Consider the following 57,134-nt stretch of genomic DNA (forward strand, 5'->3'; position numbering starts at 1 on the left):
AATGTGTCGTTCGGCGACAAGGTGATCGGCACCAACCACACCCTGCCGACCAAGCTGGCGGCCCGCTACACGGGCGGCCTCTGGGTGGGCAAGTTCATCAAGACCTGCACCTACCAGAAGGTGCTGACCGACGAGGCGTCGGCGCTGGTCGGCGAGTACTGCTCGCGGCTGTGCGCCCTGGAAGGCTTCGCCGGCCACGGCGAGCAGGCCAACATCCGCGTGCGCCGCTACGGCCATCGCGATGTGCCCTACGCCGGCGCGGCCTCGCCCGTGCTGGCGGCGGAATAGGGGCGGGTAGGGCGATGGAGCTGCCCCCTCTTGTGTTGCCAAGCACGCCGTCGTTCCGGCTGGACGGCCGCCGGGCCCTGGTCACCGGGGCGGGGCGAGGCATCGGCCTGGCCGCCGCCGCGGCCCTGGCCGACGCCGGCGCGGCCGTCACCCTGGTCGCCCGCTCGGCTGGCGAAATCGAGGCGGCGGCCGAAGCGATCCGAGAGCGGGGCGGAGCGGCCGAGGCGCTGGCGTTGGACGTCGGCGACGTCGAGGCCGTTCACGCGGCCCTGGCCGACCGCCCGGCCTTCGACATCCTGGTCAACAACGCCGGCGCCAACCGCCCCAAGCCCTTCACTGACGTCAGCGTCGAGGACTACGACGCCGTGCTCGACCTCAACCTCAAGGCCGCCTTCTTCGTCGCCCAGGCCGTCGCCGGGCGGATGATGGAGGCGGGGAGCAAGGGCTCGATCATCCACATGACCTCGCAGATGGGCCATGTCGGGGGTCCCAACCGCACCCTCTACTGCGCCAGCAAGTGGGCGCTGGAGGGCCTCTCCAAGGCCATGGCGCTGGACCTGGCCCCGCACGGCATCCGGGTCAACACCATCGCCCCGACCTTCATCGAGACCCCGCTGACCCGGCCGTTCTTCGAGGATCCGGCGTTCCTGACCAGCGTGCTCGCCAAGATCAAACTCGGGCGCCTCGGCCAGGTCGAGGACCTGATGGGCGCGATCGTCTTCCTCGCCTCCGACGCCTCGGCCCTGATGACCGGCAGCGCCCTCGTCGTCGACGGCGGCTGGACCGCTGATTGAGTTCAAGGATCTCCGCATGAAGCTCGCCACCCTGAAGTCCGACACTTTCGACGGCCGCCTGGTCATCGTCTCCCGCGACCTGAAGACGGCCGTCTTCGCGCAGGCCTCGCCGACCCTGCAGGCGGCGCTGGATCGCTGGGACGCGCTGGCGCCGGCGCTCCAGGCCCAGTCCGACGCCCTCGACGCCGGGACCGCGCAGGACGCCTTCGCCTTCGATCCCACGCAGGCTCTGTCGCCGCTGCCGCGCGCCTATCAGTGGCTGGACGGATCGTCGTTCCTGGCCCACGGACGGCTGCTGGATAAGGCGTTCGGCATCCCGCCGATCCCCCAGGCCGACGTCGTGCCGATCATGTATCAGGGCGGCTCCGACGCCTTCCTGGCCCCTACGCAGGACGCGCCGTTCGTTGACGAGGCCGACGGCATCGACTTCGAGGCCGAATACGCCGTCGTCACCGGCGACGTGCCGATCGGCGCGACCGACGAGGAGGCGCAAGGGGCGGTTCGCCTGGTGCTGCTGGCCAACGACTGGAGCCTGCGGACGCTCCAGCGCTTCGAGATGATGCGCGGTTTCGGCCCCATCCACGCCAAGCCCGCCACCGCCTTCGCGCCGGTCGCGGTGACGCCCGACGAGCTAGGCCCCGCCTGGGCCAACGGCCGGGTGGAACTGCCGGTGCAGGTGGCCTGGAACGGCCAGGCCTTCGGCCGGCCCAGCGGCGCGGCCATGGACTTCACCTACGCCAAGCTCATCGTCCACGCCGCCCGCACCCGGGCGCTGAAGGCCGGGACCATCGTCGGCTTTGGCACCGTTTCGGAGGGCGCGCCCGACAAGGTCGGCTCGGCCTGCATCGCCGAGCGACGCGGCTGGGAGGTGATCCAGCACGGCGAGCCGAAGACCGGCTTCATGCGCTTTGGCGACACCGTCCGCATCGAGGTGCTGGACGAGGCCGGCGCTTCGGTGTTCGGAGCGATCGAGCAGAAGGCGGTCCAGGCGAGAGCCTGAGAGCCGTCCCCAATAACGATAAGCGCGACAAGAAGCGTAAAAAGGGTCGAGGAAATGGTCGGCAAGGTTCTGGTGATCGGCGGCGGCATCGCCGGCATGTCGGCGGCGATCCTGCTGCGGCGGAGCGGGGCGGCGGTCGATCTGGTCGAGATGGATCGGGCCTGGCGCGTCTACGGCGCCGGCATCACGATCACCGGGCCGACCTTGCGGGCCCTGCGCGCCGTGGGCGTGCTCGACGCGGTGCTGGCCCAGGGCGCGGCGTGGAGCGGCGGCACGGTCTTCTCCAAGACCGGAGAGTTCATCGCCGACCTCTCGACCACCCCGGTCGAGGAAGGCATCCCCGCCACCGGCGGCGTCATGCGGCCGGTGCTGCACGCGGTGCTGTCGGAGACGACCCGGCAGGTCGGAGTCGATGTCCGGCTCGGCGTCACGGTCGAGGCCCTGCACCAGGCGGGCGAGGCCGTCGAGGTCGCCACCAGCGATGGTGAGAAACGGACCTACGACCTCGTCATCGGGGCCGACGGCATCTTCTCGACCACCCGCAAGGCGATCTTCCCCGACGCACCCGAGCCGCGCTTCACCGGCCAGGCCTGCTGGCGTCTGCTGGCCGAGCGCCCGCCGGGCTTCGATCGCTCGCACTTCTACATGGGCGGCGACCGCAAGATCGGCTTCAACCCGGTCTCGCCGACCCACATGTACATGTTCCTGCTGGAGCACACGCCCGACGATCCGTGGATCGACCTGGCCGACCAGCCGGCGCGTCTGCACGCCCTGATGGAGGGTTTCGGCGGCATCGTGCCGGGCATCCGGGAAGGGGTGCTGGCCAACCCGACCATCAACTACCGGCCGCTGAAGATCCTGCTGCAGCCGCCGCCCTGGAATGTCGGCAGGGTGGTGCTGATCGGCGACGCCGTCCACGCCACCACCCCACACCTGGCGTCGGGCGCCGGCATGGCCGTCGAGGACGCCGTGGTGCTGGCGGAGGAACTGGCGCGCGGCGGCGAGGTCGAGGCCGCGCTCGAACGCTTCACCGGCCGCCGGTTCGACCGCTGCCGGATGGTGGTGGAGAACTCCGTCCGCCTGGGCGAGCTGGAGATGACCGGCGGTTCGCCGCAGGAGCATAACACCCTGATGGCCGCCTCCATCACGGCCCTGCGCCAGGCCATCTGATCCTTTTCCCGCGTCGTCTCCGAACTGGCCCGCCCGGCGATCCCGCCGGGCGGGCGCTTCTTTTGGAGCGTCCCGCGAGGCCCGGCCGCCGCGATACCTCCAATCCGAACAATGGATTTCTCGCCGCCGCGCCCGGGTGGTCTGTTCGCAGGGAGAACAAGAAGCCAGCGGGGAGGACGGCAAGGCGCAGGGCGCCGCCTCCGGACCCGTTCACGGAGTAGGGCATGGCGATTCTGGGTGTCGAGAGCGCGATTTTCGGCGTGGACGATCTTGAGCTCTGTACGCGGTTCTGGACCGATTTCGGCCTGACGCCGCTGTCGCGAACCGACGACGAGAGCGTGTTCGAGGTGGCCAGCGGGTCGAAGATCGTGGTCCGCCGCCGCGGCGACCCGCGCTCGCCCGCCACCTACGCCGGCAAGGTCGGCATGCAGGAGACCATCTGGGGCGTGGACACCCAGGAGTCCTTCGACGCCCTGGTCGCCGACCTGTCGCGCGACCGCGAGATCAGCTTCGACGCCGACGGCGCGGCCCACTTCTTCTGCGATGACGGCATGCCGATCGGCCTGAAGGTCTGGAACAAACGCCAGGTCGTCTCCCAGCCCGACCCCGTCAATGCGCCGGGGAGCATCCAGCGCCTGAACCTGCACCGCAAATGGCGCCGGCGCTGCCTGCCTAAGACCATCAACCACGTGGTCTTCTTCGTGCACGACTACGTGGCCAGCCTGGAGTTCTTCATCGAGCGCCTGGGCTTCCGCTACACCGACCATTCGCGCGGCGCCGGGGCCTTCGCCCGCGCCGACGGGACCCACGAGCACCACAGCATCTTCTTCGTCTCGACGGCCCTGCCGGTGGCGCCCGACGATCCGGGCTTCATGCACATCGCCTTCGGCCTGGAAGACATCGACGAGCTGATGCTCGGCGTGAACCAGATGCAGCAGAAGGGCTGGACCAACACCAGCCAGAACAGCTCCGGCGGCCTGTCGCGCCACCGCATCTCGTCGGCCATCTACTACTACTTCGACAACCCGAACGGCGGTGAAGCCGAGTACCACGTCGACACCGACTATCTCGACGACAACTGGGTGCCGCGGGTCTGGGACTGGAAGTTCGGCTCGCTGCTGTGGGCGACCAAGACGCCCAGCTTCTGGGAGGGCGAGGTCGCCTGGGACATGCAGTTCGACGCCGACCGTCGCTCGCTTGAACCTTTCCGACGCCCCGGGGGCGTCCGCGACAAAAACGGAAATCTTCCGGACAAGCTCGACACGCTAACTGAGGAAGACGAGCACGCGATCTAGAGCGCGACAGCCTGGGCCGACAACGGTTCCGGCGACTGTCGCGCTCCAGAGAACAAAGACGGGCTCGCGACAAAAGACATTAGAGAGGGACAGTCAGTGACCACGTCTTCCGCCCCAGCCGCCCGGCGGGCCGGGCCCGTCCAGGGCCTCAGCCTGCTTCTGCCCGTGACGCTTTCGGTGATGGGGGCGCTGCTGGTGGCCCCGATCATCCCTCAGCTGATGCAGGCCTTCGCCCATGTGCCGGGCATCGAGTTCCTGGCGCCGATGGTGGTCACCATGCCCTCGCTGTGCATCGCCCTGTTCTCGCCGCTGGCGGGGATGCTGGGCGACTCGGTGGGTCGCCGGCGGCTGCTGATCTGGTCGATGGCGATCTACGCGGCCTTCGGCGTCGCCCCGTTCTTCCTGCGCGACCTCTGGGCGATCCTGGCCACCCGCGTGGTGGTGGGGATCATGGAAGCCGTGGTCATGACCCTGTCGACCACCCTGATCGCCGACCTGTTCCGGGGCGAGACCCGCGACCGCTGGCTGGCCGCCCAGGCGGGCACGGCCTCGGTATCCGCCGTGCTGTTCCTGATGATCGGCGGGGCGGCCGGCCGGTTCGGCTGGCACGGGCCGTTCCTGGTCTATCTGTTCCCGCTGGTGCTGATGGTCGGCGTGATCGCCTTCACCTGGGAGCCCTCGCGGCAGGAGGCCGCCGGCGAAGGGGAGGGCGAGGAGGCTCAGCGCCCGTCGCTCAGCTGGGCGGGCTTCCCGTGGAAGTTCATGCTCGGCGTCTGCGCCGTCACCCTGTTCGCCGCCACCATGTTCTACACGGTGCAAATCCAGCTCAGCACGGCGCTGTTCGCCCTGGGGGTGAAGGATCCGGCCCGCATCGGCCTGCTGACCGCCATCGCCAGCCTGGCCGTGCCGCTGGGCACCCTGTCATTCTGGATCCTGTCGCCGCGCCTGCCGCTGCGGGGCCTGATGCTGCTGGAGTTCGCCCTGCTCGGCGTCGGCTTCATCCTGATGTCCCACGCGTCCAACGAGACCACCTTCGTGGCCGCTTCGGCCCTCAACCAGATCGGCGGCGGCATGATCCTGCCGACCATGCTGACCTGGGCCACGCGCGGCCTGCCGTTCGCTGTGCGAGCGCGCGGCATGGGCGTGTGGCAATCGACCTTCGCCCTGGGGCAGTTTGTCTGCGGCCTCTTGGTGCCGCTGATCGGCAAGTCGGTGGGCGGCATCCTGCCGACCTTCCAGGTGATCGGGGCGGCCAGCCTCGTCGCCGCCGTCCTGACCCTGGTCGCCATGTTGGCGGCCAAGGGCGGCAAGCCGCAATCCATCGCCCAGGTGAGCCTCTGATGAGCCAGTTCAAGTACGGCTTCCACCATGGGGGCGTCAGCGTCCCCGACCTCGACGCCGCCGTCGAATGGTACGACCGCGTCCTCGGCTTCAAGGTCGAGCGCCGGTTCCCGATCCCGACCATCCCCGCCCAGGTGGCGATGATCGCCAACGGCGACCTGCGTATCGAGCTGTTCGAGGTGCCGAACGCCGCGCCTCTGCCCGAGGACCGCCGCATCCCCGACCGCGACGTCCACACCCACGGCAACAAGCACGTGGCCTTCGTCGCCAACGACGTCGTCGCCCTCTCGGAGGAGCTGAAAGGGCGCGGAGCCGACATCGTCTGGGTCAAGACCATGCCGCACGGTTCGGCCTGCTTCATCCGGGATCTCGCCGGCAACCTGATCGAGTTCGTGGAGGGGCCGATCCCCGCCGGGGAAGCCGGGAGCCTCTGAGCGCATGAGCACGCTTCTCTCCAACCGCCTGGCCGGCAAGGTCGCGGTCGTCACCGGCACGGGCGCCGGCATCGGCAAGGGCGTGGGCCTGATGTTCGCCCGCCACGGCGCGCGCGTTGTCGGCTGCGACATCGACGCGGCGGCCGCCGAGGCCACCGCCGAGCAGGCTAGGGCGGAAGGCCTGGCCTTCGACAGCCTCCACCCCTGCGACCTCACCACCGAGGTGGGCACCCGGGCGCTGATCGACAAGGCCGTCGCCCTGCACGGCGGGATCGACATCTTGGTCAACGCCGCCGCCATGGGCGTCTTCGCCTTCATCGACGACATGACCTACGCCGACTGGCGCAGGACCCTGACCGGCGAGCTCGACATCGTCTTCCTGGCCTGCAAGGCGGCCTGGCCGCACCTGGTGGCGCGGGGCGGCGGCTCGATCGTCAACTTCGCCTCGGCCAACGCCCGCCAGGCCCTGCAGGGCTCGGGCGCCCTGGCCCACTGCGCGGGCAAGGGCGGGGTGTTGGCCATGACCCGGCAGCTGGCGATGGAGGGCGGGCCGCACAGGATCCGCGCCAACACCATCTCGCCGGGTCTGATCGTCACGGCGGCCACCGCGCCGGTCGTCGCCGACCCTGAATTCGAGGCGCAGGTCCTGCGCAAGAAGATGATCAAGCGCCTGGGCCAGCCCGAGGACGTGGCCTGGCTGGCGACCTTCCTGGCGTCGGACGAGTCCAGCTGGATCACCGGCGCTGACCACGCCATCGACGGCGGCGCGACGGCCTGGTGAGGGCCTGACGAGACCCGGCGCGACGCTCATCCGTCGCGCCGATGGCGCCTATCCGAAGCAACGTTTTGTCGCCGAACGATGGTCGTCATAGCCTTTGCAGACAAAGGGATAGGCCGCCTCGCACCGCGCGTCAGACGCGGGCGGCGGCCGCAAGGAAACAAGGGGAATGCAGATGCGAGTCAGCTTGCTGACGTCGGTCGCCATGCTCGCCGCGCTGAGCGCGGGCGCGGCCATGGCCCAGGACCAGAAGTCCGCCGATACTGTCGAGCTGGGCGAGGTGGTCGTCACCGCCCAGCACAAGAACGAGACCATCCAGAAGGCGGCGGTGAACGTCACCGCGCTCGGGGCCGAGCAGCTGGAGCGCGCCTCGGTCGTCCAGGCCCAGGACCTCAACCGCGTGGCCCCCGGCATCCAGATCAGCCAGGGCGGTCCCTCGACCCAGATCTACATCCGCGGGGCCGGCACCTACGGCACCAACATGTACGCCGACCCGGCCGTGGCCTTCAACGTGGACGGCGTCTACATCGGCCGCCTGCCGGCCACCGAGGGCGTGTTCTACGACCTCGAGCGGGTCGAGGTGCTGAAAGGCCCGCAAGGCACCCTCTACGGCCGCAACGCCACCGGCGGCGCCGTCAACATCATCACCGCCAAGCCGAAGTTCGACTTCGGGGCAGGGGGCTCGCTGGAGGTCGGCGACTACAATCTGCGCCGGGCCGACGCCTATCTGAACGTGCCGGTCAGCGACACCTTCGCCCTGCGCATCGCCGGTCAGAGCGTGCGCCGCGACGGCTACCTGTCGGACGGCTACGACGACGCCAATGTCGACGCGGTCCGCGTGAAGGCCCTCTGGGCGCCGACCGACGACGTCTCGCTGCTGCTGGGCGCCAGCTACGCCCAGATCGGCGGCAAGGGGCCGGGCGCGGTGCCCGTGCCGCTGGTCGATCCCGACAATCCGTGGACGGGTCCCAGCACGGCGGCGGCCAACGCCTACCTGCTGTCCAACACCGGTCCGCCCTCGGCCCTGATCGCCTCGATCGGCTCGGACGGCTACGTGAACAACAAGTTCTACGCCTTCGGCGGCGAGCTGAACTGGCGACTGGGCTTCGCCGACCTGACGGTGATCGCCAACCAGACCCGCCAGGACGCCGACTACGTCACCTATCGCCCCGGCTTCTACTTCTCGCCCAACGACCACCAGATCCAGCGCTCGCTGGAAGCGCGCCTGTCGGGCGAGGCAGGCAAGCTGAAGTGGGTCACCGGCCTCTACGCCTACAAGGAAGACCAGCGCACCGACTTCACGGTCAACCAGGGCGCCTTCAACAAGAACCGCGTCGTGCTCGACAGCCTGACCGACGCCTCCTACGCCGCCTTCGGCCAGGGCACCTACAGCGTCACCGACGCCTTCCGCCTGACCGCCGGCCTGCGCTACACTCAGGAGACCAAGACCCAGCATGGCACGCTCGCCGTGGGCGGGGTGTCCAGCTCCAGCGTCGCCAACTCCACCTACTGCTCGGCGACCAACCAGGGCACGTTCTCGACGACCTACGTCTACGAGGGCGACACGACGGCGACCGACACCTGCATCTTCCCGGTGGCGGGCGACAAGACCTGGCGCTCGACCGACTGGAAGCTGGGCTTCGAGTACGACGTGGCCAGGGACTCGCTGCTCTACGGCTCGGTCAGCACGGCCACCAAGGCCGGCGGCTTCTGGGCCGCCCTGGCGCCCAACACCTACGAGCCCGAGAAGCTGACGGCCTACGCGGTGGGCTCCAAGAACCGGTTCCTCGACCGTCGCCTGCAGGTCAACGCCGAGGTCTTCTACTGGGACTACAAGGACCACCAGGAAAGCCACCTGGGGCCGATCGTCAATCCGCCCGCCGGCTTCACCAACATCACCGAGAACTCCGGCAAGGCCGAGATCTACGGCGTGGATCTGGACACCCAGTTCAAGCTGACCGCCCGCGACCTGCTGACCGCCAACGTCCAGTACCTGCACGCGACCTACAAGGAGTTCAGCTACACCCGCTCGGCCTCGCTGCCGGCGGCGATCACCAGCTGCGCCACGACGACCCAGACCTCGGGCGACTACACGCTGGACTGCTCGGGCAAGCGCATGCCGCGCACGCCCGAATGGCTGGTAAACCTGGGCTACGAGCACCGCTTCGATCTGCCCAACGGCGGCTCGATCACGCCCTCGGCCCACACCACCTGGTCGGCGGCCTACTGGCTGGCCATCGACTACGTGCCCAACGAGCGCCAGCCGTCCTACTGGATGCACGACCTCGACGTCACCTACGCCGCGCCCGGCGGCAAGTGGTCGCTGGCCGCCTACGTCCACAACGTCGGCAACGAGGCCGTCTTCACCGACGCATACCTGCAGCCCTTCACGACGGGGATCTCCTACAGCGTCCTGCGCGCCCCGCGCACCTGGGGCGTGCGGCTGTCGGCCAAGTACTGATCGCTCTCGATCGAACTTGCCGGGACGCGTCGCGGGGGGCGGCGCGTCCCGTTTCTTTTTCGGCCGCCGCTATCGGCGCCGCCGATGGCGGCCATGGGCAGAAGCGCTTTTTCCGTTTCCGCGCGCCCCCTTAAGACCGCTGGAACCCACCAGGAGACCCTCAGGATGTTCGAGTACTTCCCCGGCAACTACGTCTGGAACCTGTCGGTCTGCATCGCCCTGGAATCCGGCGGCCAGGTGGGCGAGGTTGACGCCATGTGCCGCCCGATCCGCGAGGCGGCCACCCGCGGCGAGGACGCCGGCACGGTCGAGTTCATGGAAAGCTGGGCGGCCATGGCCGACACCCTGTGGGACCTGGCCCAGGAAGACCTCGCGGCTGGCCGTCGCCTGTCGGCGGGGCCCAAGCTGCTGCGCGCGGCCCTCTACTACTTCACCGCCGAGCGTATGCAGAGCCGGGGTTCGGTGCGCCGCGTCGCCACCTACGCCCGCGCGCTGGAAGCCTTTTCGCTGGGCTGCGAGCACGGCCGCCAGAACTGCCGTCGGGTCGAGATCCCCTATGAGGGCGGCGTCATCGCCGGCCTGTTCGTCCAGGCGCAAGGCGTCGACGGCCCCGCGCCGTGCCTGGTGCAGGTCAACGGCCTCGACAGCGTCAAGGAACTGCTGTTCCTCAACCGCGAGCCCGACGCCCTGGCCGCGCGCGGCGTCTCCTCGTTGATCATCGACCAGCCGGGCACGGGCGAGGCCCTGCGCCTGCACGACCTCAAGGCCGTGTTCGACACCGAGCGCTGGGCCTCCAAGGTGGTCGACTGGCTGGAGACCGTTCCCGAGGTCGACCCCAAGCGTATCGGCATGCACGGCGTGTCGCTCGGCGGCTACTACGCCCCGCGCGCGGTGGCCTTCGAGCCGAGGTTCGCCCTGGGCGTCGTCTGGGGCGCCAATCACAATTGGGGCGAGATGCAGAAGCGCCGCCTGGCCCGCGAGGGCGACATGCCCGTGCCGCACTACTGGGAGCACGTGCGCTGGGTCTGGGGCGGCGAGACCGTCGACGACTTCATGGCCATCGCCGAGCAGGTCACGCTGAACGGGGTGATGGAGAAGATCGCCGTGCCGTTCCTCGTCACCCACGGCGAGAACGACCGCCAGATCCCGCTGGAATACGCCCACCAGAGCTACGACCAGCTGACGGCCAGCCCCAAGCGCGACCTGAAGATCTTCGGGGCCCGCGAGCAGGGCGTCGAACACTCCAGCCTCGACAACGTCGCCAACGCCCGCGACTGGATCGCCGACTGGGTGGCCGAGACGTTCGGAGCGATGAAGTAGCGTTCTTGCCCTCTCCCCTTGCGGGAGAGGGTGGCCTGCGAAGCAGGTCGGGTGAGGGGTCTCTCAGACCTCAAAGCCGCGACAGCTGTTCGGCCGGGCGAGGCGTCTCATGTTTGAGAGACCCCTCATCCGACGGCCTTCGGCCGCCACCTTCTCCCGCAAGGGGAGAAGGAACTTACTCCTCGGCGGCATCAAACTTCACCCGCGCCTGGCGGATCGCCGCATTGTGTGCGCGCACCCAGTCCATCAGCCGCTCGACCTCGGCCAGCAGCCCTTCGCCCAGCGGCGTGATCGCGTAGTCCACGCGCGGCGGCACGGTCGGGGTGATGGTGCGGCCGATCAGGCCGTCGCGCTCCAGGCTTCGCAGGCGCAGGGTCAGCATCCGCTGCGAGATCGCGCCCTCCCACGACAGCACGCCGACCAGCCGCCGCAGCGTCGCGTGGCGGAAGGTCCCGCCGCGCAGGATCAGCAGCAGCAAGAGGCTCCAGCGGTCGCCGACCCGGGCGAACACCTCGCGCATGGGGTCGCTGCGGTCGCCGCCGTTGCGGGCCTGGTCGGCCGCCAGCTCGGCCAGCGGTCGGATCGCCGCGACCAGGGCCTCGCCCTTGAAATCGACCTTCAGGATGCGGCCGATCTCGGCCTGGACGGCGTCCAGGGCGCGCGGCGGCTGTTGAGCGTCCATGCGGCGAATCCTCCCGAGGATGGGAACAATAATGTGCCGTCTTACGGCGAAAAACGCCTCGCCCTATCCCTCCTTCGACGCCCGCGCAGACGGGCTCGATCAGAGGAGGACGCAGCCTTGGGCTCCCTTGCGGACAAGACCGCCATCATCACCGGCGCGGGCGGCGGCATCGGCCTGGCCACCGCGCTGCTGCTCGCCGAGCGTGGCGCGCGCGTCGCCGTCGCCGATCTTCGCCTGGAGGCCGCCGAGACCACCGCCCAGGCCGTGCGCGACGCCGGCGGCGAGGCGATCGCCTTCCTGGCCGATCTCGGCGTCGAGGCCGATGGGATAGCCCTGGTGGAGGCTACCCTGGCCGCCTTCGGCCGCATCGACATCCTGCACAACAATGCCGCCGACCTGGCCCCCGAAATGAGCCCCGGCTTCGACGGCGACGTCGAGACCACCTCGACGCAGGTCTGGACGCGGGCCCTGCTGGTCAACGTCCGCGGCACGGCCCTGATGTGCAAGGCCGTGATCCCGCACATGGTCGCGGCCGGCGGCGGTTCGATCGTCAACACCGCCTCGAACCTTGGCCTGCAAGGCAACATCGTCCAGGTCGCCTACGGGGCCTCCAAGGCCGCGGTGCTGCAGCTGACCCGCTCGATCGCCGCCTCGCACGGCCGCAAGGGGGTCCGCTGCAACGCCGTCTCGCCGGGCCTGACCCTGACGCCGGCCGTCGCCGCCCATATCCCCGATAGTCATCGCCAGGCCGTCGAGGCCGAGACCCTGACCCCGTATCTCGGCGAAGCGCGCGACATCGCCGCCGCGGTCGCCTTCCTGGCCTCCGACGAGGCCCGCTACGTCACCGGCCACAACCTCGTCGTCGACGGCGGCACGGCCATCCACGTGCCCGGCTTCGAACGCCTCCAGAGCCTCTGGGCCTAAGGAACCATCACATGAGCAAGACTTACGACGTCGTCGTCATGGGCGCGGGCCACAACGGCCTGACGACCGCCGCATACCTGGCCAAGGCCGGCAAGAAGGTGCTGATCCTCGAGCGCCAGCCGTTCCCCGGCGGCGGGGTGGTGACGCGGGAGATCAACTCGCCCGGCTACCGCCACGACCTGCACTCGTCCTGCCACATCATGATCCAGGGCAACCCGCTGCTGACCAACGACGAGCTGGGCCTCTTCAGCAAGTTCGGCCTGAAGTACAACTACTCGGACGTGCCCTACGCCAGCATCTTCCACGACCAGGAGACGCTGATCACCTACAAGGACCTCGACCGGTCCTGCCAGCAGATCGCCCGCTATTCCGAGAAGGACGCCGAGACCTATCGCGCCTTCGCCCTGCGCAGCATGCAGATGCTGCCCATGTTCGTGTCGGGGCTGTACGCCCCGCCGTTCCCGATGGGCGCCTTCATCGCCATGCTCGACCAGAGCGAGGAAGGCCGCGAGATGCTCGACGCCATGAGCCGCAGCTCGCTCGACATCATCGACAACGCCTTCGAGAACGACCGGGTCAAGATTCACCTGCTGAAGCTGGTTACCGAGAACCTGCAGCTGCCCGACGAGCTGGGCACGGGCATGGGCATCTATCTGATGCCCGGCATCATCCACACCTATGGCGTCTCCCAGCCGGTCGGCGGCAGCGGCGGCCTGACCGACGCGCTGGTCCGCTGCCTGGAGCACTACGGCGCCGAGATCCGCTGCGACGCCGAGGTCTCGCGCGTCATCGTCTCGGGCGGCAAGGCGACAGGCCTGGAGCTTTCGGACGGCGAGCAGGTCTTCGCCAAGGACGGCGTCATCGGCGCCATCCACCCGCACCGCCTGCGGCAGTTCGTCGAAGGGGTGGCCGAGCCGGTGCTCAAGCGCGCCGAGCGGGTCAACACCTCGACCTTCAGCCTGTTCGTCAGCCACTACGACCTGAAGAAGCAGTCGACCCTCTACGCCGGCCCCGAGGTGCAGACGGCGACCATGCTGGAGTACTTCACCTTCGATCGCCTGGACGACCTGCTCGATGACTTCGACGCCCTGCGCCGCCGTCGCCTGCCGGCCCGGCCGCTGACCGGCGGCGGCGACGAGACCCACGCCGACCCCAGCCGCGCGCCGCCCGGCGGCGGCATCTGGCACGCCATTACCATGTCGCCCTACGACCTGGCCGACGGCGGCCCTTCGCGCTGGGACGAGATCAAGGACGAGGTGGCGGCCAAGAACCTCAGCTTCTACCAGAAGTTCACGCCCAGCCTGACGGCCGACAACATCATCGCCGCCACCCACTGGTCGCCGCTCGACATGGAGCGCAGCTCGCCCAACAGCTTCGTCAACGGCGACATGCACGGCGCCGCGCCCTTCATGTACCAGACCGTCGCCCACCGCCCGACGCCGGACCTCGGCAACTACACCGTCCCGGGCGTTGAGCGGCTCTATCTGGTCGGGCCGTTCCAGCATCCGGGCGGCGGCGTCTACGGCGCGGGCCGGGCCACGGCGATCAAGATGTTCGACGACCTCGCCATCGACTTCGACAAGACCGTGAGCCGGTGAGCGCCATGAAGATTTACGACGCGACCAACAAGGAGCTGATGGCCGTCTCCTCGATCGCCCGCGACGGCGACGACCTGGTCATCAAGGGCAAGATCTTCGGCGCCATGCCGATGACCGCCAAGCTGCGGCCGGAAGAGGCGAGGGCGGCCCTGAAGCTGCTCGACGCCAAGACGGTGCTCTTCCTGCTGACCCTGCTGTTCCGCAAGTCCAGCAAGGCCTGAGACGGGGTGACGGGGAGGGCTTCGGCTCTCCCCGAAACCGCTGTTACCCGATTGAAACATACCCCGCCTTCGCCGATGGCTGGTACCCCTCCAATCGTTTTGACCTTAAGGGCTTCCAGCCCCCAGCCTCCCTGCCAACGCCGCGCTCGAAGACGGCGTCATGCATAGAGGGAGGGATTTCGATGAAAGTCGCTTTGCGGGCCGGTGCGGCCCTTGGCGTTCTGCTCGCGGCCGCCGGCGCGGCCCATGCCCAGGGGGCGGCCAAGGCCCCAGGGGCCGATGACGGGACCCAGCTGACCGAGGTCGTGGTCACCGCCGAAAAGCGTGAGACGACCCTGCAGAAGACGCCGCTGGCCGTCAGCGCCATCAGCGGCGAGGCCCTCCAGAAGCAGGGCGTGACCGGGATCAAGGACGCCATCGCCCTGATCCCCAGCGTCCAGATCCAGCAGGCCAACACCGGCGCCAGCTTCTACATCCGCGGCATCGGCGCGCGCGGCGCGCTCGACCTGCCGACCTCGCCGGTGACGGTCAGCTACGACGGCGTCGTCCAGCAGCGCAACGAACTGACCGGCGTGGCCATGGCCGACATCGAGCGGGTGGAGGTGCTGCGCGGTCCGCAAGGCACGCTCTACGGCCGCAACGCCAACGCCGGCGCGGTCAACGTGCTCTACCGCAATCCGGTGCTGGGCGAGTTCTCGGGCGGCGCCAGTCTCCAGGTCGGCAACTACGACGCCCTGCGCACCGAAGGCGTGATCAACCTGCCGCTCGGCGACAAGGTCGCCCTGCGCGTGGTCGGGGGCAGCAATTCGCACGACGGCTACCTGTCCAACGGCCTCAATGACGCCGACGAGAAGTTCGCTCGCGCCAAGCTGCTGATCGCGGCGAGCGACGACCTGCGCTTCATCCTGTCGGCCGAGCGCCAGCAGGCCGGCGGCCAGGGCTCGGGCAACGTGCTGCTGCCGACCAGCAGCCGCAGCGACCCGTGGACCGCCCCATCCTACGGCAGCCTCTACACCATCCCGGCCGGCGCCGCCGTCTACTGCAATCCCAACTGCGACGCCGACTACAGCATGAAGAACACCACCCTGCGCGGCCAGGCAGACTGGGACCTGTCGTGGGCGCGGCTGACGGCGATCCTCGGCCACCAGGACTTCGAGCGCACCTACCTGCAGCCGTTCTCCGGCACCTGGGAGAAGGACACCCTGCCGGCCAAGCAGGACAGCGCCGAGATACGCCTGGCCTCGCCGGCGACCTCGCCGATCTCGTGGGTGCTGGGCGCCTTCTACCTGAAGTACGACGGCTCGGGGCAGTTCCGGATCAACTACACCTTCGACGAGGTCCGCTCGTTCGACCGCAACGTCAGCAAGACCTCGGCCGCCTTCGGCCAGGTGATCGTGCCGCTGAACGATCGCCTGCGCCTGACCGGCGGCCTGCGCTACACCAAGGACGAGGTGGACGCCCTCAACAGCAGCGGCACCCAGGCGTCCTACGCCGCCGGCGGCCTGACCTCGGCGGGCGCGGTGACCAACAGCTACAGCAAGCTGACCTGGAAGGCCGGCGCCGAGTTCGACCTGGCGGCCCGATCGCTGGTCTACGGATCGGTCTCGACCGGCATCAAGGGCGGCGGCGTCAACGCCAGCGGGATCACCTACGACCCCGAGGAGATCACCGCCTACGAGCTGGGCAGCAAGAACCGCTTCCTCGACAACCGCCTGCAGGTGAACGCGGCCGCCTACTACTACGACTACACCGGCTACCAGCTGTCCTATTACTACTATGTCGGCCTGGTCCCGACCTTCCTGACGGCTAACGTGCCGGGCAAGACCAAGGTCTACGGCGTCGAGCTGGAAGGCAGCTACCTGCTGACCGGCGCTGACCGCTTCGACGGCAGCGTCTCGTGGCAGGAAAGCAGCTTCGGCAATGCTTCGGTTGCGACCTCGTGCTCGGGCACGACCTGCACCATGACCGACCTGACCGGCCGGCCCCTGCCGCGCACTCCGCGCTGGACGATGACGGGCGCCTATGAGCACCGCTTCGACCTGACCAGCGGGGCGGCGGTTACCGCCCACCTCGATGCGCAGTGGAAGTCGAGCTACTTCGTCGACCTGCTGCGGTTCAACAACTCACTGGCCAAGTCCTACACCCTGGCCAACGCCCGGATCACCTATGACGAGCCCGACGGCAAGTGGTCGATCGGGGCCTATGTCAACAACATCGGCGACAAGGCCGTGCTGGAGCAGGCCAACACCGCCGGCCCGGTCAACGTCTACGGCGTGATCGGCAATCCGCGGACCTACGGCCTGGTGCTGACCGCGAAGTTCTGACGGGAAGGGCGGCCCCGCTTCGGGGCCGCCCGACCTCTCCGATCAATAGCCCGCCGTGAACCGCGCCCGCACGTGGCGCGGCGTTTCCAGTTCATCGACGAGGGCCACGGCGTAGTCCTCGAACGAGATGGCGCTCTTGCCGTCGGCGTCGAAGATCAGGTCGTCGGCGCCCAGCCGGAACTTGCCGGTGCGTTCGCCCGGCGTGAACATCCGCGACGGGCTGAAGAAGGTCCAGTCCAGGTCGCTGGCCCGCAATTGTTCCAGGAAGGCCCAGCCGGCCCGCGCCTCCGGCTTGACGTGCTCGGGAAAGCCCGGCCCATCGACCTCGCGCACGCCGGGCGACACCCACAGGCTGCCCGCGCCGCCGACCACGACATAGCGCTTCACCCCCGCCCGTCGCACGGCCTCGATCAGGCCGGCAGTGTCGACCGACGTGAACTTGACCGCACTGACCACGGCGTCGGCGCCGCGCAGGGCCTGTACGGTCGCATCGATGTCGGCGGCGTCCAGCGCCTGGATCGTCACGCCGGGCAGCGGCGGCGTCTTCTCCGGATGGCGCGACAGCGCCGCGACCGTGTGCCCCCGGTCGGAAAGCTCCTTCAGGATCCTCGATCCCGCCGCGCCCGTGGCGCCCAGCAAGGCGACCTTCATGGTTTCGTCTCCCTCGTCTTGTTGAGGCGTCAACCTAGCCTTTGCTCCTTGCTGGCCGAGCATCGCTTTCCTGGCCGCCAGCTATCGGATCAGGCGATTTGACCCTTCGCTGCGCGCGGCCTTTCAAAGGGGACGAGGAGAACCGGCCGCAGCGCCGGAGGGGAGGGACGATGCCGAGGATCACCTTCATCGACGCGCGGGGCGTCCGTCGCGAGATCGAAGCCCGTGTAGGCGCTTCGCTGATGGAGACGGCCTTGCGCGCCAACGTGCCCGACATCCTGGCCGAGTGCGGCGGCACGCTGTCCTGCGGCACCTGCCATATCTATCTCGACGAGGCCGGCTTCGCCCTGGTCGGCGCGCCGGAGGGCGGCGAGGCCGACCTACTCGACTTCTCGGACCATCGCCGGGAAACCTCGCGCCTGGCCTGCCAGATCATCGTCACCGACGTCCTCGACGGCCTGGTCGCCACCACCCCTGAGAGCCAGTACGGATGAGCGCGCGACCGCCGCCGCGCCGGGTCGTCACCGGCCACGACGCCCAGGGACGCTCGGTGATCCTCCAGGACGCCGGGCCCGCCCTGACCCGCCGTATCGGCGCGGACGGGCCGGTGTTTCACGAGATCTGGCGCACCGAGGATCCGGCCTGGGGCGCGGCCTTCCGCGAGCCGACGCCGGAGGACCGCCTGACCCTGGCGCCGCCGACCCGCGGCACCCGCATCCGGATCATGGACATCCCGCCCGAAAACGAGCCGATGACCCTCGAGGCGGCCCAGGCGCAGTTCGCGCAGATCGGCGGCGCCCACGCCCTGACCGCGCTCGACCCGGCCTCGCCGCATCCGCTGATGCACCGCACCCGCTCCATCGACTACGCCCTGATCCTGGAGGGCGAGCTGGTGCTGATCCTCGATCGCGAGGAGACGGTGCTGAAGGCGGGCGACGTCGTCGTCCAGCGCGGCACCAACCACGCCTGGTCCAATCGGGGCAGCGGCAATTGCCGCGTCGCCTTCGTGCTGGTCGACCAGGCCGACAGCGAGGAGGCGCGATGACCATCACCGCTTCCACCCAGGTTCTTCAGGACCTCTTCGGCCTGTTCGGTAAGACGGCCCTGATCACCGGCTCGACCCGGGGCATCGGCCTCGCCATGGCCCGGCTCTTCGCCCAGGCTGGCGCACTGGTCGTGATCTCCAGCGAAAGCGTCGACGACTGCACGGCGGCCAAGGCTGAACTGGCGGGCGAAGGACTAGCCGTTGAGGCCGTGGTCTGCGACGTCGCCGATCCCGAACAGCTGGCGGCGCTCGTCGCCGAAGCCGAGGTCCGCTGCGGACCGATCGACGTGCTGGTCTGCAACGCCGGCGTCTCGCTGCACACGGGCTCGCTGACGCAGGCGCCCGACGCCGTCTACGAGGCGATGTTCGACATCAACCTGCGCCACGCCGTGCGGCTCTGCTCGCTGGTCGCCCCGGCCATGGCCGCGCGAAGCGATGGTTCGATCGTGCTGACCTCGTCGATCGCCGGCCTGCGCGGCAATCGCGCGCTCGGCGTCTACGGCCTGACCAAGGCGGCCTTGATGCAGCTGGCCCGCAACCTCGCCGTGGAGTTCGGCCCGGCCGGGGTGCGCTGCAACGCCCTCGCGCCCGGCCTGACCGCCACCAGCTGGGCCTCGGCGATCCTTTCCAGCCCGGAGGCGGCGGCCAAGCGCCTGGGCGCCACGCCGCTGCGCCGGGCGGCCGAGCCAGCCGAGATCGCCGCGGCGGCGCTGTTCCTGGCCAGCCCCGCCGCCAGCTTCGTGACCGGCCAGGTGCTGGTCGCCGACGGCGGCACGGTGATCTCCGACGGCGGATAGGGCGTGTCCGGGCAAGAACGAGAAACGAGGGGAGGCCGTGTGAAGAAGCCGTTGGTCGCGCGCCTGCGCACCTATCATCGCTGGATCGCCGCCGGCGCCATGCTGGTCCTGACCTGGATCGCGGTCACGGGCCTGGCTTTGATGCTCGACCTGCTGACCGAGCCGCATTTCCCAACCCCGCCGCCGCAGGCCGAACTGCCACTGGAAGCCATGGTCGCGGTGGCGGCTGAGGGAGCGCGTCAGGCCGTCGCCACGACCGCGTCGCCCACCGAGATTGTCGTCAAGGTCGGCCAGGCCCAGGGGGCGCCGCGCCTGCTGACGGCGCAGGCGTCGAAGGGCGCGACGACCACCCGCGTCGTCGCCGAACCGCCCCGCCGGCCGCTCGGCGCCTACCTGCAGTTCCGCATCAAGCTGCACGTGCTGCTCGAACGCCTGCACCGGGGCAATATCCTGGGCCTGCCGGGCCAGTTCCTCAGCGTGCTGGGGGGCTTAAGCTTCCTGTTCCTGACCATCAGCGGCGTCTGGATATACGTCGACCTGCTGCTCAAGCGCCGGCGCCTGGGGCGTCCCGGCCTGTTCTGGAAGGCGTGACCGCCATGCTCGTCAAGACGATCCACCGCTGGGTCGGCACGGGGGCGATGGTCTTCGTGGCCTATCTCGTCGCCACCGGCTCGATCATCGCCGTCAACGAGTTCGCCAATCCGGCCGTGTTTGGCGCGGGAGGCGGGCAGGGCGGCGCGGTCCGCACAGCCGCGCAGAGGGCGCCCGATCGCCCGATCCCGTCGCCCGAGAACCTCGACCACATGACCGCCACGGCCCTGCGCGCCGCCGCCGACCTGCTGCCCGACGCCCAGCTGACCGGGGCCGAGGTGCGGCTCTACGAACGCCACGGCAAGGCCTTGGCCGACGTCACCCTGGGGTCAGGCCAGCACGCCGAGCGGATAACGATCGACGCCCTCAGCGGCGCCCGGGTGAAAGGCGCGGCCGAGGCCCAGGCCGCCGTGCGGCTCAACACCCTGCTGCAACGCTTCCATTCCGGCGCGATCGGCGGCCTGGCGGGCAAGCTGCTGATCCTCGTCACGGGCCTTTCCCTGCTGACCCTCTGCGTCAGCGGCGTCTGGCTCTATCTCGACATGGCCCGACGCCGCTGGGCCATGGGCCGCAGGGACATGTTCTGGGGCTAGACCGCGCTCGCCTCCCCGAACCTGGCGGCGGACCAGGGCGCGTCGGCGACGTCGAGCGCGATCAGCTCGAGGATGGGCGCCGGCGCGCCATGCCTTTCCGCCAGGCCGATGTCCGGCCGCGAACGGCGAACAGCAGGCCTGGCGTTCGCGTCCGGCGCGGCGACGTCGTCGGGAAGGGCGGACACGGCTATTCCGCCGCGATCCGGCCGGGCGCGCTCGTCCAGCGGTTCTCGGGAACCGGCAGGCCCAGATGGCCGCGCAGGGTGTCGTGCTCGTACTCGGTGCGGAACAGACCCTTGGCCTGCAGCAGCGGCACCACCTGCTCACGGAAGCGGGCGAAGTCGCGCGGACCGGTGACGTGGAAGATGAAGCCGTCCACGGCGCGTCCGACGAACCAGCGCTCGATCTCGTCGGCGACGGTCTGGGGCGAGCCGACGAAGTTGGCTTTCCAGCGGCCGAAGCGTTCGGCCGTCTGGCGCACCGTCAGGTTCTCGGCCTGGGCGGTGCGGACGATGCGTTCGGCATGGCCCTTGTAGCTGTTGAGGCTGAGCTGGCTGACGTCCGGGAACGGACCATCCAGCGGATATTGCTTGAAGTCGTGGTAGCCGAAGGCGCGGCCGAGCTCGACGAGCAGCTTGTCAATCTCGCGGCTGCCGGCCCGGGCTTCGGCGATGGCCTGGGCCTCCTCGTCGGTGTCGGCGATGATCGGAGCGATGCCCGGCAGCACGCTGATGTGGTCGGGATCTCGGCCCTGCGCCGCCGCGCGGGCCTTGAGGTCGGCGTAGTATTCCACCGCGTCCTCGAAGGTGTCGACGCCGGCGAACACGCCCTCGGCGATGCGGGCGCCCAGATCGCGGCCCGCGCCGCTGACCCCGGCCTGGAAGATCGCCGGCTGGCCCTGCTTGGAGCGGCTCAGCGCCAGCGGTCCGGCCACCGAGAAGTGCTTGCCCTTGTGGTTCAGCGCATGCTGCTTGGTCTTGTCGAGGAAGACTCCGGCCTCCTTGTCGCGCGGGAAGGCGTCGTCTTCGTAGCTGTCCCAAAGGCCCTGCACGACGTCGACGAACTCGCCGGCCCGCTCGTAGCGCACCGCGTGGTCGAAGTGCTCGTCGCGGCCGTAGTTGCGCGAAGCGCCTTCCAGGCCCGTGGTCACCACGTTCCAGCCGGCCCGGCCCTTGCTGATATGGTCCAGCGAGCCGAACTGGCGGGCCACGTTATAGGGCTCCCAGTACGAGGTGGTCAGGGTGCCGACGAGACCGATCTTCGAGGTCGAGACCGCCACCGCCGAGAGCAGGGTCAGCGGCTCAAGCCGGTTGAGGAAGTGGGGCGCTGTGTCGGGAGTGATGAACGGGCTGTCGACGATGAACACCAGGTCGAACTTGGCCGCCTCGGCCAGCCTGGCGTTGTCGATGTACCAGTTGATGTCGATGCTGGCGTCGCCGGCCAGGTCGGGATCACGCCAGCGGGTGTGGTCGGTGCCGACGCCGGCCAGGATCGCGCCGAGTTTCAGTTGGCGCTTCGCGTCATTGGTCATGATCGCCTCCATGTTTCCGTCCGAGCCTTAGCGACGCGCATGAAGTTCGAAAAATCAGCTCTTCTCATGAGCCGTATTCGAGCCGTTCAATCTCTGTGATCCGCCTGGGGTTTCCAGACTTTCCGTCGCCTTATCTTCAGGTGGGATCAGAATTACTGGGTCTGGAAGCGCGAGGCGTTCGGCGGCGGAGGCCGCCGAACGCCCGGACTGCCTAGTGCGCGCCGGCGACCATCAGGATCTGCGCCATGGTGGTGGCGATGCTCTCGACGTCGCGGTCCTTGTTGACCTCCATCCCTTCCTCCAGCGAGTGGCCGCGGAAGGTGACGAAGCCCGCGCCCAGCGTCACCGCCGGTTTGCCCAGGCTCATCGGGATGTTGGCGTCGGTCGAGCCGGCCACATAGCCCATCGGCTTGCCCAGGGCGTCGCCGACGGCGGCCAGCTGCTGCACGAACGGCGAGGAGACTGGGGTTTCGCCGACCGGACGATCGCCGACCATCTTGTTGTCCAGGCTGATCACGCCGCGCTTGGTCGAGCGGGCGGCGTTCTCGGCCTCGACGGCCTTGGGCAGGATGGCGAGGTAGGCGTCTTCCACGGCCTTCAGCTCGGCCTTGCCCGACGAGCGCATGTCCACCGTCATCGACACCGCGAACGGGATCGAGTTGACCGAGGTGCCGCCCTCCAGCAGGCCGATGTTGTAGACCGTGCGCGGATCCTCGGGGACCTTCAGCTGACCGAACTGGCGGGCCGCGTCGGCCAGGGCGTAGGCCGGGTTCACCGTGCCGAAGTCGCCCATGCTGTGGCCGCCCGGGCCCTTGAAGGTGGTCTTGTAGCGCTTGGACCCGACGCCGCCGTTGACGATCACGGTGGGGCCGCTGGGCTCCAGCGAGATGAAGGCGTCGATCCTGTCCTTGTAGCGGCCCTTGAGGAACAGCTCCTTCATGCCGCGTAGGTCGCCCGGGCCTTCCTCGCCGACGTCGCCGACGAACAGGATGTCGCTCTTGGTCTGAATGCCGGCGGCGTTGATGGCGCGCAGTATGGCCAGGATCGAGCCCAGGCCCACGGTGTCGTCGCCGATGCCGGGGGCGTACAGCTTGTCGCCGTCGCGGCGCACCTTGGTGTCGGTGCCGGCCGGGAACACGGTGTCGAGGTGGGCGGCGACCACCAGGAGACCGCCGCCGCCCGTGCCCTTGCGCAGGCCCATGACGTTGCCGGCCGCGTCGGTCTCCAGCTCGGTCAGGCCCTCCTTGGCCAGCATGGCCAGATAGGCCTTGCCCTTCTCGGTCTCGCCGAAGGGCGGGGCCGGGATCTCGGTCAGGGTGACGATGTCGGCCACGGTCTGGTCGTAGCCGGCGGCCAGGGTCGCCTTGGCGGTCTTGAAGCCCTTGCTGGCCAGCAGGGCCTTGGCCTGCTTGGTGAAGGGCGAGGTCGGGGCCGGCGGGCGGACGTTGCCGAAGTCGACCTGCGCCGGCGGCTTGGCGGGCGCCTGGGCGAGGGCTGCGCTTGCCGCGCCGGCGCAAAGGACGGCCAGGAAGGCCGCCGGGATCATGCGATGTTTCATGGGATAATCTCGATACTGATGATGGGGGATCAGAAGGTGCGGCGGACCATCACGCCCAGGGTGCGGGGCGTCAGGCTGACGACCTGGTCCAGCGCCCCGGCGGCCGAGGTGATCGAGACCGGGCCGACCGAGTTGGTCAGGTTCTGGGCGAAGGCGTAGGCGCCCCAGCCCTCGCCCTCGACGCCCACCCGAGCGCCCACGACCGTGTAGGCCGGGACCTTCTCGTAATAGACGTAGGTCGGACGGAACTGCGAGGCCGTGCCGCCGGTGTAGCTGGCGTCGAGGTGCACGAGGCCGTTCATGCCGTCGGCCACCGGCCAGGTGTAGTCGGCGTTCAGCGAGCCGCTGAACTTCGGCACGAAGGGCAGGCGGTCGCCGCGCAGGCCGGTCGAGCCCGACACCGTCACCGACGAGTTGGTCATGTCCTCGGTCAGCTTGGCGTCCGACACGCCGATGGCGCTGCTCAGGGTCAGGCCGGTCATCGGCCGCAGGGTGGTCTCCAGTTCCAGGCCGCGGATGCGGGCCGCGCCGGCGTTGGTGATGATGAAGAAGTTCGCGCCGACGTTGGCTTGCGCCTGCACCTGGATGTTGTTCCAGTCGATCTGGTAGGCCGACATGTTCACGGTCAGACGGCGGTCGAACCAGTCGCTCTTCACGCCCGCCTCGTAGTTCCACAGGCTGTCGGGCTGGAACGCCACCAGGCCGCTGGTCAGGCCCGGGATGTTGTTGGCGCCGCCGGGACGGAAGCCCTTCGACGCCTGGGCGTAGACCATCAGCGACTTGTCGAATTCGTAGCTGATGTTGACGCGCTCGACCCAACCCTTGGCGCTGGCGTCCACCTGGCTGAAGGCCGTGACCGGCGAGTTGGAGATGACGTTGCCGATGGTCACCGCGCCCGAGACGGTCTTGTCGTAGTCGAAGCGGCGGGCGCCGCCGGTCACCGTCAGAGCGTCCGTGACGTGATAGGACAGCTCGCCGAAGAAGGCGGTCTGCTTGACGTCGTTGTCGATGTAGCGCGCGCCCAGGGCGTCGAACGGCGTGACGGCCATGCCGGTCGTGGCGTCGGCGCGGGTCTGGATGCTGTCGACGTGGTCCTTGCGGGTCTCGTAGTAGACGCCGCCGGTCCAATCGAGCTTGTCTTCGAACAGGCTGCCGGCCATCCGCACTTCATTCGTCCAGGTTTCCAGGCTCATCGGCTGCCAGGAGACGGCCGGACCGCGCGAGTCCGCCCAGGCGGTGTACTGGCTCAGCTGGGCGCTGGAGCAGGTGGTTCCCGACAGGCCGAAATAGCGGCCGCAGGCGGCGCTGCTGGTGCGGTTGTTGGCGATGTTGTTGGTCCAGTCGCTGTTCCGCAGCATCTTCCACTTGTAGTAGGACGAGGTCGCCGTCAGCGTCGCGAAGTGCAGGTCCCACTCGGCGGTGACGTTGTAGAGCGCCAGCTTGGAGTTGCTCTGGGCGATGGTCTTGCGGTCGGACTTGTAGCGGCCGGCGGCGGCCGACCAGCTCGACTGGCCGTCCACTTCCTCGTTCTGCAGCGCCGCCGTGGCGCGCAGCGTCAGGTCTTCGGTCGGGGTGAAGGTGAACATCAGGCGGCCGCCGCTGGAGGTCGAGCCGTTGATGTCCTGCTTGTTCAGCGGAACGCTGTCGACATAGCCGCCGCGCTCTTCGCGATAGAGCACCAGGCGCGCGCCCAGCTTGTCCTGGATCAGCGGCACATTGACCATGCCCTTGCCGTAGAAGCCGCCTTCGCCGCCCTTGGTGGTCGTCGCCTGGGCCTCGACCGCCCCGGCGTAGTCGTTGGTGTCGGCCTTGTTGAAGATCACCCGCAGCGTGCCGCCCATCGAGCCCGAGCCATACAGCGTGCCCTGCGGGCCGCGCAGCACCTCGACGCGCTCGACGTCGAACAGGTTGATGTCCGGCGTGGTCGAGCCGGCGTCCTGGGTGGTGCCGGTCGGACCGGTCAGCGGGGTTTCGTCGTAGTAGAGGCCGGTGGTGGCTTCACCGGCGCTGCGCACGCCGCGCAGGGTGATGCGGCGGTTCGACGGCGTGCCGCCGTCCAGCGCCAGGTTCGGCACCTGGCGGAAATAGTCGTTGATGCCGGTCGCGCCGATCCGGCTCAGCTGGGTCTCGCCGACGGCCGAGATGCTGAGCGGCGTCTCCTGCAGGCTGGTCGAGCGCTTCAGGGCGGTGACGATGATCTCGTCGACGGCCACGTCCGGCTGGACCTTTTCGGCCTCCTGGGCGTGGGCCCCGGCGGCGACCAGGCTGGCGAGCGCGCTGGTGGCCAGGGCCGCGCGGCGAAGCGTGCAAAGAGCGGTGCGGTTCAAGTTTATCCCCTTCGTTGAGGACCGGCCGTGAGCTCGGTTCCGGGCCGCAAGACGGGCGAGGTGCGTTTGCCCTTGCGACTTTTTTCGCCATTCGGCGCGAAGGCGCGGGTCTGGTCAGGCTGTACGCAATTTGGGCGCCTGCTGATGAAATGGGCGGCGCGGACGGGAAACTGCGAGGCCTGGGGTGGTTCGCTCATCGCCAGGCGGCCAAGTTCGCTTAGCCGGTCCTCCCGGCGGCGGGAGTACGGGGTGTCCGGACAATCGAGTTTAAGTCAGGCGACCTTCGGCCAGGCGGCGCTCGGCCAGATCCGGCCGGACGACATCGACCAGGTCGTGCGGCGGCACGAAGGCGTGCTGCGGCGGTTCATCGCCCTGCGCGTCGGCGGCGGGGCCGACGTTGACGACCTGGTGCACGAGGTCTTCCTGCGCTTCGCCCGCCGTCCGCCCGACGAGGGCGTCGAGCGACTGGACTCCTACCTCTTCCAGACGGCCGCCAACCTGATCCGCGACCGCGCCCGCCGCCAGCAGGTGCGCCGCCTGGCGGTCCCGGAGATCGAGGAGGCCGCGGCCTCCCAGGCGCCGGCGACGCCCGAGCAGACCCTGATCGACCGCGAGACCCTGACGGAGGTCCGCCGCGCCCTGGCCGACCTGCCCGAGCGCACCCGGCACGTCTTCCTGCTTTACCGGATCGACGGACTGCGGCATCAGGCCATCGCCGACGCCCTGGGGGTGTCGATAAGCACCGTGGAGAAGGACGTGCGACGGGCCATGGCCCATCTGACCCGACGGGTTCGCCGTCCATGACGCCCGCGTCCCATACGCCCGACGAGGGTCTGGCCGACGTCTATGACGCCGCCGCCGGCTGGCATGAGCGCCGGCGCGCGCGGGGCTGGAGCTCGGCCGACGAGGCGCGCCTGACCGCCTGGCTGGAAGCCGACCCCGAGCATGTCGAAGCCTACGCCGCGATGGCGGAGGTCGAGGAGTTCCTGGACGACGCCGTTGCCGCCGGCGGGCTCGAGCGCGAACTGGCCGAGGCCCGCGCCGCTTTCGCGGCCGGCAAGGCCCGCCGCTCGCGCCGCGCCTTCGCCTTGATGGCGGCCAGCGTCGCGGGCGTGGCCGTGCTGGCGGGCGCCGGCGGCCTGGCCTGGCAGCGCGCCGGCGTTTCCGAACAGAGCTACGCCGCCGCGCCGGGCCAGCGCAGCGCGGTGGTCCTGGCCGACGGTTCGCACGTGACGCTCGACGGCGGCGCGCGGCTCACCGCCCGCATTGACCGGCGTAGCCGCGCCATTAGCCTGACCGGCGGCCGCGCCTTCTTCGACGTCGCCCATGACGCCAGCCGACCGTTCGAGGTCAGCGGCGGCGGCCATGTGGTGCGCGCCCTGGGCACGGCTTTCGAGGTCGATCTGGCCCCGGCCGCCGGCGCCTATCGCGTCGCTCTGCTGCGCGGCCGCGTCCGGGTTTCCGGCGGCGAGGCCCAGCCGGTCGAACTGGCGCCAGGCGAGGTGCTGGCGGCGGACGGGCAGGGGCGTGAGGCTCGCTTCTCCGCCGACGTCGCCGCGGCCACGGCCTGGCGCGAGGGCCGGCTGGTGCTGAGCGGCGAGGCGCTGACCGACGCCGCGGCCGAGATCAATCGCCGGGGCGGCCGCCGGATCATCGTGCGCGGCGCGGCCAAGGCCCTGAAGGTCAGCGGCGCTTTCGGCGGCGACGATCCCCTGGCCTTCGCCCGCGCGGTGGCGGTGATCCACGGCCTGACGATCGGCGAGGCGGCCGACGGGGCGATCGTCCTTTCTCCCGCCAAGGACGCCGGTGCGGCGGCGGACTGACTGGGCGGCGCGGGCCTTCGCGGGCGCCGTGCTGCTGACCTCGGCGTCGCCGGCCCTGGCCGCGCCGCTTCGCTTTGATGTCCAGGCCGGGGCGATGGACGCCGCGTTGCAGGCCTATGCCGAGCAGACCGGCGTCGATCTGCTGTTCGCGCCCCAGGCCGTGGCCGGGCTGCGCTCGCCCGGCGGCCGCGATGTCGCCGAGCCCGAGATCGCGCTGAAGCGCCTGCTAGGCGAGAGCGGGCTGACCGCGCGCCGCATCGGACCCGGGGCCTTCGCCATCACGCCGGCCCCGCGGCCACGTTCGTCGAAGGCCGCTGGCCGCAAGTCTCAGACTGTTCCGGCGAGCGAGCCGGCCGAAGCGCTCGACGCCGTGCTGGTCCAGGCGCGCCGCCGTGATGAGCGCCTGATCGACGTGCCCGCCTCGGTCGCCGCGGTCTCGGCGGCCGATCTCGACCGGCTAGGCGGCGACGGCGTCCTGGCGCTGCGGCGGGCGGCGCTGGGGCTGACGGCCGCCGGCCAGGTCTCGACCGAGACCCCGACCCTGGTCATTCGCGGCCAGCGCCGGGCGACGGCCGGGGAGTCGGCCCTGTCGGTGATCACCTATGTCAACGAGGCGCCGCTGCCCAACAACGGCTCCATCCTGCCGTCCTTCGACCTGGCCGAGGTGCAGGTGCTGCGCGGGCCGCAGGGCGTGCTGTTCGGGCGCAACACCACAGGCGGGGCGCTGCTGATCCACACCGCCGAGCCGGGCCGCCCCGGCCATGCCGGGGTCACGGTCGGCTCCTACCGCCTGCGCGAAATCGAGGCGGCCGGCGATCTCACCCCGACCGGCGCGCCGATCGCCGCGCGCCTGGCGGTCTATGTTCTCAAGCGCGACGGTCTCGTCGAGAACCTCGGCGCCGGCGACGATCTCGACGACCGCAACCAGGCGGCCGCGCGGCTGTCCCTGGCCTGGCGTCCCAGCGGGCCGTTCTCGGCGCTGCTGGTGCTCGACGGCTTCCGCGCCGACGAGACGGGCAACGCCAACATCCTGTCAGGGACCTATCCCAACCCGCCCGACGTGACCGGCGGCGGCACGGGTCGCACGCCCGAGGCCGCGCCCTATTTCGACTGCGGCGTGGCGGGATGCGACATCGACATCGCGCTGGCCCGGCAGCGGGCCTGGGGTCCGCGCAAGACGCAGGTCGATCTCGCGCCCCGCTCGGACCGCCGCAACGACGGCGCGACCCTGCGGCTCGACTGGCTGGGACAGGCGATGAGCCTGCGCTCGGTCACGGCCTATCGGCGCAGCGTGCTCGACAGCGCGCTGGACTCCGACGGCTCGCCGCTGCCGCTCAATCAGCTTGTCCGCCACATCGACCTTGGCCAGCTGACCCAGGAACTGCGCGCCAGCGGGACAGGGGAGGGCGGCGCATGGCAGGCTGGCCTGTTCTACCTGTCGACGACGCCGATCGGCGTGCAGAAGAGCCTGTGGGCCAGCGCCGTCACCCCGACCAACCCCGCGCGCGTCGAGTTCCAGTACCGCCGCGGCGAAAGCCTGGCCGGCTTCGTCGACGCCACCCGCCGCCTCGGGCAAGGTTTCGAGCTGGAGGCGGGAGCGCGCTACACCCGCGACGTGTCGAGCGCCTGTCTGGTCCGCGTCGCCGCCCCGGCGCCGGATATCTCGGAAGAGGCCTGTGGCGAGGCCGGACGGGCCCAGTCCTCGGCCCCAACCTGGACCCTGGGCCTGACCTGGCGCGGCCAGCCAAACCTGACGGTCTACGCGGTCACCCGTCGGGGCTACCGGGCAGGCGGGGTCAATGCGCCGGTGTTCGGCCCGCTGCTGTCGGCCTATCAGGTCTATGCGCCGGAAAGCCTGACCGACGTCGAGCTCGGCCTGAAATGGGCCGGCGGCGCGGGCGACTGGCGCCATCGCGTCGATGCGGCCCTGTTTCGCGGCTGGTCGCGCGACGTCCAGCGGGCGCTGTTTCCGGCCGAGAACTTCGACGGCGACGGGATCGCCACCAACGATCCGCCCAGCTTCATCATCAACGCCGGTTCGGCGACCATCAGCGGACTGGAGCTGGGCTGGAGCGGCCGTCGGGGCGAGCGGCTGACCCTGTCGGCCTCGGCGACCCTGACCCAGGCCCGGTTCACCGCCCTGACTGTCCCGGCCTCGCTGGCCAGCCTGACGCCGACCGATCCGGCCTCGCTGCGCTTTTCCTACTCGCCGCCCTACACGGTGCGGCTGGCGGCCGAGTGGCGGGCGATCCAGTCCGCGCGGCTGGGCCTCTGGACCCTCTGGGGCGACGTCTACCAGAGCGGCCGCGTGCGCTATGTCGAGCGGGCGCACGACAGCAACGGCCTGCAGCACGCCTTCGCGGTCGCCAATCTCGGCCTCGATCTCCGGCCGCCGGGCCGGGAGGACCTGACCGTCTCCGTCGCCGTCCAGAACCTGTTCGACGAGGTCTACGCCGCCGGCGGCGGGGCGATCACCCCGGCCGTCACGGCGACGACTCTGATCTATGGCGAGCCGCGGACGATGTCCGTCAGCTTGCGCAAGCGGTTCTAGAGCGCGCCAGGGTTAGGTGTGAGCGGCTAACCCGCCCGGGGCGCGCGCCAAGTGCTTTAAGAGGCCGGACCGCCTCCGAGCGCCCGCACCAGGTCGACGGAGGCCTGCAAGCGCCGGGTCTCCAGCACCAGGGCCGAGCGTTCGGCCTGCAACGCCGCGGTCTGGGCGGTGACGACCTCCAGATAGTTGGCCGCGCCCTGGCGGTAGCGGATCATGGCCAGCTCTTCGGTCCGCTTGGCGAAGGTCATGGCGTCGTCCTGGTCCTTGGCCTCGTCGGCCAGGCGGTTGGACAGGGCCATCTGGTCCTCGACGTTGCGGAACGCCGCCAGCACCACGCCGCGGTAGTTTTCGGCGGCCTGGGCGTGGGCGGCCCTGGCGGCCTCGACGCCGGCCTTGCGCTTGCCCGCGTCGAAGATCGAGCCCGCCAGTTGCGGGGCCAGCAGCCAGACGGCGTTGGGCGCGCTGAACAGATCCACGCCGCCGTCCGACTGCCAGCCGGCCTGACCGGCGATGGTCAGGGTCGGGAAGCGCGCGGCCTGGGCGACGCCGATCTGGGCGTTGGCGGCGGCGGCGCGGCGCTCGGCGGCGGCGATGTCGGGCCGGCGCTGCAACAGCACTGACGGCACGCCGACCGGAGTCTTGGGCACGCTAAGCGACGCCTGGACCGGCGGCAGATCGAAGCTCGAGGCGGTCTCGCCGACCAGGGCGGCGATGGCGTGCTCGTAGAGCGCCCGCTGGGCGGCCACGTCGCTGAGCTGGGCCTTGGCGGTGGACAGCTGGTTCTTCGCCCGGCTGACGTCGAGGCCGGTCGCGGCCCCGCCGTCGTGGCGGATCTGGGTGAGGTCCAGCGCCTTCTGGTAGGCCGCGACGGTGTCGGCCAGCAGGCGCGACTGGGCGTCGAGGCCGCGCAGGGCCAGATAGCTGTCGGCCAGTTCGGCCTGAAGGCTCAGGCGCACCGATTGCAGGTCGGCGGCGCTGGCCTGCGCCTGCGCGCCGCTGGCGGCGACCTGGTTGCGCACCCGGCCCCAGAGATCGATCTCGTAGGACGCGCTGGCGACGGCCTGGCGGGTCGAATACTCGTCCACCCCGCCGTTGCGGAGCGGAGCGTTGTCGGAGCGGCGCTGGCGGCTGGCCAGGGTCCCGCCGTCGATCGTGGGGAACAGGCCCGACCGCGCCTGGCCGGCCAGGGCGACGGCCTGGTCATGCGCCGCGGCTGCGGCTGCGAGGCCGGGATTGGCCTTGGCCGCCCGCGCCTCCAGGTCGTTCAGCACCGGGTCGCCGTAGACGGTCCACCAGTCGCCGCGCGGCTGGTCGTCGGCCGGCGCGGCCGGGGTCCAGGGGCCGGCCTCCTTGAAGGCGACCGGCGCGGCGACGCTCGGTGCGACATAGGCCGGAGCGCTGACGCAGGCGGCCAGGATCGAGGCCGCCGCCGAGACCAGCAGCAGGGCGCGCGCCTCAGCCCTTCGCATGGGCCGCTCCCTGGGCGGCGCCGGCCACCCGCACGAGGTCGCCGTCGGCCAGGGCCTCGGGCGGATTGTCGATGACGCGCTCGCCCGCTTGCAGGCCCGCGCCGATCTCGACCTCGGTCCCCAGGTCGCGGACGATGGCGATGGTGCGCACCTTCACGCGGCCGTCGCCGCCGACGACGGCCACGGTCGGGCCGCCGTGCTTGAAGAGGATCGCCGTGGCGGGGATCCGCGTCGTGGTCGCCGCGGCCGGCAGCTTGAACGCCGCCTGGGCGTAGGCGCCGGGCTTGAGGCGGCCGTCGGGATTATCGATCTGCAGCTCGACCAGCATGGCGCCGTTGCGACCCACCGACTGGGCGTCGTTGACCACCGAGGCGGTGAAGGTCTGGCCCGGATATTCCGGCACGCTCAGCTGCGCGCTCAGGCCGCGATGCACCAGGGCCGAATAGTTTTGCGGCACGCTGACATAGACCCGCATGCGGTGCTGGTCGGCGACGGTGAACAGCGCCGCATCCGCCGAGCCGCCCACCGAGATCAGCTGGCCGATGTCGGTGTTGCGAGCCGTGACCACCCCGTCGAAGGGCGCGGTGATCCGCTTGAACGACTGCTGGGCCAGCAGGCGGGCCAGATCGGCCTGGGCGGCGTTGACCGCCGAGTTGCGGGCGGCCAGGTCGCCGGTCTTCTCGTCGGCCTCCTGGCGGGAGACGGCGTCCTGGGCGACCAGACCCTCCCAGCGCTTGGCGGTCAGGGCCGACAGCCGCTGGTTGGCCTGGGCGGTCGCCAGGTTGGCGCGGGCCTGCAGCACCTGCTGGTCGAGGTCGGGCGTGTCGATCTCGGCCAGCACCTGTCCGGCCTTCACCCGCTGGCCGATGTCGGCGTACCAGCGCTTGAGATAGCCGCTGGTCCGGGCGTGGATCGGGGCGGTGTAGAAGGCCTGCACGTCGCCCGGCAGCACCAGGTCGGCGTGGCCGCCGCCGGCCACCGGGGCCAGGGCCACGGTCGGGATGGCCTGGTCGTGGGTCCAGGTCTTCAGCGACTGGTCGGCGTGGACGCGGGCGGCCAGACCCCCGGCCACCACGACGGCGGCCAGGACCAGTCCGGCGGCGCCGGCCAGCTTCAGCCGGCGGGTCGAGATCGCGCTTTTGGCGGGAGCAGCAGCTTGTTGATCAGGCATGGGACGATGCTCCGGTGGTCGGTCCGGCGGGAACGGTTTGGTCGGCGGTCTTGCGGCCGTGGACGAGGCGGAAGACCACGGGCACGAACAGCAGGGTGGCGGTGGTGGCGAAGATCAGGCCGCCGATGACGGCCCGGCCCAGCGGCGCGTTCTGCTCGCCGCCTTCACCCAAACCAAGAGCCATCGGCGCCATGCCGATGATCATGGCCAGGGCCGTCATCAGCACCGGGCGGAAGCGGGTGAAGCCGGCCTCGATGGCGGCGGTCAGGGCGTCGCCGGTGGCCTCCAGCCGCTCGCGGGCGAAGCTGACCACCAGGATCGAGTTGGCCGTCGCCACGCCCATGCACATGATCGCCCCGGTCAGGGCCGGCACCGACAGGGTGGTGCCGGTGGCGAACAGCATCCAGACGATGCCGGCCAGGGCCGCGGGCAGGGCGGTGATGATCACGAACGGGTCCAGCCACGACTGGAAGTTCACGACGATCAGCAGGTAGATCAGCACGATCGCGGCGACGAGGCCAAAGCCCAGGCCCGAGAAGGCGGCGTTCATCGTCACCATCTGGCCGCGCAGGGCGACCGTCGCGCCCTTCGGACGCTCCTTGGCCAGGTCCTTGAGCACCTTGTTGATGTCGGCGGTCACCGCGCCCAGGTCGCGTCCCTGCGGAGTGGCGTAGATGTCGAGCACCGGCTGGATGTCGTAGTGGCTGACCACGGCCGGGGCGCTGTCGCGCTTGATCACGCCCAGGCCCCCCAGCATCTGGGCGTGCTGCGCGCTGGCCGCCGTGCTTGTGATCGGAATGCCGTTCAGGTCCGACAGCGAGCCGGCGCGGTATTCCGGAACCTGGGCCACGATCGGATAGGACACGCCGTTCTTCGGGTTCAGCCAGAAGGTCGGAGAGACCTGCGAGCTGCCGGCCAGGGAGGCCACGACGCTGTTGGTCACGTCGCGTTCGGTCAGGCCCAGCTGGGCCATGCGCGAGCGGTCGACGTCGACCCGCAGCTGCGGCGCGCCTTCCGGCTGGTGCAGGCGTACGTCGGCCAGGCCCCGGATGGTCTTCAGACGCGCCAGGATCTTGGCGGCGTAGGCGCGGTTGGCCGCGGCGTTGGGGCCCGAGATCTGCAGGTCGATGGGCGAGGGGGCGCCGAAGTTGAGGATCTGGCTGATGATGTCGGCCGGCAGGAACGAGAAGGTCGCGCCGGGGAACTGCCGGGGCAGCTCCTCGCGCAGTTTCTTGACGTAGTCCGCCGTCGGGCCGTGCTCGGCCTTCAGGGCCACGAAGATGTCGCCGTCCTGCGGGCCGATCAATCCCGAGTTGCTGTAGACCATGTTGATGGCGCTGTTGGGGATGCCGATGTTGTCGACGATCGAGCCCACCTCGTCGGCCGGCACCACCTTGCGGATCGCCTCCTCCACCTTGCCGAACAGAAGCGAGGCGTCGTCCAGGCGCGTGCCGACGGGGGCGCGGACGTGCAGGGTGATCTGGCCGGCGTCCACCGTCGGGAAGAAGTTGCGGCCCAGGAACGGGGTCAGGGCGAACGAGGCCACGACCACCACCATGAAGCCGATGATGAACACCCGGCCCGAGCCCAGGGCCATGACCAGCAGGTTCCTGTAGCCTTCCCGCAGCTTGCCGAAGGCGGTCTCGAAGCTCCGCTGGAAGCGCACCAGCGGATTGCGCGAGGGCTTGCCCGCGCCGCCATGCTCGGCCGCGTGCTCGTAGTCCAGGCGCTCCCTGGCGTGGGGCTTGAGCAGGTACATGGCCAGGGTCGGCACCAGGGTGCGCGACAGGATGAACGAGGCGATCATCGCGAAGACCACGGCCTCGGCCATCGGCACGAACAGGAAGCCGGCCACGCCCTTGAGCATGAACATCGGCACGAAGACGATGCAGATGCAGAGCAGCGAGACGAAGGCCGGAACCACGATCTGGGCCGCGCCGTCGAGGATGGCCGTGCGCACGTCCTTGCCGTGCTCCAGGTGCCAGTTGATGTTCTCGATGGTCACCGTGGCGTCGTCGACCAGGATGCCGACGGCCAGGGCCAGGCCCCCCAGGGTCATGATGTTCAGGGTCTGGCCGATGGCCGACAGGGCGGCGATGGCGGCCAGGATGGCCAGGGGGATCGACACCGCGATGATCACGGTCGAGCGCCAGCTGCCCAGGAACAGCAGGATCATCAGGCTGGTCAGGGCCGCGGCGATCACGCCTTCCTTGACCACGCCCTCGATCGCGCCCTTCACGAACAGCGACTGGTCGTTCAGCGGCGTGATCTTGAAGTCGTCGGGCAGGTTTTCCTTCAAGGCCGGCAGGCGGTCCTTGATCCCCTGCACGATGGCCAGGGTCGAGGCCGAACCGTTCTTCAGGATCGTCGACAGCACCGCCCGCGCGCCGTCCACGTGCACCACGTTGGTCTGCGGGGCCGAGCCGTCGCGCACCTGGCCGACGTCGCGGATGTAGATCGTCGCGCCGTCCACCGTCTTGATCGGCAGGCTGTTGAGCTCCTCGATCGTCTCGGCCGCGTCGTTGAGGCGGACGTTGTACTGGAAGGTGCCGATCTTGATCGTGCCGGCCGGCAGGATCTGGTTCTGGGCGGCCAGGGCGTTGGAGACGTCCTGCGCCGACAGCCCCTTGGACTGCAGGGCGACCGAATCCAGGTCGATCATGATTTGGCGGACCTTGCCGCCGTAGGGATAGGGGATCGCCGCGCCGGGCACGCTGATCAGGTTGGGGCGCACCACCGTCTGCGACAGGTCGAACAGCTTCTGTTCGGACAGCCCCTTGCCCGACTGGGCCAGCTGCAGGATCGGCACGGTGGCGGCGCTGTAGTTGATGATCAGCGGCGGGGTCGTGCCGGCCGGCATCTGCTTGACGGCCGTCTGCGAGATCGAGGTCACCTGGGCGGTGGCCGTGCGGATGTCGACGCCGGGCTGGAAGTAGATCTTCACCACGCCGATGCCGGGCAGCGACTGGCTCTCGATGTGGTCGATGTCGTTGACCGTGGTCGACAGCACCCGCTCGTAGGGCGTGACGATGCGGCCCGACATCTCCTGCGGCGACAGGCCGGCATATTGCCAGGCCACGCCGATCACCGGCACGCGGATCTCGGGGAAGATGTCGGTGGGCGTGCCGAGGGCCGCCAGGACGCCGAAGATCAGGATCAGCATCGCCATCACGATGAACGTGAGCGGGCGTTGCAGGGCGATGCGGACGATAGCGTTCAAGCGGCCTGCTCCGGACTTGCAGCAGTGGACGATCCCGCGCGCCCTGCGTCCGGGGGGGAGGGGCCGGGCGCGCGGAATCTGCGCGTACTCAAGCTGCGCCGCCGGGTGATGCGCCCGCCCGCCTAAACCTGCCGTCTCGGGCAGATGAAAATCCTGTCATGTTGGGGCGCGGGACGAAAAATGGGCTGGACCGCGTCGGCCCCTGCAGTTGCGCTATTCGAGGTCCAGCCGATAGCCGTGACCGCGCAGGGTGGCCAGCAGCGGCCGTCCGAACGCGACCTCCAGCTTCAGGCGCAGGCGCGCCACCGCCGTGCGCACCCGTTCGGGGCGCGGATCGTCGCCTTCGCCCCACACGTGCTTGAGGATCTGCTCGGCGCTCAGCACCTGGCCGGCGTGGTCGGCCATGTAGGCCAGCAGGGCGTATTCACGGCTGGGCAGGACGAGGCTGGCCTCGCCCAGCGTCACCTTGCGGCCGGCGGCGTCGAACCGCAGGCCGGTCGCGACCGCCGAACTTGGCGTCGGCGCCAGACGGGCGAGGGCGGTCAGGCGCGCCTCCAGCTCGACGACGTGCACGGGCCGGGTCAGGCAGGCGTCGGCCCCTGCTCGTAGGGCGGCCGTGCGAGCGGCGGGCGAAGCCTGGTCGGCGATCAGCACCAGCAGGGCGCGTTCGCCCCGCCGCGACAGGGCGGCCAGCGGGGCGTCGGCCGGGGCGGCCACTTCCAGCAACACCGCGTCATAGTCCTCGCCGACGCTGGCGCTGGCCGCGTCGTCCAGGCTGTCCAGGCTCTCGACCACGTGGCCGGCCTGGATCAGGGCCCGGACCAGGTAGAGGTCGCGGGGGCGATGGCTGGCGTGCAGCAGCCGCATCTAGGCCTCGAGACCGCGCGGCCAGCAGTCGATGGCGATCCGCAGGCCCGGCTGCGCGTCCTCCAGCGACAGGGTGAAGTGGTGCATGCGGGCGACGGCCGCGACGATGCTCAGACCCAGGCCCGAACCCGGCTGTTCCAGCGTGCGCTGCGAGCGGTAGAAGCGGTTCAGCACCGCCTCGCGTTCGCCCTCCGGCACGCCGGGGCCGTTGTCGACCACCTCGATGCGCGGGCCTTCGTCGAGCGCCAGCAGCCGCAGCGTCACGCGCCCGCCGCGCGGGGTGAACTTCAGGGCGTTGTCGACCAGGTTGCTGACCGCCTCGAACAGCAGGGCCGGATCGGCGAACACCGCCGGGGCCTCAGGGGCGAAGCGGGTCTCGATGGCGACGCCCAGCTCCTCGGCGGCCGGGTCGTGCAGCTCGAACACCTGCTCCAGCACGTCCTGCAACCGCACGGCCTCGAAACAGGCCTGACGGTCGCGGCGCTCGATCTCGCCGATGCGGGTCAGGGCGCGGAAGCGCACCAGCAGCTCGTCGGTTTCCTCCAGCGCCCGCTCGATCATCTCGCGCCGGCCGGCCTCGTCGGGGCTAGCGTCCTGGGTGGCGCGGTAGAGCGCCGCGCGCAGCCGGTTCAGCGGCGTGCGCAGGTCGTGGGCCACGTTGTCGCCCACGCTCTTGACCTCCCACAGCAGGCGCTCGGTCTCGTCCATCATGCTGTTGGCGAGGCTGGCCAGCATGTCGATCTCGTCGCGGCGGTGCGACACCGGCAGGCGCACGCCTAGCCGGCCGGCCAGCGCCGCGCGGCTGGCGACCCGCAGCTGCTCGACCCGGCGCAGCGCGGGAAGGCTGAGCAGGGCCGCCGCGCCCAGACCCAGCAGCAGGATCAGCGCCCCGCTGACCATCAGGGCGTTGACGATGATGTCACGCAGCCCGGTCAGCACCTTGGCGTCGTGAACGATGAACAGCTGCTCGCCCCACGGCAGGCGGCGCACCAGCCCGCGCGCGCCGGGCTGCAGGCCGGGCTCGTTCAGCGTGCGCGGCCGGTTGTCGGCCTCGGCGTTGGCGGGCAGGCGGCGGACGTTGCCGGTGATCCAGACCCCGTCGGCCGAGAACAGGCCGTAATAGGCGATCGCCCGGCCGTCGGCGGCCACCGCCGCCCGCACCCGCTCGGGCAGGGTGTCGGCCGGGCCGTTGGCCAGCATGGTGCTCTCGCTGACGATGATCGCGTCGAGCTGGCGGGTGATGTAGCCGGCGGTGCGCCAGTAGATCATGCCCAGTAGGGCGACCAGGGCCACGGCGAACACCGCGCCGTTCAGCAGGGTCAGGCGGAACGGGCTGGCCCGCCAGAGCTCACGCGGGCGCATGCAGCGCGTATCCCGAGCCGCGGACGGTGTGCAGCAGCTGCGGCGCGCCCGGCCGGTCGACCTTCCTGCGCAGGCGTCCCAGGTGCACGTCGATCAGGTTGGTGCCTGGGTCGAAGTGATAGCCCCACACCGCCTCGAAGATCATCGTCCGGGTCAGCACCTGGCCGGAGTTGCGGGCCATGAACTCCAGCAGCTTGTACTCAGTCGGCATCAGCCGGATCTCGACGCCGCCGCGATGGACGGTGCGGGCCAGCAGATCGATCACCAGGTCGGCCACGGTCAGGGTGGTTTGGCGCGGGACGCTGGCCCGGCGGCGCAGCAGCACTTCCAGCCGCGCGGCCAGCTCCTCCGAGGCGAAGGGCTTGGTCATGTAGTCGTCGCCGCCGGCCCGCAGGCCCTTCACCCGCTCGTCGACGTCGCTGAGCGCGCTGATCATCAGCACCGGCGTCTCGACCCCGGCGCCGCGCATGACGGTGACGATGGCCAGGCCGTCCAGGCCGGGCAGCATGCGGTCCAGGGTGACGGCGTCGAAGTCGCCGCTGGCCGCCCGGATCAGGCCCTGGCGGCCGTCGGCGACCAGCTCCACCTCGAAGCCGTGCTGCTCCAGCTCGGCGACGATCTCCTGGCCGGTGCTCGGATCGTCTTCGATGGCGAGGATCTTGGGCATCTGGTCCCGCACTACTCCCTCCCGCCGCGCCCCTCAAGCGCGCCGAGAGGCGGCCTTCGCCGTGCGGCCGGTCTTCGACGACGAGGCGGCGATCTACGACGCGCCGCATGGCGGATGTCCGCGCGGGGTGCTAGAGGCCCGCGCGATGACCTCAGGAATTCGAGAAAATCAGGCGATGATTCAACCGGGCGCGACCTTCAAGGGCAATCTCCAGCAGTTGCCGGCCATCGATGGCGTCGAACGCATCGATCTGGTCGACGCCGATGGAGCGGTGGTCGCCAGCATCGAGAACCAGCCGGGCAAGCAAGGCTCGCTCGCCGTCTACCAGCATCTGAAGCAGCGCTTCGGCGCCCTGGATGCGGCAGCCGCCGAGCACGGCCTGGCCGTGTTCGCCGAGCACTCGGCGGACGCGCGCGAGCGTCCGGGCGCGCATCCGAACGTCGACCGCCTGCTCGCCATCGCCGCCGGCGGCGCCCCGCTGAGCATCGAAGTCGTCGCCGTCGGCGGCTGATCTCTAGGCTGATGTCCCGCGCGCGTTCGGCCCGGCGGCGCTTTGGAACGCCGTGATGTTCGCCGGCATCTCGGGCGGGGAGGGGCGGTCGTCTGACGCCTGGATTGACAACTCGCCTGCCGCATTGACCTAGTGTCCGCAACGACGCCTGAAGGCGCGAAGGACTGCGGGAGGGGCGGCGAATGGCGATGGGCGTGCCGACCTTGGCGTTCGACCTCGCGCCCGCTCCATTCCGCGCCACGCCCGAAATCCTGGCCCAGTACGGCGCGCTGACCGGCGTCGAGGACGCGCGCCTGGCGCCGCAAGTGGCCATGGCCATCGAAGACGCCCTGGACCGGGCCGGCTGGCCGGTCGGCCGGGTCTGCGGTCCGGAAACGGCGTTGGCCGACAATTTCGACGTCTCCGTCCGGGTTCTCCGCCAGGCGTTGCGGATCCTGGAGGCGAGGGGATCCTGCCGGCCTCGGCGCGGGCCTTCCGGGGGATTGATCGTCCTGGCGCCGGATCAGGCCGCCATCGCCGCGACCATGGCCAATCATCTGCTGTGGACCGGGGTTCGCGACGACGAGGTCTGGGAGGCGCGGGCGCTGATCGAGCCCCTGGCCCTGGCCGCGGCGGCGCAGGCGTCGGATCAAGGTGTGGCTGCGGCACCGCCCTTTCTAGGCCTGGCCCTGGCCTGCCTCGAACGCTTCGGCGGCGGCATGTCCGGTGCTCCGAAGGACCTGAGCCGCGCGCTGAATGCGGCGATGCGCGCCGGCGACGCCGACCGCGCCTTCGACCTTGCCCGCGAGAGCGTCAGAATTCGTCGTGGCCTGGACCTGGCTATCGTGGCCGGCAGCGCGCCCAGCTTCCCCGGCGCGACCGTCGGCCAGAACCTCGCCGCCAGGGTCGCGGCGCGCATCGGCGCGGAGATCCGCCCGGAGGCCTGCCGCGGCGGCGAGCCTCTCGGCACGGTCTGGACCCTGTCGGAGCGATACGGCGTCAGTCCGGGCGTGATGGTCGAGGCGGTGCGACTGCTCGAGGACGCGGGCGTGGCGCGCAGCGTCAAGGGACGGGGCGGCGGCGTGCGCCTGCGCCAGCCCGACCCGGCGTCGATCATCACCACCGTGCACGGCTATCTGGCCGCCCACGCCGCCATGCCCGAGGCCGAGGTCTGCTTTCACCTCAACGCCTGGGCCACCGAGCAGGCCGCGCGGACCCGCTCGAACGCGCAGATGGACGATCTGGGCCAGCTCTGGGGACTGGTCGAGGCCGCGCCGGAGACGGTCAGGGCGCAGGCCTGGTTCGCGTTGCAGCGGCGGCTCTACGAGATCGCCGACAACGGCCCGCTGCACCTGCTGGCCGTCTGCTTCGCGGGCTTCACCGTCCGGGCCCAGGCCGCCGCGCCTCCGGCGTCGGACCCCGCCCTGACGGGCGGAATTCGCGAGGCCGGCTGGTCGATCGTCCGCGGCGTCGCCGAGCGCGATGCGATGCTGGCGAACGCAGGTCACGAAAAGGCCAGAGCGATCTTCATTCCCGGCCCCAGGCGCCTGATGCGAGCGTGAGGCTGCGGCCCGGTGCGTTGGGCGCCAGGGCAATTGTGAGCGCTATTTAAGGGCGCCCTCTCCAACTTAGATCGTCCCCAAGCGGCGGGCTTCGTCCCCGCCGCGAACGCAGCGCCGCGCCACGGCGCCTGGGGGAAAGTCAGCGTATGGACCGCCTTGTGCAGGCGCCGCGAGCGGCGATGAGCCGTCGGGCGTCGACGGGGGGAAGCGGTCCCGCGTCGGTCGATCCATCTGGGCGCGATCCGGGCGGCGCTGCGGCTGCGGCGGCGCGCAAGGAGGCGTCGCCGCAGGACCCCGTCATCGCCGGCGCCTTCAAGCGCGCCCGAGCGACACGACACTTCACACATCGGAGACACCCAATGTCCAAGTCCACGACCGGCAAGTCCGCGACCGCCTTCCTGCTCGGCCTGACGCTCGCCCTCGGCGGCGCCGGCGCGAGCCTGGCCCAAACTCCGGCTCCCGCCGCCGCGCCGGCGGCCAAGCTCAGCGTCGACAGCCTGGTCGGCGACCTGATCAAGGATCCCGACGCCAAGGCCGTGCTGACCGCCAACATCCCCGAGGTCGTGGCCAATCCGCAGCTGACCATGGGCTACAGCATGAAGCTGCGCGACATCGCCCAGTTCGAGCCGACCCTGACGCCCGAGAAGCTGGCCAAGATCGACAAGGACCTGGCCGCCATGCAGGCCAAGCGCGGTCACTGACATGCAGGGTCTGAGCAGGCGGCGACTGGGGCTTCTGGGCGCGAGCGCGGCCATGGCCTCTGTCGTGGGGAAAGCGGCGGGGGCCGGGGAGCCGGAGGATCTGCTGGCCTTCGTCAATCCCGAACTGCGACCGGCCGCGCGCCAGATCCAGGCCATGAGCGCCAAGTTCCCGCCGCCGGCCGCGGAGACCCTGATCCCCTGGCGCAAGTTCGTGTCGGGCTTCGGCGCGGCGGCGGCCGCCACGCCGCCGGTCAGCAGGCTGGCGATCAAGGGGGCGCCGGGCGCGCCGGACGTCACGATCTTCGTCATCAACGCCAAGCCTGGCGCCGCGCGGCCGGCGATCCTCCACATGCATGGCGGAGGCTTCGTCGGCGGCAGCGCCGAGTCCAGCGTCCGCCAGTTGCAGGATCTTGCCGCGACGCTCGACTGCGGCATCGTCACGGTCGAGTACCGCCTGGCGCCGGAGGCGACCTACGCCGCCTCGATCGAGGACAACTACGCCGGCCTGCGCTGGCTGCGCGACCACGCCGCCGAGGTCGGGATCGATCCGGCCAGGATCGCGGTCATGGGCGAGAGCGCGGGCGGCGGCCACGCGGCCCTGCTGGCCATCGCCGCGCGCGACCGGGGCGAGATCCCGCTGGCCTTCCAGATGCTGATCTATCCCATGCTCGACGACGCCACCGGCAGCACGCGCTTGCCGCCGGGGCCTATCGGCAAGGTCGGCTGGGACGCCAAGGCCAACGCCTTCGGCTGGCGGTCCTTCCTGGGCCAGGCGCCCGGCGGCGCCAGGGTTCCGGCCAAGGCCGTGCCCGCCCGAACCGCCAGCCTGGCCGGCCTGCCGCCGACCTTCATCGGCGTCGGTTCGATCGATCTCTTCGTCGACGAGGACGTGGACTACGCCAGGCGCCTGATCGACGCCGGCGTGGCGACCGAACTCGTGGTCGTCCCCGGCGCTTTCCACGGCTTCGACGGCATCGCGCCGTCCACCGCCGTCGCCCAGCAGTTCGCGGCCGCCAAGATCTCGGCCCTGCGGCGGGCCTTCGCTTGAGCCGCACGGCCTGGACCTCGATCCTAGCGGAAGAGCTTCTGCGCGAAGTCACGCAGGCTGGCCCGCCACACCGACCATTCGTGGCCGCCCGGGAATTCATGGGTCTCCACTCGCACCCCGTGGCGATCGAACATCTCGAACGCCTTCCTGGCCTGGGGCAGGGCGATGTCGGTCTCGCCGTTGGAATAGTAGAACAGCTTCAGCCTGGCGGCCTTCGCGCCCAGGTCGGCGCCGTTGTGGTCCTCAAACGCCTTCAGGTCGCCGGGGAACCAGCCGGAGCTGAACACGCCGATCCAGTTGAACCGCTCGGTATGGGTCAGGCCGATGTTGAGGGTCTGGATGCCGCCCATCGACAGGCCGGCCAGCGCCGTCTGGCCCGGCGCCTTGGACACCCGGTAGTTGGCCTCGACATAGGGCATGACCCCGCCCAGCAGGTCGGCGGTGAACGGGTCTTGGGCGGCGTCCCAGGTCATCGGCTGGCCGGTCGGCTTCACGGCGCCGGCCGGCATCACCACGATCATCGGCGGAGCCTTCTTCTCGGCGATCAGGTTGTCGAGGATGAAGCCGGCCTGGCCCACCGTCGGCCAGGAATCATCGGCGTCGCCGCCCCCGTGCAGCAGGTAGAGCACCGGATAGGTCTTGCCGTCGCGGCCGTAGCCGGGCGGGGTGTAGACCTGCATCTGGCGCTCGACGTCCAGGGCGGGGGAGGCGTAGCGCACGCGGGCGATCGCGCCGTGCGGCACGCCCGGCCGGTCGGCGGCGAAATCGTCGTCCGAGACGACCAGCAGGCTCTTGGCCTGGGTCAGCGAGGCGGAGGTGGCCGGATTGCGGGGATCGACCACCTGCACCCCGTCCATCAGGAAGGCGTAGCGATAGGCGCCGGCCGGAAGCGCGTCGCTGGTTCCCGTCCAGACCCCGTCGGCGCCCTTGGCCAGGGCCAGCGGCGGCCCGCCCCAGGCCAGGAACTCGCCGGTTACGGCGACGGTACGGGCGTCCGGCGCGTAGAGGCGGAAGGTCACGCGCCGGTCGGCGGCGACTTCGGGGGAGACCAGCCTGTCGTTGGGCGTCGGCGCCGGCATGCCGGGCGGCCGCGCCGCCGGCGGCTGGGCCTGGGCGGCGCCGGTCAGCAGGGTGGTGGCGACCAAGGTCGCGGCCAGTGTCCGCGCGAGCATCTGGTTCATCTTGCCTGTCACGCGCCTGCGCGCGCCTCCCGTTTGGTGACGTCTAAGCGACGGAGGTCGCCCGCATCGATTAATTAAAATCAGTAAAATCGAATCTCATAAAACAATTAGAATCGATGATAGTCATTTGTCGATTCTTAATCTGAATAATCATGTCCAAATTTGGCATCAATTATTTGAATATGTAGTGTTATTCGATTCAATGAATGCTTGATGGTATCATCGGCATACAGTGTAAAAATAAGAGCGCGTGGGACCACCCGCGCCGGGATGGAAGCGCAGCCGTCAGCCGAGGCTCCGCCGAACGGCTGGCCGAAGAAGGGGGAAAGCTATGCTTGATAAAAATCGACTGGCCGCCGTCATGGTCACCACCAGCGTCCTGGCGCTGGCCGCTCAGGCCCAAGCCCAGACCCAGGCGGCGCCGGCCGCCGATCAGGACGCCGTGGTGACCGAGATCGTGGTCACCGCCCAGAAGCGCGAAGAGCGCCTTCAAGAGGTGCCGCTGTCGATCACCGTCGCCGGTTCGGCTCAGCTGGAGCGCCAGCAGGTCAACCAGGTCTCCGACCTGGCGCGGATCGCGCCGTCGCTGGAGGTGCAGCAGGCGCCCGGCCAGAGCGTCGGCGGCGGCGGCCAGATCCGCGGCATCGGCACCCAGTCGTTCCAGGCGGGCGCGGTCGGCTCTGTCGGCATCGTCGTCGACCAGGTCAGCCAGGGCAACGTCAACATCTCCGACCTGTTCGACATCGCCCGGGTCGAGGTGCTCAAAGGTCCGCAGGGCACGCTGTTTGGCCTGACGACCTCGGCCGGGGTGATCAACATCGCCACCAATGCGCCGGTGTTCGGCCAGTTCAGCGGCCGGGTGCGCACGGAGCTGTCCAAGGACGGAACGGCGGGCTCGAAATACGGCCAGCAGGTGGTGCAGGGGCTGCTCAACATCCCGCTCGCCGAGACCGCGGCCCTGCGGGTGTCGGCCAGCGTCAACCAGCGCCAGGGCGTCGACCGCAACACCCTGACCGGCGACCTCGACGACCACGCCGCCTACGCCCTGCGCGGCCGGCTGCTGTGGGAGCCCAGCGACAAGCTGACCGTCAACCTGATCGGCGACTACAGCAAGACCGACGACGACGGCACGGACTTCTTCGTGCTCTACAAGGCCAACACCGCCCTGACCGCCGAACTGGCCCAGTGCGGGATCGTCGCCAGCCAGGCCAATCGCGACTACTGCTCGACCAGCAAGCTGATCAACAGGAACGAGTCCTACGGCGGCTCGCTGCAGCTGGACTACGACCTCGGCGCGGCGAGCGTGACCTCGATAACGGCCCTGCGGAAGCTCGAGGCCGGTCCCGGCTTCCTCGACATCTTCCGCCTGGACGTCAATCCGCTGAAGGTCCGGCAGGGACCCAGCACCGGCGACGGCGAACTGTTCACTCAGGAGATCCGGATCGCCTCGCCGTCCAGCGCGGTGTTCGAATATACGGCCGGGCTGTTCTACTCGAGCCAGACCAACCACACCGACCCCGTCGCCATGGCGATCAACGTCACGCCCTTTCCGGGCCTGACCATCCCGATCAGCAACCTCCTCGGCTACGACCTCGACATCAAGGACCGCTCGGCCGCCGCCTTCGGCCAGGCGACCTACCATGTCGGCGACAAGCTGCGGCTGATCGCCGGGGCGCGCTACACCCACGAGACGATGAAGGTCGGCTACGCTTCGCTCGACTCCGGCACGGGCGGCGGCCGCGAGACGACGATCGACAACTGGTCCTGGAAGTTCGGGCCGCAGTACCAGTTCGACAAGGACACCATGGCCTATGCGACCGTGTCGCGCGGCTACAAGGGTCCGCAGGTGGCGGTGGGCGATCCGACCATCCCGACCAACCAGCCGACCCTGATCCGTCCGGAGATCCCGACCAACTACGAGGCGGGGCTGAAGGGCGCCTTGCTGGGCGGGCGGCTGCTGGCCGACGTCAGCGCCTTCTACATGAACCTCAAGGACTACCAGGGGCAGCTCTGCACCCCGAACCAGAGCGGCGGCCTGACCTGCGCGCCGCAGAACATCGGCAAGGTGATCTCCAAGGGCGTCGAGGTGAACCTGTTCGGCCAGCCCGTTCGCGGCCTCTCGCTCAACACCGGCCTGATCTACAACCCCGTGACCTATCCCAAGGGCTTCACGGCGCAGGACGGCAGCGACCTGGGCGGCGAGCAGATGGCCAATGCGCCCGAGTGGAAGTTCACCCTGTCGGGCGAATACCGTCATGCGGTGGCCGGGACCGTCGAAGGCTTCGTCGCCGCCGACACTGTCTACAAGTCGGCCGTGCGCTACGCGGCCTCGACCGACCAAAACGTCACCTTCGACGCCCACTGGACCGTCGGCGGCCGCATCGGGGTGCGCGATCCGGACAAGGGCTGGACCGCGGCGATCTTCGTGCGGAACCTGACCGACAGCCACGAGCCGACCGTCCGCTACGCCAACTTCCCCGACGGCTCGATCGGCTCCTACGGCCAGATCCTGACGCCGCAGTCGTTCCGGCTGGTCGGCCTGAGCCTGGACGCCCGTTTCTAGAGGTCCCCGACTGAGGCGGGGCCTTGGCTCCGCCTCGTTTTTTTGATCGCACTATCGAGGTTCAAGCATGTTTGTCGCCGCTCTTCTCGCCAGCGCCGTCGCAGCGCCCGATCCCGCCGCCTTCGGCCAGGCCTGCGCGGCGTTGCAGGGCAGGGCGTTCGGCGACCTGGTGGTCACCGGCGCCCAGGAGGTCGCGGCGGGGTCGGCTCCGCCGCCGGTGCTGATGTCGCCGAACGGCGGCGGGCCCGCCGTCCGGCCGCCGCTGCCGGCGCACTGCCTGGTCACCGCCGACATCGCCCGCCGCACCGGGGCCGACGGCCAGCCCTACGCCGTCAAGATCGAGCTGCGGGTGCCCGCCGACTGGAACGGGCGCTTCCTCTACCAGGGCGGCGGCGGCATGAACGGGGTGGTGATGACCGCGCTCGGCGAGCCGACGCCGTCGGGCAGCCGCGAGCCGCCGGCCCTGGCGCGCGGCTTCGCGGTGGTCTCCACCGACAGCGGTCACCAGTCCGCCAACCCCGCCGACTCCCGCTTCGCCAAGGACCAGCAGGCCAAGCTCGACTACGGCTATGCCGCGATCGGCAAGGTCACCGCCGGCTCCAAGCTGCTGATCGGCGAGCTGACCGGCCGCGCGCCGGCTAAGAGCTACTTCATGGGCTGCTCGAACGGCGGCCGTGAGGCCCTGATCGCCGCCCAGCGCTATCCCACCGAGTTCGACGGCGTCATCGCCGCCAACCCGGCCTTCGAGCTCAGCCGGGCTGCGATCCTGTCGACCTATTCGGCCAATGTCTTCGCCGCCGCGGCCGCCCGTCGCCAGACCGACGCCTCGCGCCTGCTGACCCCGGCCGACGGCGCCTTGCTGCAAAAGGCGATCCTGGCCCAGTGCGACGACCTCGACGGCGCCAAGGACGGCATGATCTTCGGCGCCTGCCGCTTCGACATCCGCAAGATCACCTGCAAGGGCAAGGCGACCGAGGGCTGCCTGGCGTCGGATAAGGCCGAAGCGATCGAAAAGGCCTTCCGCGGCCCCCGCGACCGCGACGGCAAGGCGGTGGTCGGCAGTTGGCCCTACGACGCCAGCCAGTTCAGTCAGGGCTGGCGGATCTGGCAGACCGGCGCGCCCACCCCGAACGGCGGCGCCTTCACCCTGCTGCGCGACCTGGTGACCAATTCCCTCAGCGACTATTTCGCCTTCCCGGCCCTCCCGCGGCCGATCGCCACCGACGACGTCGCGCCGCTGCTGAAGGCCGTGGCGGCCACCGCGGCCTATACCGACGCCGACGCCACCGACTTCCGCACCTTCGAGGCGCGCGGCGGCAAGCTGATCCTGGTCACCGGCGGCTCGGATCCGATCTTCTCGGCCCCGCAACTGGAGGCTTGGTACGGCCGGATGTCGTCGGACATGCAGACGGCCACCGGCCGGCCCGCCGCCGACTTCGCCCGCCTGTTCGTCGTGCCGGGCATGGAGCATTGCGGCGGCGGGGCGGGTCTGGACGACTTCGATCCGCTGCCGTCCCTGGTGGCCTGGACTGAGGGCAAGCCAGGCCCCGACCTCTTCGTGGCCAAGGGGCAGGCCTTCCCGGGCGTGACCCGTCCGATCTGCGCCTATCCGGCCGCCGCCCGCTACGACGGCAAGGGTCCGGTGCAGGACGCCGGGAGCTTCCAATGCAAGGCGCCCAAGGCCGAGTGAGGGGGGGCTGGCGACCGGTCAATTCGGTGTTGACGATACTGTTTGTCAGGCATACGAATTGATCAACAAACGAACGCGTCAGGGAGCGAAGCGTGGAAGAGATCGAGGCGTTCGGCGCCCTGGGCGAACGCCTGGGTCTCCAGCTTCACTATGCCGACGTCCGCGCCATGGCGGCCCTGGCCGAGCGCCTGGCCCCGCTGGGCGTGACGCCAGCCCGGGCGACCGCCGTCGTCTACATCGCCCTGCACGAGGGCTGCGACCAGATCACCCTGGGCCGCGCGCTCGGGGTCAATCGCGCCAGCACCATGAAGGCGGTCGACGAGCTGGAAGCGCTGGGCGTCCTCGAACGCCGTCCCGGCCGCGACCGCCGCACCAACGCCCTGCACCTGACGCCGGCCGGCGCCGCCTTGCGCCACCAGGTCGAGGCCGTGACCCGCGAGCACGACATCGCGGCCTTCGCGCCGCTCGACCCGGCCGAACGCGCTGAGCTGGGCCGCCTGCTGGCCAAGCTCCGCCTCAATGACGACGCCGCCGATCAGGGCGACGCCGCGATCGCCGCTTCCAAGGAAGGATGACCATGAGCACGACGTTCGAACGCCGCGACCCGGTGACCGGCGCGGTCGCCAGCACCTCCGAGGCGATGACCGTGGCGCAGGCGCAAGCCGCCGCCGACGCCGCCCAGGCCGCCTTCGCCGGCTGGAGCGCCCTGGGGCCCAACGCCCGTCGCGCCCTGCTGTCCAAGGCCGCCGACGCGCTGGAGGCCAAGGCCGGCGGCTTCGTCGAGGCGATGATGGGCGAGATCGGCGCCACCGAGGGCTGGGCGCGGTTCAACCTGATGCTGGCCGTCGGCATCGTCCGCGAGGCCGCCGCCCTGACCACCCAAGTCGCCGGCGAGGTGATCCCGTCCGACAAGCCCGGCTGCATCTCCATGGCCGTGCGCGAGCCGGCCGGGGTGGTGCTGGGCGTGGCCCCCTGGAACGCCCCGATCATCCTGGGCGTGCGGGCCATCGCCACGCCCCTGGCCTGCGGCAACACCGTGGTGCTGAAGGCCTCGGAGACCTGCCCGCGCACCCACAGCCTGATCATCGAGGCCTTCGCCGAAGCTGGCCTGCCGCCTGGCGTGGTCAATGTGGTGACCAACGCGCCGGCCGACGCCGGCGAGATCGTCGGCGCCCTGATCGACCATCCGGCCGTGCGGCGCGTGAACTTCACCGGCTCGACCGCCGTCGGCAAGATCATCGCCAGGCGCTGCGCCGAGCACCTGAAGCCGGCCTTGCTGGAGCTGGGCGGCAAGGCCCCGCTGATCGTGCTGGACGACGCCGACCTGGACGAGGCGGTCAAGGCGGCCGCCTTCGGGGCCTTCATGAACCAGGGCCAGATCTGCATGTCGACCGAGCGGATCATCGTCGTCGAGGCCGTCGCCGACGCCTTCGTCGACAAGTTCAAGGCCAAGGTCGCCACCCTGACGGCCGGCGATCCGCGCGCCGGCAAGACGCCGCTGGGCGCGGTGGTCGATCTCAAGACCGTCGGCCATGTCGAGGGCCTGGTGGCCGACGCGGTCGGCGCCGGCGCGGTGCGGGTCAACGGCGGGCCGGCCGACGGGGTGCTGATGCCGGCCACCGTGGTCGACAAGGTCACGCCGGAGATGAAGCTGTTTCGCGAGGAGAGCTTCGGTCCGGTGGTCGGGATCACCCGCGCCCGCGACGAGGCCCACGCCATCGAACTGGCCAACGACACCGAATACGGCCTGTCGGCGGCGGTCTTCACCCGCGACACCGCCCGCGGCCTGCGTGTCGCCCGCCAGATCAAATCCGGCATCTGCCACGTCAACGGCCCGACCGTGCACGACGAGGCCCAGATGCCGTTCGGCGGGGTCAAGGCCAGCGGCTACGGCCGGTTCGGCGGCAAGGCCGGGATCGAGGCCTTCACCGACCTGCGCTGGATCACCATCGAGACCCAGCCCGGCCATTTCCCGATCTGACGCGTCGCGTCGCCCCCAAACACTTCGATTTGCAAGGACCGCCCGATGACCGAGGTCAACGACACCGCCACCTTCACGGTCGAGAACCGCATCGCCTGGGTGAAGTTCAACCGTCCTGAAAAGCGCAACTGCATGAGCCCGACCCTGAACCGTCGGATGATGGAGGTGCTGGACGAGTTGGAATACCGCGACGATGTCGGGGTGGTGGTGCTGACCGGCGAGGGCTCGGCCTGGTCGGCGGGCATGGACCTGAAGGAATATTTCCGCGAGACCGAAGCCAAGGGTCTGGGCGCGGTGCGCCAGGCCCAGCGCGAGTCCTACGGCTGGTGGCGGCGCCTGCGCTGGTACAACAAGCCGACCATCGCCATGGTCAACGGCTGGTGCTTCGGCGGCGGCTACGGCCCGCTCTATTCCTGCGACCTGGCGATCGCCGCCGACGAAGCCCAGTTCGCCCTGTCGGAGATCAACTGGGGCATCCTGCCCGGAGGCGGGGCCACGAAGGTGGTCGTCGACCTGATCCCGATGCGCGACGCCATGTACCACGCCCTGACCGGCGAGCTGATCGATGGCCAGAAGGCCGCCCAGTGGCGCCTGGTGAACGAAAGCGTGCCGCTCGCTCAGCTTGAAACGCGGGTTCGCGAGCTCGCCGAGGTGCTGCTCAAGAAGAACCCGGTGGCCCTGAAGGCGACCAAGGACGCGGTCCGCAGGGTCAAGGAAATGACCTACGACAACGCCGAGGACTATCTGGTCAGGGCCCAGGAAGCGGCCAATTCCTTCGACAACGACGGTCGCAAGGAGGGCATCAAGCAGTTCATCGACGACAAGACCTACAAGCCCGGACTGGGCGCCTACGATCTGGCCAAGCAGAGCTGAGACGGGGCAGGGAGGAAACGGCGAAAAGGGGAGGGTTCCATGAGCGGCCCCATCGACCATGTCGGCCTGCAGGCCAGGCTCCAGCCCACGCGTCTTGCGGCCGTAGACCTGGCCAGCGGGCGGCGCTGGATCTACGCTGAGCTCGACGCCGACGTCGCCGCCTGCGCCCGCGTGCTGGTCGAGCGCGGCGTGGCGCTCGGCGAGCGGGTCGTCAGCCTGGCCCGCAACCGCGTCGAGCTCGTGATCCTGCACCTGGCCTGCGCCCGGATCGGGGCTGTGTATGCGCCGCTGAACTGGCGGCTGAGCCCGCCCGAAATCCTGGCCCTGGTCGAGGACGCCGATCCCAAGCTGGTGGTCGGCGACCAGGAGCTCGACCGCGTCGGGCTGGAGGGCCTCTCCCTAGACCGCCTGGCCGCCGAGATCGCCGCCGCCGATCCGTTTGAAGCCGCGCCGTTCGATCGCGACCGGCCGTCGCTGATCCTCTACACCTCGGGCACCTCCGGCCGTCCCAAGGGCGTGGTGCTGTCCGAGCGCAATCTCGACCACACGGCGGTCAATTTCGGGCGCCTGGGACAGGTGACGCACCAGAGCGCCTTCCTGATCGACGCGCCGATGTTCCACGTTCTGGGCCTGGTCACCACGGTGCGGCCGCCCTTGCTGCACGGCGGGACGATCCTGGTCTCGGACGGGTTCGAGCCGGCCCGCACCCTGGCGCGATTGTCCGATCCGGCCTTAAGCGTCAGCCATTATTTCTGCGTGCCGCAGATGGCCCAGGCCCTGCGTCTGCACCCGGACCTGGCCCCCGACCGCCTGGCCGGCCTGACCGCGATCTTCACCGGCGGGGCGCCGCACGCGGCCGCCGACATCCGCGCCTGGCTGGCGATCGGCGTGCCGGTGGTCGACGGCTTTGGCATGAGCGAGACCGGCACGGTGTTCGGCATGCCGGTCGATCCGGCCCAAATCGACGCCCGTGCCGGCTCGGTGGGCGTGGCCTTGCCGGGCGTGCGCAGCCGCATCGTCGACGCCGCCGGCCGAGACTGTCCGGACGACCAGCCCGGCGAACTGTTGCTGAAGGGCGACAACGTCTTTGCCGGCTACTGGCGGCGTCCGGACGACACCGCCGCGGCCTTCACCGCCGACGGCTGGTTCCGCACCGGCGACATCGCCCGCGCCGACGCCGAGGGCTTCCACTGGCTGGTCGATCGCAAGAAGGACATGTTCATCTCGGGCGGCGAGAACGTCTATCCGGCCGAGATCGAGGCGGCCCTGGCCGACCATCCCGGCATCGCCGAATGCGCGGTGCTGGGCCTGCCCGATCCCCGCTGGGGCGAGGTGGGACACCTGATCCTCGTGCCGAGGGCGGGCGCCGTCGTCAGCCATTCCGCCGTCGTCGCGCACCTGGAGCTTCGGCTGGCCCGCTACAAGCTGCCCAAGGCCACGACTGTCGTCGACAGCCTACCGCGCACCGGCTCGGGCAAGATCCAGAAGGCCGTTCTCAAGGCCCTGATCCTGGAAAGGACCCCCGCATGAGCCCTCCGCCCATCAGCCGGCGCGGGCTGGGTCTCGGCGTCGCCGCCGCCGGCCTGGCGGGCGCGACGCAGGCTGCCGCCGCGAACCCGCCGCCGACGCTCACACACGTCTTCGACCTCGCCGTCGAGGTCGGGCCGGCCCAGGAACTGGGCGAGGTCGGCGGCGGGCGGCGACGGGTGATCCCGATCACCGGCGGCAGCCTGACCGGTCCGGGCCTGTCGGGTGAGGTGCTGCGGGGCGGCGCCGACTGGCAGACCATTAGGCCCGACGGTGTCACCCTGCTTCAGGCCCGCTACACCGTGCGCATGGCCGACGGGGCGACGATCGGGATCATCAACACCGGCGTACGCAGGGCCGACGCAGACGTCGTGCGCCGCCTGACCGCCGGCGAGGACGTGGATCCGTCGCTCTACTATTTCCGCGCCACGCCGGTCTTCGAGGTCGGGCCGGGGCCGTATCTGTGGCTGACCGAAAGCATCTTCGTCAGCGCCGGCGCGCGACGGCCGCGCCGGGTGGAACTGGGCGTCTTCAAGGTCGCCTGACGGGTCCGGAAAACGCTGTGATAAAGACCAAGCGCCCGCCAAGGGCCGGGAGGAAACGATGACCACGGGATCGCAGGCCGTGCGCCGACCAGCCATGGAAAGCGGGGCGCTCACCGTCCTGCTGTGCTTCCTCGTCGCCGTGCTCGAAGGCTTCGACATCCAGGCCATGGGCGTGGCGGCGCCGAAGCTGGGACCGGAACTGGGCCTGGCCAAGGCCGTGCTGGGCGAGGCCCTGGCCGCCAGCAATATCGGCCTGGTGCTGGGCGCGGTGCTCGGCGGCTGGCTGGCCGACCGCCTGGGGCGCAAGGCCGTGCTGATGGGGGCCGTGCTCGGCTTCGGCGGCTTCACCCTGCTGACCATGTTCGCCCACGACTTCTCGATGCTGTTCGCCGCGCGGCTGGGCGCGGGGCTGGGCTTCGGCGCGGCCCTGCCCAACATCATGGCCCTGGCCGCCGAGGTGGCGCCGGCCGGCAAGCGCGGCTCGACCGGCACGATGATGTTCTGCGGCATGCCGTTGGGCGGCGGGTTGGTGGCCCTGGTCAGCTGGCTGAACCCAAACCTCGACTGGCGGCATCTGTTCCTGATTGGCGGTCTGGCGCCGCTGCTGCTGGCCCCGCTGATCCTGGTGCTGATGAAGGAGACAGCGCGGCCCGCGTCGTCGTCCTCCGGCGGCGCGGCCTGGACGTGGCTGGGCCTGATCCCGCTCTACGGCCTGTCCTACCTGGCCCTGCTGTGGCTCGGCGGCCTTCCGGGCCTGGGATCGCTGCGCGGCCTGGCGCCCTGGCTGGCGACCCTGCCGACGGTGATCATCGCCTACATGATCGTGAACCGCGCCGCCCTGTTCGGCGAGCGCCGGGCCTTGCCCTCGCTGCTGCTGTGGCTGGTGTTCTTTCCGACCCTGCTGATCCTTTACCTGGTGCTGAACTGGCTGCCGACCCTGGTCATCGCCAAGGGCTTCGCGCCCCAGGCCAGCCTGGCCTCGGCCTGCTTCAACTTCGCCAGCGTCGTCGGCGCCCTGATCCTGGGGCGGCTGGTCGATCGCTTCGGCCTGCGCTGGCCGATGATCGCCGGCTATGTCGGCCTGACCGCGAGCCTGATGCTGCTGGCCCGGGCCGACGGCCTGGCCGCGGTGCTGGCTCTGAGCGGCGCGGTCGGCTTCTTCGTGCTGGGCGCCAACTACGCCCTCTACGGGGCGGCCGCCTCCTACTATCCGGCGCTGGCGCGGGGCAGGGGATCCGGCGCGGCCGTCGCCTGGGGGCGCCTCGGGGCCGTGGTCGGACCCCTGGTCGGCGGACAGCTTCTCCAGGCGGGCGATACCGCCGGATCGGTCGTCGCCGCGATGGCCCCGCTGGCCTTGACGGCTCTGGTCGGGATCGTGCTGCTGACGTTCCTAGAGCCTCCGCGGCACTAGACGCTCGCTCGCGCGGGTGGTCCGCAAGCGCCTCCAGGCCCGGGGACCAGGGCGACGCTTCGATGCCTGCGACTAGGCGACCCGTCGTGACACGCCGCCGATCGACTCGGGCGCATCCACATTCAAATGAGCCCGCAGCAGATCGACCAGTTCGAGATGGAGTTGCGTGGGCGCGCGATCCGCCCGGCTGACGACGTCGATCCCGAGGCCTGCTTCGACCGGAAAGAACGGCATCTTCGCAAGCGCCAGGCCGCCGCAACGGCTTTCGTGCTCGGTCATCAGCGCCAGCCGGTCGCTGCCGGCGACGAAGTGGCCGACGATGGCCCCCTCGGAGGCGGCGAAGGCGACCTGAGGCGGGGACATGCCGGCGAACAGCGTCTCGCGCGCGGTTTCGCGCGCCGAGCCCGGCGTTCCCCCAACCCAGTCATAGGCGATCAACTGGTCGAGCGTGGCGGTTTCCGAGCCGCTCAAGGGGTGTCCAGGCCGTCCGAACACGAAATAGGGCGTGCTGACCAGCCGCTCCCTGATCTGGTCGCGCGCGATTGCCTCGATGTCGCCGACGACGAGGTCGACCTCGCCCGCGCGCAGCCTTTCCACCAATTCGACTGGGCCCTCGCGAAGCACCGTAATGCGCGCGCCGGCATGCCGCGTCGCCAGTTCGGCCAGGACGCGCGCCAGGAAGCGGTTGCCGAACGCCTGGGCGGCGCCGACGACGATGGATTTCTCGGCGTTGGTCTGCTGTGCGTGCAGTTCGCGGATCCCGATCGCCAGATCCTCCAGGAGGGCGCGAAGGCGTTCGGCGAACGCCTGGGCCCGCGGGGTGAAGCGGGTCCCGTCCGGCGTGCGGACGAAAAGCGGTCCGGTCAGCTTTTCCAGGACGCCGGCCGATCGACGCAGTCCCTCCCGCGTCACGCCGCCGGCGAGCGCCGCCCGCTCGAGGGACCCGGTCTCGAGCACGCCTGACAGGGTCCTCACCTGGGCGGGGGTCAGGCGATGCCCCACGGCCTTGGGGTCGGCCGGACCAAGATCGGCGATCACCTCGTCCAGTTGGGCGCAGATCCGATCGACCCGGGCGTGAAACAGCCTGCCGAGCGGGGTCAGGGTCATGCCGCCCAGGCCGCGTTCCAGCAGGCTCGCCGCCACCTTGTCCTGAAGCTGCGAAAGGGCCTGGGTCGCGGCGGGCTGGGAAACGCCACAGGCGTGCGCGGCGCGCTGTATGCCGCCGTGATGTCCCACGGCGGCGAACAGCCTCAGCTGCCTGAAGCTGATCGAGGCGCAGCGATCATGCACGTCCCTCGGGTTCATCGTCCGTCATCGATCCAGCGGCCACCGGCGATCTGGGCCAGGATTGCCGATCTAAATACCATCTAGGCTTGCCCTCCAGCAAGCCGACCGCCGGCCCGGATGAGGGGCGCCTTCCTCTACCTTCGCCATGGGCAGGGTCGCGAGACGCGCGGGCCCGACAGCGATCCGCCATGTCTGCGATCTGCGTGAAAATTATATAATAACGACAAAAACAAATATGCATGCGCGCAGCCGCCTGCGTGACAGTGCGGACAAATAAAACAATCGACAGGGGAGTGAACGTGCCAATGAGCCATCGGCTTTCGAAGGGCTTGCTGCTTAGCGCCAGCGTGTCCGCTCTGGCGTTGCCTGCGCATGCGCAGACCACGGCGGACGCCAGCGCCACCGTGAGTGAAGTGGTTGTCACCGGTTCGCGTATCCCGACCAACGGCGACAACAGTCCCACGCCGTTGACGGTCGTCAGCACCCAGCAGCTGCTGGCGTCGACCCCGACGTCCGTCGCAGCCGCCCTGCAGCAGCTGCCGGTGTTCCAAAACTCGATGGGCCAGAACAGCGGCACCGGCGGCGGCAATGGCGGGCCCAACGGCGCGGCCAACGCCCCCAATATCCGCAGCCTGGGCCTCTATCGCACCCTCACCCTGTTCGACGGCAAGCGGCTTCAGCCCAGCACCGACACGGGCCTGGTGACGATCGACATGTTCCCGCAGATGCTGCTGCAGCGGGTCGACGTCGTCACCGGCGGCGTCTCCGCGGTCTACGGTTCCGACGCCATATCGGGGGTCGTGAACTTCGTCACCGACGCCAAGTTCAACGGCCTGTCGGTAAAGGCCCAGCGCGGCGTTTCGGCGCGCGGCGACGATCGGACGACCGATATCGGCGTCGCCGCGGGAACGACCCTGTTCGACGGGCGCGGCCATGTCGAAGCCAGTCTCGAATACAATGACGATCCCGGCATTCTCGACATGTTCAGCCGCGATCTGGGGCAGCTCTGGCAGATCGAGGGCGGCGTCGCCGGCTCGACCGCGACGCCGGGCTCGGCGGCCAACCCGTTCAAGCTCTATTCGAACGTCCACAACGCCTCCCTGACGAGCGGCGGCCTGATCCGGTCGGGCCCGCTGGCCGGTCAGGCCTTCTCATCCAATGGGGTCCTGTCGGCCTTTCAGAACGGGGCCGCCACCGGCACCTCGGGTTTCCAGATCGGCGGCGACGGCGCCTACAACAACGACAGCTCGCTGAAAGGAGCCCTGCGCGCCAAGCGGGCGTTCGCGCGGTTCGACTACGACCTGACCGACACGCTGCACGTCTACCTGGAAGGGTTCGGCGCGAAGAACCGCAACGCGTACAACGACACCACGCTCACCATGAGCAATGTCACGCTGCGTTCGCAGAACCCCTTCCTGCCGG

Annotated in this window: 49 protein-coding genes (1 of these 49 running past the window's edge); 35 read left to right on the forward strand and 14 right to left on the reverse strand. The window is 70.0% G+C overall.

The genetic code is table 11. From position 1 onward, the window contains the following. The 10 genes from AC1RRS_RS21990 to AC1RRS_RS22035 all read left to right on the forward strand — a co-directional run. Positions 1-288 (forward strand): histidinol dehydrogenase (locus tag AC1RRS_RS21990; RefSeq protein ID WP_492857015.1); only part of this gene is annotated, 288 nt, incomplete at its 5' end. 35 nt (positions 289-323) lie between these two features. Then, positions 324-1,082, forward strand: coding sequence for an SDR family NAD(P)-dependent oxidoreductase (locus tag AC1RRS_RS21995; protein WP_492857016.1), 759 nt, complete (start codon positions 324-326; stop codon positions 1,080-1,082). Between the two features lie 16 nt (positions 1,083-1,098). Next, positions 1,099-2,082 carry a fumarylacetoacetate hydrolase family protein gene (locus AC1RRS_RS22000; RefSeq protein WP_492857017.1) on the forward strand — a complete coding sequence of 328 codons (984 nt, stop codon included), beginning with the start codon at positions 1,099-1,101 and terminating at the stop codon, positions 2,080-2,082. Positions 2,083-2,136: 54 nt separating this feature from the next. Further along, positions 2,137-3,252 carry an FAD-dependent oxidoreductase gene (locus AC1RRS_RS22005; protein ID WP_492857018.1) on the forward strand — a complete coding sequence of 372 codons (1,116 nt, stop codon included), beginning with the start codon at positions 2,137-2,139 and terminating at the stop codon, positions 3,250-3,252. Positions 3,253-3,476: 224 nt separating this feature from the next. Continuing rightward, on the forward strand, positions 3,477-4,547 hold the full coding sequence (locus AC1RRS_RS22010; protein ID WP_492857019.1) for a VOC family protein: 1,071 nt from the start codon (positions 3,477-3,479) through the stop codon (positions 4,545-4,547). Between the two features lie 96 nt (positions 4,548-4,643). Beyond that, on the forward strand, positions 4,644-5,888 hold the full coding sequence (locus AC1RRS_RS22015) for an MFS transporter (RefSeq protein ID WP_492857020.1): 1,245 nt from the start codon (positions 4,644-4,646) through the stop codon (positions 5,886-5,888). Further along, the gene (locus AC1RRS_RS22020; RefSeq protein WP_487290599.1) at positions 5,888-6,322 is read left to right on the forward strand and encodes a VOC family protein; all 435 of its coding nucleotides are present in this window, start codon (positions 5,888-5,890) and stop codon (positions 6,320-6,322) included. Before AC1RRS_RS22015 ends, AC1RRS_RS22020 begins: the two co-directional genes overlap by 1 nt. A 4-nt stretch (positions 6,323-6,326) precedes the next feature. Continuing rightward, complete coding sequence (locus AC1RRS_RS22025) at positions 6,327-7,103, forward strand: SDR family NAD(P)-dependent oxidoreductase (protein WP_492857021.1); 777 nt, start codon at positions 6,327-6,329, stop codon at positions 7,101-7,103. 172 nt (positions 7,104-7,275) lie between these two features. Further along, positions 7,276-9,561, forward strand: a complete 2,286-nt coding sequence (locus AC1RRS_RS22030; protein ID WP_492857022.1) for a TonB-dependent receptor — start codon at positions 7,276-7,278, stop codon at positions 9,559-9,561. Positions 9,562-9,726: 165 nt separating this feature from the next. Then, positions 9,727-10,881 (forward strand): alpha/beta hydrolase family protein, encoded by a 1,155-nt coding sequence (locus AC1RRS_RS22035; protein WP_492857023.1) that lies wholly within the window; start codon positions 9,727-9,729, stop codon positions 10,879-10,881. Between the two features lie 175 nt (positions 10,882-11,056). Here AC1RRS_RS22035 and AC1RRS_RS22040 read toward each other — a convergent pair whose 3' ends face one another. Next, on the reverse strand, positions 11,057-11,563 hold the full coding sequence (locus tag AC1RRS_RS22040) for a winged helix-turn-helix transcriptional regulator (RefSeq protein ID WP_492857024.1): 507 nt from the start codon (positions 11,561-11,563) through the stop codon (positions 11,057-11,059). A gap of 117 nt (positions 11,564-11,680) precedes the next feature. Between AC1RRS_RS22040 and AC1RRS_RS22045 the strand changes: the two genes are divergently transcribed. The 4 genes from AC1RRS_RS22045 to AC1RRS_RS22060 all read left to right on the forward strand — a co-directional run bounded on the left by AC1RRS_RS22045 (position 11,681) and on the right by AC1RRS_RS22060 (position 16,630). Continuing rightward, entirely contained in the window at positions 11,681-12,487 is an 807-nt protein-coding gene (locus AC1RRS_RS22045) for an SDR family NAD(P)-dependent oxidoreductase (RefSeq protein WP_492857025.1), read from the forward strand. A gap of 11 nt (positions 12,488-12,498) precedes the next feature. After that, positions 12,499-14,085, forward strand: a complete 1,587-nt coding sequence (locus AC1RRS_RS22050; RefSeq protein WP_492857026.1) for a phytoene desaturase family protein — start codon at positions 12,499-12,501, stop codon at positions 14,083-14,085. A gap of 5 nt (positions 14,086-14,090) precedes the next feature. Beyond that, the gene (locus tag AC1RRS_RS22055; RefSeq protein WP_110120391.1) at positions 14,091-14,306 is read left to right on the forward strand and encodes a hypothetical protein; all 216 of its coding nucleotides are present in this window, start codon (positions 14,091-14,093) and stop codon (positions 14,304-14,306) included. A gap of 182 nt (positions 14,307-14,488) precedes the next feature. Continuing rightward, the gene (locus AC1RRS_RS22060; RefSeq protein WP_492857027.1) at positions 14,489-16,630 is read left to right on the forward strand and encodes a TonB-dependent receptor; all 2,142 of its coding nucleotides are present in this window, start codon (positions 14,489-14,491) and stop codon (positions 16,628-16,630) included. Positions 16,631-16,672: 42 nt separating this feature from the next. Here AC1RRS_RS22060 and AC1RRS_RS22065 read toward each other — a convergent pair whose 3' ends face one another. Beyond that, the gene (locus AC1RRS_RS22065) at positions 16,673-17,281 is read right to left on the reverse strand and encodes an NAD(P)-dependent oxidoreductase (RefSeq protein WP_492857028.1); all 609 of its coding nucleotides are present in this window, start codon (positions 17,279-17,281) and stop codon (positions 16,673-16,675) included. 170 nt (positions 17,282-17,451) lie between these two features. On the opposite strand from AC1RRS_RS22065, the gene AC1RRS_RS22070 reads away from it, so the two are divergent. From AC1RRS_RS22070 to AC1RRS_RS22090, 5 genes are read left to right on the forward strand one after another with little or no spacing between them, the layout of a single operon-like run. Next, positions 17,452-17,775 carry a 2Fe-2S iron-sulfur cluster-binding protein gene (locus AC1RRS_RS22070; protein ID WP_492857029.1) on the forward strand — a complete coding sequence of 108 codons (324 nt, stop codon included), beginning with the start codon at positions 17,452-17,454 and terminating at the stop codon, positions 17,773-17,775. After that, positions 17,772-18,326: a cupin domain-containing protein gene (locus tag AC1RRS_RS22075; protein WP_492857030.1), complete on the forward strand. Its 555-nt coding sequence runs from the start codon at positions 17,772-17,774 to the stop codon at positions 18,324-18,326. Before AC1RRS_RS22070 ends, AC1RRS_RS22075 begins: the two co-directional genes overlap by 4 nt. Beyond that, complete coding sequence (locus AC1RRS_RS22080; protein WP_492857031.1) at positions 18,323-19,123, forward strand: SDR family NAD(P)-dependent oxidoreductase; 801 nt, start codon at positions 18,323-18,325, stop codon at positions 19,121-19,123. Before AC1RRS_RS22075 ends, AC1RRS_RS22080 begins: the two co-directional genes overlap by 4 nt. Positions 19,124-19,162: 39 nt before the next feature. Next, entirely contained in the window at positions 19,163-19,714 is a 552-nt protein-coding gene (locus AC1RRS_RS22085; protein WP_492857032.1) for a PepSY domain-containing protein, read from the forward strand. A 5-nt stretch (positions 19,715-19,719) separates the two neighbouring features. Further along, positions 19,720-20,307, forward strand: a complete 588-nt coding sequence (locus AC1RRS_RS22090) for a PepSY domain-containing protein (protein WP_492857142.1) — start codon at positions 19,720-19,722, stop codon at positions 20,305-20,307. Here AC1RRS_RS22090 and AC1RRS_RS22095 read toward each other — a convergent pair. The 4 genes from AC1RRS_RS22095 to AC1RRS_RS22110 all read right to left on the reverse strand — a co-directional run bounded on the left by AC1RRS_RS22095 (position 20,304) and on the right by AC1RRS_RS22110 (position 25,723). Beyond that, positions 20,304-20,492: a hypothetical protein gene (locus AC1RRS_RS22095; protein WP_492857033.1), complete on the reverse strand. Its 189-nt coding sequence runs from the start codon at positions 20,490-20,492 to the stop codon at positions 20,304-20,306. The genes AC1RRS_RS22090 and AC1RRS_RS22095 overlap by 4 nt on opposite strands. 2 nt (positions 20,493-20,494) lie before the next feature. Next, on the reverse strand, positions 20,495-21,838 hold the full coding sequence (locus tag AC1RRS_RS22100; RefSeq protein WP_492857034.1) for an LLM class flavin-dependent oxidoreductase: 1,344 nt from the start codon (positions 21,836-21,838) through the stop codon (positions 20,495-20,497). 211 nt (positions 21,839-22,049) lie between these two features. Further along, positions 22,050-23,396 (reverse strand): M20/M25/M40 family metallo-hydrolase, encoded by a 1,347-nt coding sequence (locus tag AC1RRS_RS22105; RefSeq protein ID WP_492857035.1) that lies wholly within the window; start codon positions 23,394-23,396, stop codon positions 22,050-22,052. A gap of 29 nt (positions 23,397-23,425) precedes the next feature. Next, a complete protein-coding gene (locus AC1RRS_RS22110; RefSeq protein ID WP_492857036.1) occupies positions 23,426-25,723 on the reverse strand; it encodes a TonB-dependent receptor in 2,298 nt (765 codons plus the stop codon). A 249-nt stretch (positions 25,724-25,972) separates the two neighbouring features. Between AC1RRS_RS22110 and AC1RRS_RS22115 the strand changes: the two genes are divergently transcribed. Genes AC1RRS_RS22115 through AC1RRS_RS22125 form a run of 3 tightly spaced genes read left to right on the forward strand, consistent with a single transcriptional unit; the run spans position 25,973 to position 30,097 of the window. Next, positions 25,973-26,527, forward strand: coding sequence for an RNA polymerase sigma factor (locus AC1RRS_RS22115; protein ID WP_492857037.1), 555 nt, complete (start codon positions 25,973-25,975; stop codon positions 26,525-26,527). Then, entirely contained in the window at positions 26,524-27,546 is a 1,023-nt protein-coding gene (locus AC1RRS_RS22120) for a FecR family protein (protein WP_492857038.1), read from the forward strand. Before AC1RRS_RS22115 ends, AC1RRS_RS22120 begins: the two co-directional genes overlap by 4 nt. Then, positions 27,530-30,097 carry a TonB-dependent receptor gene (locus AC1RRS_RS22125; protein WP_492857039.1) on the forward strand — a complete coding sequence of 856 codons (2,568 nt, stop codon included), beginning with the start codon at positions 27,530-27,532 and terminating at the stop codon, positions 30,095-30,097. The genes AC1RRS_RS22120 and AC1RRS_RS22125 overlap by 17 nt, the downstream gene beginning before the upstream one ends. A gap of 56 nt (positions 30,098-30,153) precedes the next feature. Here the strand turns inward: AC1RRS_RS22125 and AC1RRS_RS22130 are convergent, their stop codons facing one another. The 6 genes from AC1RRS_RS22130 to AC1RRS_RS22155 form a co-directional block, all read right to left on the reverse strand. Further along, entirely contained in the window at positions 30,154-31,566 is a 1,413-nt protein-coding gene (locus AC1RRS_RS22130) for an efflux transporter outer membrane subunit (protein WP_492857040.1), read from the reverse strand. Next, a complete protein-coding gene (locus AC1RRS_RS22135) occupies positions 31,553-32,737 on the reverse strand; it encodes an efflux RND transporter periplasmic adaptor subunit (protein ID WP_492857041.1) in 1,185 nt (394 codons plus the stop codon). The genes AC1RRS_RS22130 and AC1RRS_RS22135 overlap by 14 nt, the downstream gene beginning before the upstream one ends. Beyond that, positions 32,730-35,957, reverse strand: a complete 3,228-nt coding sequence (locus AC1RRS_RS22140) for an efflux RND transporter permease subunit (protein ID WP_492857042.1) — start codon at positions 35,955-35,957, stop codon at positions 32,730-32,732. The genes AC1RRS_RS22135 and AC1RRS_RS22140 overlap by 8 nt, the downstream gene beginning before the upstream one ends. A gap of 213 nt (positions 35,958-36,170) precedes the next feature. Then, positions 36,171-36,824, reverse strand: coding sequence for a winged helix-turn-helix transcriptional regulator (locus AC1RRS_RS22145; protein WP_492857043.1), 654 nt, complete (start codon positions 36,822-36,824; stop codon positions 36,171-36,173). Continuing rightward, a complete protein-coding gene (locus AC1RRS_RS22150) occupies positions 36,825-38,186 on the reverse strand; it encodes a sensor histidine kinase (RefSeq protein ID WP_492857044.1) in 1,362 nt (453 codons plus the stop codon). Then, the gene (locus AC1RRS_RS22155; protein ID WP_492857045.1) at positions 38,173-38,853 is read right to left on the reverse strand and encodes a response regulator transcription factor; all 681 of its coding nucleotides are present in this window, start codon (positions 38,851-38,853) and stop codon (positions 38,173-38,175) included. The genes AC1RRS_RS22150 and AC1RRS_RS22155 overlap by 14 nt, the downstream gene beginning before the upstream one ends. Positions 38,854-38,914: 61 nt before the next feature. Between AC1RRS_RS22155 and AC1RRS_RS22160 the strand changes: the two genes are divergently transcribed. From AC1RRS_RS22160 to AC1RRS_RS22175, 4 genes are all read left to right on the forward strand, one after another. After that, a complete protein-coding gene (locus AC1RRS_RS22160; protein ID WP_492857046.1) occupies positions 38,915-39,364 on the forward strand; it encodes a DUF2322 family protein in 450 nt (149 codons plus the stop codon). Between the two features lie 182 nt (positions 39,365-39,546). Continuing rightward, the gene (locus tag AC1RRS_RS22165) at positions 39,547-40,905 is read left to right on the forward strand and encodes a hypothetical protein (protein ID WP_492857047.1); all 1,359 of its coding nucleotides are present in this window, start codon (positions 39,547-39,549) and stop codon (positions 40,903-40,905) included. Between the two features lie 359 nt (positions 40,906-41,264). Then, a complete protein-coding gene (locus tag AC1RRS_RS22170) occupies positions 41,265-41,606 on the forward strand; it encodes a hypothetical protein (protein WP_492857048.1) in 342 nt (113 codons plus the stop codon). Positions 41,607-41,658: 52 nt separating this feature from the next. Beyond that, entirely contained in the window at positions 41,659-42,654 is a 996-nt protein-coding gene (locus AC1RRS_RS22175; RefSeq protein WP_492857049.1) for an alpha/beta hydrolase, read from the forward strand. Between the two features lie 23 nt (positions 42,655-42,677). Here the strand turns inward: AC1RRS_RS22175 and AC1RRS_RS22180 are convergent, their stop codons facing one another. Continuing rightward, the gene (locus AC1RRS_RS22180; protein ID WP_492857050.1) at positions 42,678-43,835 is read right to left on the reverse strand and encodes an alpha/beta hydrolase; all 1,158 of its coding nucleotides are present in this window, start codon (positions 43,833-43,835) and stop codon (positions 42,678-42,680) included. Between the two features lie 331 nt (positions 43,836-44,166). Between AC1RRS_RS22180 and AC1RRS_RS22185 the strand changes: the two genes are divergently transcribed. The 8 genes from AC1RRS_RS22185 to AC1RRS_RS22220 all read left to right on the forward strand — a co-directional run bounded on the left by AC1RRS_RS22185 (position 44,167) and on the right by AC1RRS_RS22220 (position 54,425). Next, a complete protein-coding gene (locus AC1RRS_RS22185; RefSeq protein ID WP_492857051.1) occupies positions 44,167-46,398 on the forward strand; it encodes a TonB-dependent receptor in 2,232 nt (743 codons plus the stop codon). A 67-nt stretch (positions 46,399-46,465) separates the two neighbouring features. Next, positions 46,466-48,088, forward strand: a complete 1,623-nt coding sequence (locus tag AC1RRS_RS22190; RefSeq protein WP_492857052.1) for a tannase/feruloyl esterase family alpha/beta hydrolase — start codon at positions 46,466-46,468, stop codon at positions 48,086-48,088. 92 nt (positions 48,089-48,180) lie between these two features. Beyond that, a complete protein-coding gene (locus AC1RRS_RS22195) occupies positions 48,181-48,663 on the forward strand; it encodes a MarR family winged helix-turn-helix transcriptional regulator (RefSeq protein ID WP_492857053.1) in 483 nt (160 codons plus the stop codon). A gap of 2 nt (positions 48,664-48,665) precedes the next feature. Further along, positions 48,666-50,069 carry an aldehyde dehydrogenase gene (locus AC1RRS_RS22200; RefSeq protein ID WP_492857054.1) on the forward strand — a complete coding sequence of 468 codons (1,404 nt, stop codon included), beginning with the start codon at positions 48,666-48,668 and terminating at the stop codon, positions 50,067-50,069. Between the two features lie 45 nt (positions 50,070-50,114). Next, positions 50,115-50,942, forward strand: coding sequence for a p-hydroxycinnamoyl CoA hydratase/lyase (locus tag AC1RRS_RS22205; RefSeq protein WP_492857055.1), 828 nt, complete (start codon positions 50,115-50,117; stop codon positions 50,940-50,942). Positions 50,943-50,981: 39 nt separating this feature from the next. Continuing rightward, the gene (locus tag AC1RRS_RS22210; RefSeq protein WP_492857056.1) at positions 50,982-52,472 is read left to right on the forward strand and encodes an AMP-binding protein; all 1,491 of its coding nucleotides are present in this window, start codon (positions 50,982-50,984) and stop codon (positions 52,470-52,472) included. Then, positions 52,469-53,014 (forward strand): DUF3237 domain-containing protein, encoded by a 546-nt coding sequence (locus AC1RRS_RS22215; RefSeq protein WP_492857057.1) that lies wholly within the window; start codon positions 52,469-52,471, stop codon positions 53,012-53,014. Before AC1RRS_RS22210 ends, AC1RRS_RS22215 begins: the two co-directional genes overlap by 4 nt. Before the next feature lie 58 nt (positions 53,015-53,072). Next, complete coding sequence (locus AC1RRS_RS22220) at positions 53,073-54,425, forward strand: MFS transporter (RefSeq protein WP_492857058.1); 1,353 nt, start codon at positions 53,073-53,075, stop codon at positions 54,423-54,425. Between the two features lie 72 nt (positions 54,426-54,497). Here the strand turns inward: AC1RRS_RS22220 and AC1RRS_RS22225 are convergent, their stop codons facing one another. Beyond that, positions 54,498-55,730: a LysR family transcriptional regulator gene (locus AC1RRS_RS22225; RefSeq protein ID WP_492857059.1), complete on the reverse strand. Its 1,233-nt coding sequence runs from the start codon at positions 55,728-55,730 to the stop codon at positions 54,498-54,500. A 287-nt stretch (positions 55,731-56,017) separates the two neighbouring features. On the opposite strand from AC1RRS_RS22225, the gene AC1RRS_RS22230 reads away from it, so the two are divergent. Further along, positions 56,018-57,134: the 5' portion of a TonB-dependent receptor domain-containing protein gene (locus AC1RRS_RS22230; protein WP_492857060.1), read on the forward strand. The gene runs 1,733 nt beyond the window's last position; the window shows 1,117 of its 2,850 coding nt (coding positions 1-1,117); the start codon lies at positions 56,018-56,020; the stop codon falls past the right edge of the window.

It is taken from the genome of Caulobacter sp. GW821-FHT12A07, assembly GCF_058807655.1.

Bases quoted from the DNA above. Each gene is read 5' to 3' on its own strand.
- AC1RRS_RS22165 (WP_492857047.1), top strand. From the start codon at position 39,547: ATGGCGATGGGCGTGCCGACCTTGGCGTTCGACCTCGCGCCCGCTCCA.
- AC1RRS_RS22035 (WP_492857023.1), top strand. From the start codon at position 9,727: ATGTTCGAGTACTTCCCCGGCAACTACGTCTGGAACCTGTCGGTCTGC.
- AC1RRS_RS22180 (WP_492857050.1), bottom strand. From the start codon at position 43,835: ATGAACCAGATGCTCGCGCGGACACTGGCCGCGACCTTGGTCGCCACC.
- AC1RRS_RS22220 (WP_492857058.1), top strand. From the start codon at position 53,073: ATGACCACGGGATCGCAGGCCGTGCGCCGACCAGCCATGGAAAGCGGG.
- AC1RRS_RS22075 (WP_492857030.1), top strand. From the start codon at position 17,772: ATGAGCGCGCGACCGCCGCCGCGCCGGGTCGTCACCGGCCACGACGCC.
- AC1RRS_RS22135 (WP_492857041.1), bottom strand. From the start codon at position 32,737: ATGCCTGATCAACAAGCTGCTGCTCCCGCCAAAAGCGCGATCTCGACC.
- AC1RRS_RS22055 (WP_110120391.1), top strand. From the start codon at position 14,091: ATGAAGATTTACGACGCGACCAACAAGGAGCTGATGGCCGTCTCCTCG.
- AC1RRS_RS22080 (WP_492857031.1), top strand. From the start codon at position 18,323: ATGACCATCACCGCTTCCACCCAGGTTCTTCAGGACCTCTTCGGCCTG.
- AC1RRS_RS22215 (WP_492857057.1), top strand. From the start codon at position 52,469: ATGAGCCCTCCGCCCATCAGCCGGCGCGGGCTGGGTCTCGGCGTCGCC.
- AC1RRS_RS22175 (WP_492857049.1), top strand. From the start codon at position 41,659: ATGGCCTCTGTCGTGGGGAAAGCGGCGGGGGCCGGGGAGCCGGAGGAT.
- AC1RRS_RS22150 (WP_492857044.1), bottom strand. From the start codon at position 38,186: ATGCGCCCGCGTGAGCTCTGGCGGGCCAGCCCGTTCCGCCTGACCCTG.
- AC1RRS_RS22100 (WP_492857034.1), bottom strand. From the start codon at position 21,838: ATGACCAATGACGCGAAGCGCCAACTGAAACTCGGCGCGATCCTGGCC.
- AC1RRS_RS22200 (WP_492857054.1), top strand. From the start codon at position 48,666: ATGAGCACGACGTTCGAACGCCGCGACCCGGTGACCGGCGCGGTCGCC.
- AC1RRS_RS22025 (WP_492857021.1), top strand. From the start codon at position 6,327: ATGAGCACGCTTCTCTCCAACCGCCTGGCCGGCAAGGTCGCGGTCGTC.
- AC1RRS_RS22185 (WP_492857051.1), top strand. From the start codon at position 44,167: ATGCTTGATAAAAATCGACTGGCCGCCGTCATGGTCACCACCAGCGTC.
- AC1RRS_RS22000 (WP_492857017.1), top strand. From the start codon at position 1,099: ATGAAGCTCGCCACCCTGAAGTCCGACACTTTCGACGGCCGCCTGGTC.
- AC1RRS_RS22020 (WP_487290599.1), top strand. From the start codon at position 5,888: ATGAGCCAGTTCAAGTACGGCTTCCACCATGGGGGCGTCAGCGTCCCC.
- AC1RRS_RS22050 (WP_492857026.1), top strand. From the start codon at position 12,499: ATGAGCAAGACTTACGACGTCGTCGTCATGGGCGCGGGCCACAACGGC.
- AC1RRS_RS22225 (WP_492857059.1), bottom strand. From the start codon at position 55,730: ATGAACCCGAGGGACGTGCATGATCGCTGCGCCTCGATCAGCTTCAGG.
- AC1RRS_RS22040 (WP_492857024.1), bottom strand. From the start codon at position 11,563: ATGGACGCTCAACAGCCGCCGCGCGCCCTGGACGCCGTCCAGGCCGAG.
- AC1RRS_RS22065 (WP_492857028.1), bottom strand. From the start codon at position 17,281: ATGAAGGTCGCCTTGCTGGGCGCCACGGGCGCGGCGGGATCGAGGATC.
- AC1RRS_RS22210 (WP_492857056.1), top strand. From the start codon at position 50,982: ATGAGCGGCCCCATCGACCATGTCGGCCTGCAGGCCAGGCTCCAGCCC.
- AC1RRS_RS22105 (WP_492857035.1), bottom strand. From the start codon at position 23,396: ATGAAACATCGCATGATCCCGGCGGCCTTCCTGGCCGTCCTTTGCGCC.
- AC1RRS_RS22170 (WP_492857048.1), top strand. From the start codon at position 41,265: ATGTCCAAGTCCACGACCGGCAAGTCCGCGACCGCCTTCCTGCTCGGC.
- AC1RRS_RS22090 (WP_492857142.1), top strand. From the start codon at position 19,720: ATGCTCGTCAAGACGATCCACCGCTGGGTCGGCACGGGGGCGATGGTC.
- AC1RRS_RS22010 (WP_492857019.1), top strand. From the start codon at position 3,477: ATGGCGATTCTGGGTGTCGAGAGCGCGATTTTCGGCGTGGACGATCTT.
- AC1RRS_RS22030 (WP_492857022.1), top strand. From the start codon at position 7,276: ATGCGAGTCAGCTTGCTGACGTCGGTCGCCATGCTCGCCGCGCTGAGC.
- AC1RRS_RS22120 (WP_492857038.1), top strand. From the start codon at position 26,524: ATGACGCCCGCGTCCCATACGCCCGACGAGGGTCTGGCCGACGTCTAT.
- AC1RRS_RS22130 (WP_492857040.1), bottom strand. From the start codon at position 31,566: ATGCGAAGGGCTGAGGCGCGCGCCCTGCTGCTGGTCTCGGCGGCGGCC.
- AC1RRS_RS22155 (WP_492857045.1), bottom strand. From the start codon at position 38,853: ATGCCCAAGATCCTCGCCATCGAAGACGATCCGAGCACCGGCCAGGAG.
- AC1RRS_RS22205 (WP_492857055.1), top strand. From the start codon at position 50,115: ATGACCGAGGTCAACGACACCGCCACCTTCACGGTCGAGAACCGCATC.
- AC1RRS_RS22145 (WP_492857043.1), bottom strand. From the start codon at position 36,824: ATGCGGCTGCTGCACGCCAGCCATCGCCCCCGCGACCTCTACCTGGTC.
- AC1RRS_RS22190 (WP_492857052.1), top strand. From the start codon at position 46,466: ATGTTTGTCGCCGCTCTTCTCGCCAGCGCCGTCGCAGCGCCCGATCCC.
- AC1RRS_RS22005 (WP_492857018.1), top strand. From the start codon at position 2,137: ATGGTCGGCAAGGTTCTGGTGATCGGCGGCGGCATCGCCGGCATGTCG.
- AC1RRS_RS22070 (WP_492857029.1), top strand. From the start codon at position 17,452: ATGCCGAGGATCACCTTCATCGACGCGCGGGGCGTCCGTCGCGAGATC.
- AC1RRS_RS22060 (WP_492857027.1), top strand. From the start codon at position 14,489: ATGAAAGTCGCTTTGCGGGCCGGTGCGGCCCTTGGCGTTCTGCTCGCG.